General features: G+C 62.5%; 44 protein-coding genes (1 of these 44 running past the window's edge). 29 read left to right on the plus strand and 15 right to left on the minus strand.

Translation table 11 applies throughout. The features are described from left to right. Window positions 1-7272 (plus strand): non-ribosomal peptide synthetase (locus BFP99_RS16330; RefSeq protein ID WP_141690789.1); only part of this gene is annotated, 7272 nt, incomplete at its 5' end. 505 nt (window positions 7273-7777) lie between these two features. On the opposite strand, the gene BFP99_RS16335 is transcribed toward BFP99_RS16330, so the two are convergent. Together BFP99_RS16335 and BFP99_RS16340 are read right to left on the minus strand one after the other, a co-directional pair. After that, window positions 7778-10213 carry a TonB-dependent siderophore receptor gene (locus BFP99_RS16335; RefSeq protein ID WP_065947709.1) on the minus strand — a complete coding sequence of 812 codons (2436 nt, stop codon included), beginning with the start codon at window positions 10211-10213 and terminating at the stop codon, window positions 7778-7780. Between the two features lie 101 nt (window positions 10214-10314). Beyond that, a complete protein-coding gene (locus BFP99_RS16340; protein ID WP_065927970.1) occupies window positions 10315-11967 on the minus strand; it encodes a cyclic peptide export ABC transporter in 1653 nt (550 codons plus the stop codon). A gap of 200 nt (window positions 11968-12167) precedes the next feature. Between BFP99_RS16340 and BFP99_RS16345 the strand changes: the two genes are divergently transcribed. Further along, complete coding sequence (locus BFP99_RS16345) at window positions 12168-12998, plus strand: N(5)-hydroxyornithine transformylase PvdF (RefSeq protein WP_065947710.1); 831 nt, start codon at window positions 12168-12170, stop codon at window positions 12996-12998. 122 nt (window positions 12999-13120) lie between these two features. Here the strand turns inward: BFP99_RS16345 and BFP99_RS16350 are convergent, their stop codons facing one another. From BFP99_RS16350 to pvdM, 3 genes are read right to left on the minus strand one after another with little or no spacing between them, the layout of a single operon-like run. After that, window positions 13121-13993, minus strand: coding sequence for a dihydropyoverdine dehydrogenase (locus BFP99_RS16350; protein WP_065947711.1), 873 nt, complete (start codon window positions 13991-13993; stop codon window positions 13121-13123). Between the two features lie 31 nt (window positions 13994-14024). Further along, window positions 14025-15296, minus strand: a complete 1272-nt coding sequence (locus BFP99_RS16355; protein ID WP_065947712.1) for a pyoverdine-tailoring periplasmic protein PvdN — start codon at window positions 15294-15296, stop codon at window positions 14025-14027. An 18-nt stretch (window positions 15297-15314) separates the two neighbouring features. Beyond that, window positions 15315-16664: a pyoverdine-tailoring dipeptidase-like protein PvdM gene (gene pvdM, locus BFP99_RS16360; RefSeq protein WP_065947713.1), complete on the minus strand. Its 1350-nt coding sequence runs from the start codon at window positions 16662-16664 to the stop codon at window positions 15315-15317. Between the two features lie 142 nt (window positions 16665-16806). Here pvdM and BFP99_RS16365 point away from each other — a divergent pair, with 142 nt between their 5' ends. Next, window positions 16807-18438 carry a pyoverdine maturation tyrosinase PvdP gene (locus tag BFP99_RS16365; RefSeq protein WP_065947714.1) on the plus strand — a complete coding sequence of 544 codons (1632 nt, stop codon included), beginning with the start codon at window positions 16807-16809 and terminating at the stop codon, window positions 18436-18438. On the opposite strand, the gene BFP99_RS16370 is transcribed toward BFP99_RS16365, so the two are convergent. Continuing rightward, complete coding sequence (locus BFP99_RS16370; RefSeq protein ID WP_256098161.1) at window positions 18374-19657, minus strand: methionine gamma-lyase; 1284 nt, start codon at window positions 19655-19657, stop codon at window positions 18374-18376. The genes BFP99_RS16365 and BFP99_RS16370 overlap by 65 nt on opposite strands. Before the next feature lie 123 nt (window positions 19658-19780). On the opposite strand from BFP99_RS16370, the gene BFP99_RS16375 reads away from it, so the two are divergent. Both BFP99_RS16375 and BFP99_RS16380 read left to right on the plus strand, forming a co-directional pair. Then, window positions 19781-20251 (plus strand): Lrp/AsnC family transcriptional regulator, encoded by a 471-nt coding sequence (locus BFP99_RS16375; protein ID WP_065947715.1) that lies wholly within the window; start codon window positions 19781-19783, stop codon window positions 20249-20251. Window positions 20252-20351: 100 nt separating this feature from the next. Continuing rightward, window positions 20352-20789 (plus strand): carboxymuconolactone decarboxylase family protein, encoded by a 438-nt coding sequence (locus BFP99_RS16380; RefSeq protein WP_065947716.1) that lies wholly within the window; start codon window positions 20352-20354, stop codon window positions 20787-20789. A 182-nt stretch (window positions 20790-20971) separates the two neighbouring features. On the opposite strand, the gene BFP99_RS16385 is transcribed toward BFP99_RS16380, so the two are convergent. After that, entirely contained in the window at window positions 20972-23119 is a 2148-nt protein-coding gene (locus BFP99_RS16385) for a TonB-dependent siderophore receptor (RefSeq protein ID WP_065947717.1), read from the minus strand. 192 nt (window positions 23120-23311) lie between these two features. On the opposite strand from BFP99_RS16385, the gene BFP99_RS16390 reads away from it, so the two are divergent. Beyond that, complete coding sequence (locus BFP99_RS16390) at window positions 23312-24091, plus strand: acetoin reductase (protein WP_065927962.1); 780 nt, start codon at window positions 23312-23314, stop codon at window positions 24089-24091. A gap of 69 nt (window positions 24092-24160) precedes the next feature. Here the strand turns inward: BFP99_RS16390 and BFP99_RS16395 are convergent, their stop codons facing one another. Further along, window positions 24161-26020, minus strand: a complete 1860-nt coding sequence (locus BFP99_RS16395; protein WP_065927961.1) for a sigma-54-dependent Fis family transcriptional regulator — start codon at window positions 26018-26020, stop codon at window positions 24161-24163. A 309-nt stretch (window positions 26021-26329) separates the two neighbouring features. Between BFP99_RS16395 and BFP99_RS16400 the strand changes: the two genes are divergently transcribed. The 3 genes from BFP99_RS16400 to BFP99_RS16410 are packed head-to-tail and all read left to right on the plus strand — an operon-like array spanning window position 26330 to window position 29453. After that, complete coding sequence (locus tag BFP99_RS16400; protein WP_065927960.1) at window positions 26330-27307, plus strand: thiamine pyrophosphate-dependent dehydrogenase E1 component subunit alpha; 978 nt, start codon at window positions 26330-26332, stop codon at window positions 27305-27307. Window positions 27308-27333: 26 nt separating this feature from the next. Beyond that, window positions 27334-28353 (plus strand): alpha-ketoacid dehydrogenase subunit beta, encoded by a 1020-nt coding sequence (locus BFP99_RS16405; protein ID WP_027606544.1) that lies wholly within the window; start codon window positions 27334-27336, stop codon window positions 28351-28353. Next, complete coding sequence (locus BFP99_RS16410; RefSeq protein ID WP_065947718.1) at window positions 28350-29453, plus strand: acetoin dehydrogenase dihydrolipoyllysine-residue acetyltransferase subunit; 1104 nt, start codon at window positions 28350-28352, stop codon at window positions 29451-29453. Before BFP99_RS16405 ends, BFP99_RS16410 begins: the two co-directional genes overlap by 4 nt. A gap of 115 nt (window positions 29454-29568) precedes the next feature. Here BFP99_RS16410 and BFP99_RS16415 read toward each other — a convergent pair whose 3' ends face one another. Continuing rightward, the gene (locus tag BFP99_RS16415) at window positions 29569-30456 is read right to left on the minus strand and encodes a helix-turn-helix domain-containing protein (RefSeq protein WP_065947719.1); all 888 of its coding nucleotides are present in this window, start codon (window positions 30454-30456) and stop codon (window positions 29569-29571) included. A 138-nt stretch (window positions 30457-30594) separates the two neighbouring features. On the opposite strand from BFP99_RS16415, the gene BFP99_RS16420 reads away from it, so the two are divergent. The 4 genes from BFP99_RS16420 to BFP99_RS16435 are packed head-to-tail and all read left to right on the plus strand — an operon-like array spanning window position 30595 to window position 34830. Further along, window positions 30595-31953, plus strand: coding sequence for a glutamine synthetase family protein (locus BFP99_RS16420; protein ID WP_065927979.1), 1359 nt, complete (start codon window positions 30595-30597; stop codon window positions 31951-31953). A 22-nt stretch (window positions 31954-31975) separates the two neighbouring features. After that, window positions 31976-33064, plus strand: coding sequence for a polyamine ABC transporter substrate-binding protein (locus BFP99_RS16425; RefSeq protein WP_065927957.1), 1089 nt, complete (start codon window positions 31976-31978; stop codon window positions 33062-33064). Beyond that, the gene (locus BFP99_RS16430; protein WP_065927956.1) at window positions 33061-34356 is read left to right on the plus strand and encodes an NAD(P)/FAD-dependent oxidoreductase; all 1296 of its coding nucleotides are present in this window, start codon (window positions 33061-33063) and stop codon (window positions 34354-34356) included. The genes BFP99_RS16425 and BFP99_RS16430 overlap by 4 nt, the downstream gene beginning before the upstream one ends. A 57-nt stretch (window positions 34357-34413) precedes the next feature. Further along, window positions 34414-34830 (plus strand): SRPBCC family protein, encoded by a 417-nt coding sequence (locus BFP99_RS16435; protein WP_065927955.1) that lies wholly within the window; start codon window positions 34414-34416, stop codon window positions 34828-34830. A 307-nt stretch (window positions 34831-35137) separates the two neighbouring features. On the opposite strand, the gene BFP99_RS16440 is transcribed toward BFP99_RS16435, so the two are convergent. Both BFP99_RS16440 and BFP99_RS16445 read right to left on the minus strand, forming a co-directional pair. Next, window positions 35138-36532 carry a sensor histidine kinase gene (locus BFP99_RS16440; RefSeq protein ID WP_065927954.1) on the minus strand — a complete coding sequence of 465 codons (1395 nt, stop codon included), beginning with the start codon at window positions 36530-36532 and terminating at the stop codon, window positions 35138-35140. Continuing rightward, window positions 36510-37193 carry a response regulator transcription factor gene (locus tag BFP99_RS16445; protein WP_027606536.1) on the minus strand — a complete coding sequence of 228 codons (684 nt, stop codon included), beginning with the start codon at window positions 37191-37193 and terminating at the stop codon, window positions 36510-36512. Before BFP99_RS16445 ends, BFP99_RS16440 begins: the two co-directional genes overlap by 23 nt. A gap of 324 nt (window positions 37194-37517) precedes the next feature. Here BFP99_RS16445 and BFP99_RS16450 point away from each other — a divergent pair, with 324 nt between their 5' ends. Further along, entirely contained in the window at window positions 37518-38423 is a 906-nt protein-coding gene (locus tag BFP99_RS16450) for a hypothetical protein (protein ID WP_065947720.1), read from the plus strand. A gap of 223 nt (window positions 38424-38646) precedes the next feature. On the opposite strand, the gene BFP99_RS16455 is transcribed toward BFP99_RS16450, so the two are convergent. Beyond that, complete coding sequence (locus tag BFP99_RS16455) at window positions 38647-39555, minus strand: MurR/RpiR family transcriptional regulator (RefSeq protein ID WP_010211026.1); 909 nt, start codon at window positions 39553-39555, stop codon at window positions 38647-38649. A 284-nt stretch (window positions 39556-39839) separates the two neighbouring features. Here BFP99_RS16455 and iolC point away from each other — a divergent pair, with 284 nt between their 5' ends. The 13 genes from iolC to BFP99_RS16515 all read left to right on the plus strand — a co-directional run bounded on the left by iolC (window position 39840) and on the right by BFP99_RS16515 (window position 55136). After that, on the plus strand, window positions 39840-41777 hold the full coding sequence (gene iolC, locus BFP99_RS16460) for a bifunctional 5-dehydro-2-deoxygluconokinase/5-dehydro-2-deoxyphosphogluconate aldolase (RefSeq protein ID WP_065947721.1): 1938 nt from the start codon (window positions 39840-39842) through the stop codon (window positions 41775-41777). A gap of 101 nt (window positions 41778-41878) precedes the next feature. Next, complete coding sequence (iolE, locus tag BFP99_RS16465) at window positions 41879-42772, plus strand: myo-inosose-2 dehydratase (RefSeq protein ID WP_065927951.1); 894 nt, start codon at window positions 41879-41881, stop codon at window positions 42770-42772. After that, entirely contained in the window at window positions 42769-43557 is a 789-nt protein-coding gene (iolB, locus tag BFP99_RS16470; protein ID WP_065947722.1) for a 5-deoxy-glucuronate isomerase, read from the plus strand. The genes iolE and iolB overlap by 4 nt, the downstream gene beginning before the upstream one ends. Before the next feature lie 26 nt (window positions 43558-43583). Continuing rightward, window positions 43584-44399 carry a TIM barrel protein gene (locus BFP99_RS16475; protein WP_065927949.1) on the plus strand — a complete coding sequence of 272 codons (816 nt, stop codon included), beginning with the start codon at window positions 43584-43586 and terminating at the stop codon, window positions 44397-44399. Between the two features lie 10 nt (window positions 44400-44409). Continuing rightward, complete coding sequence (gene iolD, locus BFP99_RS16480; RefSeq protein ID WP_065927948.1) at window positions 44410-46341, plus strand: 3D-(3,5/4)-trihydroxycyclohexane-1,2-dione acylhydrolase (decyclizing); 1932 nt, start codon at window positions 44410-44412, stop codon at window positions 46339-46341. 19 nt (window positions 46342-46360) lie between these two features. Beyond that, window positions 46361-47371 carry a Gfo/Idh/MocA family protein gene (locus BFP99_RS16485; RefSeq protein WP_065947723.1) on the plus strand — a complete coding sequence of 337 codons (1011 nt, stop codon included), beginning with the start codon at window positions 46361-46363 and terminating at the stop codon, window positions 47369-47371. Window positions 47372-47610: 239 nt separating this feature from the next. Next, entirely contained in the window at window positions 47611-48639 is a 1029-nt protein-coding gene (locus BFP99_RS16490; RefSeq protein WP_065947724.1) for a Gfo/Idh/MocA family protein, read from the plus strand. A 127-nt stretch (window positions 48640-48766) separates the two neighbouring features. Next, the gene (locus BFP99_RS33300; RefSeq protein WP_162844258.1) at window positions 48767-48943 is read left to right on the plus strand and encodes a hypothetical protein; all 177 of its coding nucleotides are present in this window, start codon (window positions 48767-48769) and stop codon (window positions 48941-48943) included. 48 nt (window positions 48944-48991) lie between these two features. Then, a complete protein-coding gene (locus BFP99_RS16495; protein ID WP_065947725.1) occupies window positions 48992-49927 on the plus strand; it encodes a sugar ABC transporter substrate-binding protein in 936 nt (311 codons plus the stop codon). A gap of 65 nt (window positions 49928-49992) precedes the next feature. Then, window positions 49993-51546, plus strand: coding sequence for a sugar ABC transporter ATP-binding protein (locus BFP99_RS16500; protein ID WP_065927944.1), 1554 nt, complete (start codon window positions 49993-49995; stop codon window positions 51544-51546). A gap of 58 nt (window positions 51547-51604) precedes the next feature. Continuing rightward, window positions 51605-52627 carry an ABC transporter permease gene (locus BFP99_RS16505; protein WP_024076018.1) on the plus strand — a complete coding sequence of 341 codons (1023 nt, stop codon included), beginning with the start codon at window positions 51605-51607 and terminating at the stop codon, window positions 52625-52627. Between the two features lie 325 nt (window positions 52628-52952). Next, window positions 52953-53357 carry a TraR/DksA family transcriptional regulator gene (locus BFP99_RS16510; protein WP_003191666.1) on the plus strand — a complete coding sequence of 135 codons (405 nt, stop codon included), beginning with the start codon at window positions 52953-52955 and terminating at the stop codon, window positions 53355-53357. Window positions 53358-53903: 546 nt separating this feature from the next. Then, window positions 53904-55136, plus strand: a complete 1233-nt coding sequence (locus tag BFP99_RS16515) for a methyl-accepting chemotaxis protein (RefSeq protein WP_370737668.1) — start codon at window positions 53904-53906, stop codon at window positions 55134-55136. Between the two features lie 81 nt (window positions 55137-55217). Here BFP99_RS16515 and BFP99_RS16520 read toward each other — a convergent pair whose 3' ends face one another. From BFP99_RS16520 to BFP99_RS32195, 3 genes are all read right to left on the minus strand, one after another. After that, window positions 55218-55454, minus strand: a complete 237-nt coding sequence (locus tag BFP99_RS16520) for a DUF2789 domain-containing protein (RefSeq protein ID WP_065927942.1) — start codon at window positions 55452-55454, stop codon at window positions 55218-55220. Between the two features lie 72 nt (window positions 55455-55526). Further along, entirely contained in the window at window positions 55527-55757 is a 231-nt protein-coding gene (locus BFP99_RS16525; RefSeq protein ID WP_065927941.1) for a hypothetical protein, read from the minus strand. Window positions 55758-55872: 115 nt separating this feature from the next. Then, window positions 55873-56139 (minus strand): hypothetical protein, encoded by a 267-nt coding sequence (locus BFP99_RS32195; protein WP_074846368.1) that lies wholly within the window; start codon window positions 56137-56139, stop codon window positions 55873-55875. Window positions 56140-56553: 414 nt separating this feature from the next. On the opposite strand from BFP99_RS32195, the gene BFP99_RS16530 reads away from it, so the two are divergent. Together BFP99_RS16530 and BFP99_RS16535 are read left to right on the plus strand one after the other, a co-directional pair. Next, entirely contained in the window at window positions 56554-57003 is a 450-nt protein-coding gene (locus tag BFP99_RS16530) for a hypothetical protein (protein WP_051429370.1), read from the plus strand. A gap of 133 nt (window positions 57004-57136) precedes the next feature. Further along, a protein-coding gene (locus BFP99_RS16535; protein WP_065927978.1) for an ABC transporter substrate-binding protein crosses the window boundary here: on the plus strand, window positions 57137-57671 show its 5' portion. It continues 482 nt past the right edge of the window; the window shows 535 of its 1017 coding nt (coding positions 1-535); it begins with the start codon at window positions 57137-57139; its stop codon lies off the right edge, out of view.

Genomic DNA, 57671 nt, shown 5'->3' on the forward strand with positions numbered 1-57671 from the left:
TGGCAAAACCTGTTGCAGGCGATGGTTGCCGACCAACAGCAATCCATCAGCCAACTCAACCTGCTGGGCCAGGATGAGCAACGACACATCCTGCAGCTGTGGAACCAGACTGACGCCGGCTTCTCGGCCGAGCGTCTGGTACACGAAATGGTTGCCGACCGCGCCGCCGAAAACCACGCTGCGGTGGCGGTCAAGTTCGATGCGCAAACCCTGAGTTATGGCGAGCTGGACCGCCAGGCCAACCGCCTGGCCCATGCCCTGATCGCCCGTGGCATCGGCCCCGAAGTGCGCGTGGCAATTGCCATGCCGCGCAGTGCCGAGAGCCTGGTGGCGTTCCTCGCGGTGATGAAAGCCGGCGGTGTGTATGTGCCGCTGGATATCGAGTACCCGCGTGATCGCCTGCTGTACATGATGCAGGACAGCCGTGCGAAGTTGCTGCTGACCCACACCAGTGCGTTGCCGCAACTGCCGATTCCCGAGGGCCTGGACAGCCTGGCCATCGATCGCACCGAGGCGTGGGCCGACTACAGCGACACCGCGCCGGAGGTAAAACTGCACGGCGACAACCTTGCCTACGTGATCTACACCTCCGGCTCCACCGGCCTGCCCAAGGGCGTGGCGGTGTCCCATGGGCCGTTGGTGGCGCACATCATCGCCACCGGCGAGCGTTATGAAACATCGCCGGCCGATTGCGAACTGCACTTCATGTCGTTCGCCTTCGACGGCTCCCACGAAGGCTGGATGCACCCGCTGATCAACGGCGCCAGCGTGCTGGTCCGTGACGACAGCCTGTGGTTGCCCGAGTACACCTACGCGCAGATGCACCGTCACAACGTGACCATGGCGGTGTTCCCGCCGGTGTACCTGCAACAACTGGCCGAGCATGCCGAGCGCGACGGTAATCCACCGAAAGTGCGTGTGTACTGCTTTGGCGGCGATGCGGTGGCGCAAGCCAGCTACGACCTGGCCTGGCGCGCGCTCAAGCCGACCTACCTGTTCAACGGCTACGGCCCGACCGAAACCGTGGTCACGCCGTTGCTGTGGAAAGCGCGCAAGGGCGACCCCTGCGGCGCCGTGTATGCACCGATTGGTACGCTATTGGGCAACCGCAGCGGCTACGTGCTGGACGCGCAACTCAACCTGCAACCCATCGGCGTCGCCGGTGAGCTGTACCTGGGCGGCGAGGGCGTGGCCCGTGGATACCTGGAACGTCCGGCGCTGACCGCCGAACGCTTCGTGCCGGACCCGTTCGGCAAGCCGGGCAGTCGCGTGTATCGCAGCGGCGACCTGACCCGTGGCCGCCCGGATGGCGTGGTGGATTACCTCGGGCGTGTCGACCACCAGGTGAAGATCCGTGGTTTCCGCATCGAACTGGGGGAAATCGAAGCGCGCTTGCGTGAGCAGGACGGTGTCGGTGAAACCGTGGTGGTGGCCCAGGACGGCCCGACCGGCAAACGGCTGGTAGCCTACGTGGTGCCGGCCGACGCCAGCCTGGTCAACGAAGCCGAATTCCGCGACCACCTGCGCCGTGCCCTGAAAACCCGCCTGCCGGATTACATGGTACCAACGTACTTCATGTTCCTGGCGCAAATGCCGCTGACCCCCAACGGCAAGCTCGACCGCAAGGGCCTGCCGCAACCGGATGCGAGCCTGTTGCAACAGGCTTACGTGGCCCCGCAGAGCGAGCTGGAACAACAGCTCGCGACGATCTGGGCCGAGGTGCTGCGCCTGCCGCAAGTGGGCCTGAACGACAACTTCTTTGAGCTGGGTGGTGATTCGATCATCTCGATCCAGGTGGTCAGCCGTGCTCGCCAGGCGGGTATTCGGTTCACGCCCAAGGACCTGTTCCAGCACCAGACCGTACAAAGCCTGGCCGGTGTCGCGCGCCAAGGCGTCGAAGGCGTGACGATCAGCCAGGCCGCGCTCAGTGGCGAAACCTTGCTGCTGCCTATCCAGCAAGCGTTCTTCGCCGATGAGATCGCCGAGCGTCATCACTGGAACCAATCGGTGGTATTGCAACCCCATGAACACCTCGACGCCACGACGCTGACCCAGGCCTTGCAGGCGTTGATCGTGCATCACGATGCGTTGCGTTCGCAGTTCGTTGACGGTGCGGGTGGCTGGCAGGGCGTCTATCGCGGTGCCGAACAGCACCAGGCCGACGCCGTGCTGTGGCACCGCACGCTGCAGGACATCGACGAACTCGCGGCCTTGGGTGAAGAGGCACAACGCAGCCTGGACCTGGGCCACGGCCCGCTGATACGGGCGGTACTGGTCGAGTTGGACGGTGGAGCACAGCGCTTGCTGTTGGTGATCCACCACCTGGTGGTGGATGGTGTGTCGTGGCGGATCCTGCTGGAGGACCTGCAAACGGCTTACCGTCAGCTCGCCCGTGGCGTTGCCGTGGTATTGCCGGTCAAGACCAGTTCCACCCGCGACTGGGCACACCGACTGCAGCAGTACGCCCAGGGCGATGCGCTGACCGGCGAACTGGCATGGTGGCAAGCGCAGTTGCACGACGCCGAGATCGACCTGCCAGCTGCCAGACCGGGTGCCAGCTTGAGCAACCGGCATGCCGGCAGTGCGACCACGCACCTGGACAGCACTCACACCCGGCGTCTGTTGCAGGATGCACCGGCGGCCTATCGCACCCAGATCAACGATGTGTTGCTGACCGCCCTGGCCCGGGTGATCGGGCGCTGGACCGGCCATGCGTCGACCCTGATCCGTTTGGAAGGCCATGGCCGCGAAGACCTGTTCGACGATATCGACCTGACCCGTACCGTCGGCTGGTTCACCAGTCTCTACCCGGTCAAACTGACGCCGGCCCTGACCCTGACGGACTCGTTGAAGGGGATCAAGGAGCAACTGCGCGCCATTCCCGACAAAGGCATCGGCTTTGGTGCCTTGCGTTACCTGGGACAACCGCAGGTTCGCGAAGCCCTGGCGCGCTTGCCGCAGCCACGCATTACCTTCAACTACCTGGGCCAGTTCGATGCCAGTTTTGATGACAGCGAGGAGCCGGGCCTGTTTGCGCCTTCCGGTGACGCTGCAGGGGCCGATCAAAGCCCTGAGGCATCCTTGGGCAATTGGTTGGAAATCAACGGCCAGGTGTATGGCGGCGAATTGAACCTGACCTGGAGCTTCAGCCAGCAGATGTTCGACCCGGCCAGCATCCAACAATTGGCCGATGACTATGCCCAGGAACTCAAGGCACTGATCGCGCATTGCTGCCAGCCTGAAAACACCGGTGCCACGCCGTCGGACTTCCCATTGGCGCGCTTGAGCCAGGCACAGTTGGATGGCCTGTCGTTGCCGTTGAGCCGGGTCGAGGACATTTACCCGTTGTCACCGATGCAACAGGGCATGCTGTTCCAATCCTTGTATGGGCAGGGTTCCGGCGACTACATCAACCAGATGCGCGTCGATGTGCAAGGGCTGGATGTAAGCAGGTTCCAGGCGGCCTGGCAGGTTGCCGTGGAACATCACGATATCCTGCGCACGGCGTTTCTCTGGCAGACCGAGCTGGAGCAGCCGTTGCAAGTGGTCTACAAGACGGTGCGGGTGCCTTTGCTCGAACACGACTGGCAGCACCGCGCGGACCGCGCGGAAGCACTCGACGCACTGGCCGAAGCCGCCCGGGCCGAAGGCTTTGTGCTTGAGCAGGCCCCATTGTTGAGCCTGGTGGTGGTGCGTACCGGTGCCGACAGCCATCATCTGATTTACACCAACCACCACATCCTGATGGATGGCTGGAGTTCATCGCAGTTGTTCGGCGAGGTGCTGCAGCAGTACGCCGGTGAGGTGTTGCGCGCGCCGAACGGGCGTTACCGTGACTACATCGCCTGGCTGCAGGCACAGGACCCGGTCACCAGCGAAACCTTCTGGAAGGCGCAGCTGGCGGGGCTGCAGGAACCTACCCGGCTGTCGCGCGGTGCCAGGCGCGAGCAGGGTGTGTCCCAGGTCAACGGCATTCACCGGCTGGTACTGGAGCAGTCGGCCACCGAGCAGCTCAAGGCCTTTGCCCAGCGGCACAAGGTCACCTTCAATACCCTGGTGCAAAGTGCCTGGCTCCTGCTGTTGCAACGGCATACCGGCCTGGACACCGTAGCGTTCGGTGCGACGGTGGCGGGACGTCCGGCCGAGTTGCCGGGCATCGAGCAGCAGGTCGGTTTGTTTATCAACACCTTGCCAGTGGTGGCGACGCCGAGCCCGCAGCTGAGCGTGGACGCCTGGCTGCAGCAGGTGCAGGGGCAAAACCTGCGTCTGCGCGAGCAAGAGCACACGCCGTTGTTCGACATCCAGCGATGGGCCGGGCTCGGTGGCGAAGCGCTGTTCGACAGCATCCTGGTGTTCGAGAACTACCCGGTGTCGGCGGCGTTGGAGCAGGGCGCCCCGGCGGGCCTGCGTTTCGGCGCGATGGACAGCCTGGAGCAGACGCACTATCCCTTGACCGTATTGCTGGCCATGGGTGAACGCCTGGCCGTGGAGTTCAACTACGACCCGGCTGCGTTCGGCGAGCAGGACATCGTCCATCTGGCCGAGCACTTCGAGCAGGTGTTGCAGGCACTCACTCTTGCGCAGGTGGAGCGCCTGGCGGACCTGCCATCCCTGCCGCAGACACAGCGCAAGGTGATCGTCGAGGACTGGAATGCGACGGCGCGCGAGTACCCGCTGCCGCGCGGTGTGCACCAATTGATCGAAGATCAGGTCGCCCTGACGCCGCAGGCTCCCGCCCTGGCATTTGGCACGCAGCGGCTGAGCTACGCCGAGTTGAACCGCCGCGCCAACCGCCTGGCCCATCGTTTGCTCGAAGCCGGCGTAGGCCCGGACGTGCTGGTCGGCCTGGCGGTGGAGCGTTCCATCGAAATGGTCGTCGGCCTGCTCGCGGTGCTCAAGGCCGGTGGCGCCTATGTGCCGCTGGACCCGGAATACCCGCGTGAGCGCCTGGCCTACATGCTGGACGACAGCGGCGTGAAACTGCTGCTGACCCAAGCCCATTTGCTTGAGCAATTGCCGATTACCCAAGGCCTGGAAACCCTGGTGCTGGGCGACGCCGGGTGCGAAGGCTACAGCGACGCGAACCCGGGCGTCGCCCTGGACGGCGAAAACCTCGCCTACGTGATCTACACCTCGGGTTCCACCGGGCAACCCAAAGGCGCGGGCAACCGCCATTGCGCACTGACCAACCGCCTGTGCTGGATGCAGGAGGCCTACGCGCTGGATGCCCGCGATACCGTGTTGCAGAAAACCCCGTTCAGTTTCGACGTCTCGGTGTGGGAGTTCTTCTGGCCGCTGATGACCGGCGCACGCCTGGTGGTCGCCGCACCGGGGGACCATCGCGACCCTGACAAACTGGTCGGCCTGATCACGCGTGAACAGGTCACCACACTGCATTTTGTGCCGTCGATGCTGCAAGCGTTCCTGCAGGATTCGAACGTGTCTTCCTGCGTCAGCCTGCAGCGCATTGTGTGCAGTGGCGAGGCGTTGCCGGTGGATGCGCAACAGCAAGTGTTCGCCAAACTGCCGCACACCGCGCTTTACAACCTGTACGGCCCGACCGAAGCGGCCATCGACGTGACCCACTGGACGTGCGTGGATGAAGGCCGCGACGCAGTGCCGATCGGCAAGCCGATTGCCAACCTGGGCTGCTATGTCCTGGACAGCCATTTCGAGCCGGTACCGGCCGGCGTGCTGGGTGAGCTGTTCCTGGGCGGCGTGGGCCTGGCGCGCGGTTATCACCGGCGCCCGGGCTTGACCGCCGAGCGCTTTATCGCGCATCCGTTCATCAAGGGTGAGCGCCTCTACCGTACTGGAGACCTGGCGCGCTACCGCCCTGACGGTGTGATCGAATACGCCGGGCGTATCGACCATCAGGTCAAACTGCGCGGCTTGCGTATCGAGCTGGGTGAAATCGAAGCACGCCTGCTGGAGCACGAATCGGTGCGCGAGGCGGCGGTGCTGGCGGTGGACGGCAAGCACCTGGTGGGTTACCTGGTCTTGCAGGCGCAGGGCGAGGGCTGGCGTGAAACCCTCAGTGCACACTTGGCTGTGCAGTTGCCGGATTACATGGTGCCGACGCAATGGTTGCTGCTGGAACAGATGCCCCTGAGCCCCAACGGCAAGCTGGACCGCAAGGCATTGCCGAAACCGGACACGCAGTCGACCCAGCGGTTTGAAGCACCACGGACCGAGCTTGAACAGAAAGTCGCCGCGATCTGGGCCGATGTGCTCGGTGTGGAACACGTCGGGTTGAATGACAACTTCTTTGAATTGGGCGGCCATTCGCTGTTGGTGCTGATGCTCAAGGAGCGGATTCGCAAGGCCAGCGGCATCGGCCTTTCGGTCAGCCAGTTGATGCTCAACCCGACCGTACGCGCGCAGGTCGGCTGTCTCGCAGGCATCACTCGCCGCTCGCTGCTGGTGCCGCTTAACAGCCGCACCGAAGGCACGCCGCTCTATCTGTTCCACCCCAGCTACGGTTCGGTGCATTGCTACAAGGCCATCGCCCTGGCGTTGCGTGAGCAGCGGCCGGTGGTCGGGGTGATCTGCCGTGCGTTGGCCGAGGAGGGCGCCGAAGTGCCGGCCTGGTCCAGCATGGTCGAGGATTACTCCGCGCAATTGCTGGAAGCCCAGCCCGAAGGGGCCTTCCGCCTGGCGGGCTGGTCGTTGGGCGGCAACCTGGCGGTAGAGGTTGCCTATCACCTGGAACAGGCGGGCCGACAGGTGGAGTTTGTCGGTTGGATCGATTCGTCGCCGCCGCGCTGGCTCACCCCGTACTGGGAAGCGGCAATCGTGACCGACGACAGCGAGATATCCGACAACGAACGGCGCGTGGACTTGCTCGGGGTGATGTTCCCGGCGTTTGCAGAGGCTGTCCATGCCACCTGGCAGGACGTGCAGGCCACCCACGCCGATGCAGGCACGCAATGGGCACGCTTCGTCGAATGGGCCGAGGCCACCCTGGGTGACGCCTTCCTCGACATCAGGCAAGCGCTGTTGGAGGGCAACGAAGCGCAGGTGTCCTGGGACGTCGACCGTACGTTGGTCAAGCGCATGGAGCAGGCTGACTTCAAGCCACTCAAGGCGCCTGTCAGTTGCTGGTGGGCCGCCATGAGCCGGGCCGGTCAGCACCGGGCGTTGATCGAAGCCAGCATGCAGCGGGTGATTGGCGAGGGCTGTGTGGTGCGGTCGGTGGTGATTGAGGTGGACCATGAGCGCATCATCGACAACGCTGAATTTGTACGCAGCCTGGTGACGGCCATGGCGTAACCGTCACTTGGGCAGAAAGCCCCGGCTCACGTGGTGTGAACCGGGGCTTTTTTGTGGTGCGCCAGGCATGGCGCGTAGCGCCGTGACTGGCGCTGTTTAGCTCACTGTGGTGGTGAGCCAAACGACTTGGAGGTGCAAGTCCTCTACACACCCGGCAAGGGGAAGTGCTAGCCAGAGGCAAGGGTGTTGCGGGTGACTGCGAATCTGAAGGAAGCCCGAGGCAAAATGCTGGCCTGACGAACAGGAAGCGGATGAGGCGGCGCAGCGGGGTAAGACGGCCACAATCGTCAAAGCCCAATACTTGCACGGATCGCTGTGACGTATATCCGCATAACCTGAACCGCCGTATACGGAACCGTACGTACGGTGGTGTGAGAGGACGGCGGCTGTGAGGCCGCCTCCTACTCGATGGTGGGTTATGGGGGGAGGGCGGTGAAGCATCGCCCATAAAAAACACCCTGGGCAGGCGGGCTGCGCAGGGTGTCTGGAGGTTGCCGGGGTTAGATCAGAAGTCCCAGCGGGTCGACAGCATCACGTTGCGCGGGTCGCCCGAGTAGGACGACGTGTAGAAGCCGATGTTGGTGTAGTAGCGCTTGTCGAACACGTTGTTGACGTTGATCGAGGCGGAGAGGTTCTTGCTGATCTGGTAGCGCGCCATGGCGTCGACCAGCCAGTACGGGTCTTGAGAGAACCGCTGGGTGACACTCTTGCCGCGGTTGTAGACATCCTGCCACGCCTCACCTTGCCAGCGCGCGCCGCCGCCGAGGGTGAGCTTGTCGAGGGCGCCGGTCAGCTTGTAGCTGGTGTAGAAATTGAGCTGGTCCTGAGGTTCCCAGGTGGAGAACTTCTTGCCATCGTCATCGCGGATCACCTTGTGGGTGTAGCCCGCCTGCACCTGCCAGCCTGGCAGCAGCTCACCGGAAATCTCGGCTTCATAGCCCTTGGTCTTGGCCTGGACGCCCATGTAGGCCCACTCGACAGGCGAGTTGGCCGGCATATTGTTGTTGTACTCGGTGTCTTCCTCGGCGCGATTGGACTCATGAATCTCGAAGTAGGCAAGGCTGGCATTCAGGCGGCCGTCATAGAACTCACCCTTCACACCCAGTTCATAGTTTTCGCCTTCGTCAGGCTCGACCATCTTGTTGTTGCGGTCGGGTCGCAGCTGCTGCGGCATGAAGATCGAGGTATAGCTGCCGTACACCGAGAAGTTTTTATTAAGGTCGTACACCACGCCCGCATACGGGATGAGTTTGCCGGTCTCGCGCGAGTCGTTGGTGCCGGTCAGCCGATAGTCGGTCAGGCGCGAACCAAGCAACAGGGACAGGTCGTCAGTGAGGCTCAGGCGTGTCGAGAAGTAGACCGCTGCCTGGCGGGTGATGTCGTCTTTCTCGGTAGCGCGGCCCCAATCCGGCTCCAGGCTGTCGCCGTCCCATGAATAAAGAGGGAAGTCATTACTGTCCTTATAGGTCGCACTGTAATAGTCGTTGCCTTCCCAGTGCGAACGCGAAACCGATGCCCCCACCACCAACTGGTGCTCGCGACCGCCCAGGCTGAACGGCCCGGAGAGATAGAAGTCGCCGTTATTACTGATGGTCTTGCCAGTGTACTTGGCGGCATACACCGAGGCTCTGTCGGTGGAATTTTGCTTTGGAGAAGCGTAACCCAGCGGTGCGTTATAGCCATTGAGCTGGTTGCTGTAGTTGGCCTTGGCGATCCAGCCGTTATCCAGGGCGTGTTCCAGGGTGGCGAAAACGCTGCGGCTGTATTGCCCCCAGCTGCTCCACTTCGGGCCATTGTTGTAGCCACGGTCAAAGCTGATCTCGTTACCCACGCCATCAAACAACGAGCGGCTGCCGGACCAACTCGAACCCTTGGGGTCGCTATCCTGATAGTCGGCGCCGATGGTCAGCAGGGTGTCCGGCGACAGGTCGAATTCGAGGATGCCGTAGTAGACATTGGTCTTGCGTTCATAGTGGTCGATGAATGAATGCTTGTCCTGGTATACCGCCACGGCACGCCCGCGCACGTTGCCGCTTTCGGTCAGCGGGCCGCTCACGTCCAGCTCCGAGCGGTAGTTGTCCCACGAGCCGGCGCCCAGGCCCACATGCCCCTGGAACTCGGCAGTGGGCTTCTTGCGCACCAGGTTGATGGTGCCGCCCGGGCCGCCGGCGCCGGTCATCAGGCCGGTGGTGCCCTTGAGGATTTCGACACGGTCGTAGATCGCCATGTCGCTCAGGGTCTGGCCGGCCGAGTAACCTTCGTTGCGGGTGGTCGGCACGCCGTCGTACTGGAAGTTCTGGATCGGGAAACCCCGGGAATAATAGTTGGTGCGCTCGCTGTCGAAGGTCGAGACGGTGATGCCCGGTGTGTGGCGCATCACGTCGTCGATGCCGTTCAAGCCGAAGTCATCCATGGTCTGGCGGGTGACCACGGAAATCGACTGGGGCGTCTCGCGCGGTGTCAGCACCATCTTGGTGGCGGTGGCGATGGTGCCTGGTGTGTAGGAGCCGGAACCTTCGGTGATGGTGCCCAGTTGGTTGGCGTTGATCTGGGTGGCGCCAAGCTCGAGGGCGTCGCTACCGGAGCCGGGCGCGTTGATGATCATCGAGCTGCCTTGCAGGCTGTAGCTGACGCCGGTCCCTCCCAGCATTTGCTCGATAGCCCGTACCGGGTCCATCTTGCCGCTGACCGCCACGCTGTGCTTGTTTTGCACGGTTTCCGGGCTGTACAGGATTTGCAGGTTGGTCTGTTGGCCAAATACCTGCAGTGCAGTACTCAACGGCTGCGCGGGGATGTTCAATTCGAACTCTTGCGCCTGCACATAACTCGCCATCGACAGGCTGGCCGCCAGGGCCAGGCTATTGGGCAGAGCGTTGAATTTCAGGGCCCGCCGCATGGAAAGTGCGGTGCTCAATGGGCTGAGGGCAAGCCGTACTGGCATGGTGTTGTTTCTCTTTTTTAAGTGTTGGCAGATGGGTACTTAATGCGGTTAATTCTCATTGCTGCATATGAGACGTTCGCACTCGCATAAACCGGAAAAAATTATGCGGGCTCCAACTCCGCAACGACTTTCCCTGCACTCAAGCGCACCAACTGGTCGGCGATATCGAAGTAGCGGTCGTCGTGACTGATCACGATGATGGTCTTGCCCAGGCGCTTGAGGTCCGGCAGCAGCTCGGTATAGAACACGCGGCGGAAGGCCGGGTCCTGGTCGGCGGCCCATTCGTCGAACACCAGCACCGGGCGCTCTTCCAGCCAGGCATTGACCAGTGCCAGGCGCTTGCGCTGGCCGGTGGAGAGGTCGGTGGTGCTGAATACGCCGTCCTTGACGCTGACCTTGTGCGCGATTTCCAGGCGCTCCAGGTACTTGGCGGCGCTGTCCAGCGACTGGGTGGCGCTGCCCTGGACCAGGTCGTCGAACAGGTAGTAGTCGGCGAACACCGTGGTGAACAGCTGGCGATAGTCATCGCGCGCCGGGTCGGTCACCGTTTCGCCATTGAGGCGGATTTCCCCGGCCTCGGGTTGATACAGGCCCAGCAGCAGCTTGATCAGGGTGGTCTTGCCGCAGCCGTTCTCGCCAACGATAAACACGATATCACCCTGCTTGATGCTCAGGTTGATCGGCCCCAGGTGGAACGGCTGGCTGCCTTCCACCGGCGGCGGGCTGTAGCTCACGCCGCGCAACTCCAGGCTGTGCACCACCGGTGTCGGCGCTTCGCTGCCGTCCATCAGCAGGTGTGGTTCGGGGGAAGAGAAGCGTTCGGACAGTTCGGTGATGCGCGCAAACGCAATGCGCGCCTTGCCGATGATCGGCAGGTAACCCACCACGTGTTCCAGCGGGCCCTTCATGTACAGCAACACCAGCACAAAACCGGTGATCACCGCCGGGTCCGGGTTCGGGTTGTAGGCCTGCATCGCCAGCGCCAGGCCGATGACCACAAAGAACAGCATCGAGCCGAAGGTCTTGGCGACGATATAGATGTTCACCGAACGCACCTGGATATCGCTGATACGGTCGGCGGTTTCCTGGATGCGGTGGGTGTTCATGCGGTAGCGGCGGGGCCGGTGGATGCGCAACTCCTTGGCGCCGGAAGCGATTGCCGAGTAGTAGCGTTGCAACTCGTCTTCCTGGTCGCGGGCCTCGTCGAAGCCGCGAATGCCCTTGGCGCCGGCGATGAACTGCACGCTGCTGCCGATGATGATCGCCACCACCATCATCAGGAACATCGGCACCGACAGGTACGCCAGGTACCCCAGGCAGCCCAGGGTCACGGTGGTGGCGATGGCCAGCGGGGTGAAGGCAAAGGAGAAGTCGCTGATGGTGTCGACGTCGTGGGTCAGCACCGGGATCAGGCGGTGGGAGCGATACTGCTCGATCTGCTCGATGGGCGCCGACAGCACCTTTTCGCCGAGATCCTTGCGCAGGGCGGCGATGATCCGCTGGCCCACGTAGTTGGTGCCGATATCGGAGACGATCGAACTGGTCAGCGCCAGCACGCACAGCGCAGCAAAGCTCAGGATCACGCCCTGGGTCATACCCGTGGAAGAGTGCAGCGCGTTGTTGATGGTCGCCAGCAACAGCGTGATGGCCAGGCCGCCGGCCATGCCCAGGGCGATGGAGACCGTCACGATGGTGCGAAACGGCCTGAGCAATGCAAGCAAACCTTTGAAGGCGCCGCGCTTGGGGTCGGTCATAAGTACTTCCCGGAAAGTGAAAAAGAGGGGGCTGGGCACACAGACCCTTACCCATGACAAACGAAGTGTTGGCGCGACGATTTAGCTCGGTGTGCCCGGCGGTGCGGTTGGTGGATAAATTGACCGGCATCTGGTTCGTTCTTGTGGTGTAGGCGCACGCGTATTGGCGCGTGCCTGATCTATCCAGCGAGAGCGAAACAATGACGAAAAAGAATCTGGTGTACGTGTGGTCCCTGCGCAATGCCGCTGCCGACAAGGCCGGCCAGCCGGTGGCCTACAAGGACCACGAGCGCTACATGAAGTCGGTGCTGGAGTTTCTGGTGGGGTCGCTCAACGACACGTCACTGGGCGAGGCCTATAACCTGGTGGGCGTGGTGTATGACGACGATGAGCAGAACCCGCGGGACCAGCAGTTGGTGGCCGACTACGGCTTTGCCTATAAGCCCGGTCGCCAGTGGCTGTACCCGGCCGACCTGCGGGTGCAGGGGCGCCTGGTCAACGATCTGCTGCTGAGCGTGCCGTCCACCTATCGGCGCCTGCCTCGGGGCAGCGCGGAACACGTCGCTGGCAAGCAGGATTTCGAACGGCGCCTGCACGACACCCTGGTGGAGTTGAAGGCCGATATCGTGGTGCTGGACGGCCTGCTGGTGATCCTCGATGAACTGGTGCGTCCGGGCGCACCGTTTGCGCGTCGGATCATGAACATTCACCCCGGTATTACCCGTATCGAATCGCCCTATGAGCGCCGTGGGGCCTACGCCACCTGGAATGCCTTGTACGGTGCCCGCGGACAAGCCGTGGTGGATTGGGCGACCAAGCAGACGCAGCCGTGTGAACCGCTGTACCTCACCGGCGCCTCGTTCCACTACGTGGACAACGGCATCGACTCCGGCGAGGTGTTCCACGACGTACTCAAGACCGAGATCTCGCCGGACGACACCATCCTCGAACTGCGCTGGAACAACTTCAACAACAGCCTGTTCCCGGCGCTGCATGAAGGTTTGGAGTTGTTGGCGCAGAAGGGGGTCTAAGCCGCGCACGATTTGACTGTGGGAGGGGGCTTGCTCCCGATGACGGAGTATCAGTCAATGGCGATGTCGACTGCCGCACCCCATCGGGAGCAAGCCCCCTCCCACATTAAATCCCGTCAGCTTTAGAGATCGCGCACTACCCTGAAGCCAATCCAATCCCCCCGCGTTTGCGGGTAGATGTTGTTGCGGTTGCCCGAGCGTGAAAACACCGGCGCTTCGCCCCAGTCATTGCCACGAATCTGGTAGCCCTCGCAGTTCGGCTCCATCCACGCGCTGCCATCCGTCGGTGCGCCGACATAGTTGGGGTGCTCGCAGTCGGCCACCCGCTCATAGACATTGCCATGCATGTCGTACATGCCAAACGCATTCGGCGGGTAGCTGCCTACCGGCGAAGAATAGCTGTACCCGTCCGCCGGCCCGTAGGTGTTGGCATGCTTGGCGATGCTGTAGCCCTTGCCCTCGTCGAACGGGAATGGGAATGGTCCGGCGGAGCCGGCGCGCGCGGCGTATTCGCGCTGGGCCTCGCTGACCATGTGGTACTGCTGGCCGGTTTTTTTCGACAGCCAGGCCACATAGTGCTTGATGTCGTCCATGTCCATGCACACCGCCGGCTGGCGCGGGCCCTGGGGATAGCGTGGCTTGCTGGCGATGCATTCGCGGCCGGGGCGGGTGTCGCCGTCGGCGATCTTCACTCCGGTCTGGCGGATATAGCTGTCCCATTCGCCGGCGGTGATGTGGAAGCGGCTCATGGCGAACGGCTTGGCGAAGGTCACGTCATGCATCGGGCCTTCGTCCGGCTCACGGCCGACTTCGTCTTCCGGCGTCCCCATGGTGAAGGTGCCGGCGGGCAGTACCACCATTTCCGGACAGTCCTTGCAGTCCTTGAACACTTTGCCCGGTTGCGGCGTGGCGGCCTGGGCCAGGCCCGGCAGCAGCGCGCCGCACAGGGCGGTCAGTGCCAGGGTCTTCAGGGGGTTGAGTCGCAGTGGCGTCATAGGGGCCTCTCGTGCAAAGGGAAAAGGCGCGTCACAACCGCTGGCTGAGCAGGGTCATGAAACGCTGGATTTCGTCGGAGTTGTTGAGCAGGCCGGGCGCCGTGCGGATCACCGGGCCGACGTCGCGGTCCACCGCGTCGATCACCACGCGGTTCTTCTGCATGTAGGCTGCCACCCGATCACTGTCCTGGCCCTTGACCCGGAAGAAGGTAAAGCCGGCAGACAGTTCTGGGCTGCGCGGCGTGACCAGTTCGATCTGCGGGTGCGCCAGCAATTGCTCCTTGAGTTCGGCGTTCAGTCCATGGATGCGCGCCTGGACCGGCGCCTTGCCCAGTTGCAGGTGCAGCTTGAAGGCCTCATCCGCCGCCCAGCGATGCTCGAAAGCGTGATAGCCGCCGGGGGTCATGATGGTGGCGAAGTCCTTGTCTTCGGAGAAGGTCGGCACCATGGGCGTGACGTAGGTGTTTTCAGGGTTGCGCGCACACACCAGCCCGGTACCGCGCGGACCGAACATCCATTTATGGGTGCCGGCGATAAAGAAGTCGCAATGCATGTCTGGGAAGTCGAGGTTTTCCACGCCGAAACCATGCACGCCATCCACCACATAGAGGAGGCGGTCCTTGTCATCGCGGTTGCGGTTGTGCGCCGCCACCAGCTTGCCGATCTCGCCGATGGGCAGTTTTACGCCGCTGCCGGACTGTACCCAGGTCATGCCCAGCACGCGGGTGTTGGGGCGGATATTACGCTGGATATTGGCCAGCACCTCGTCGGCAGAAACCTGGCTGGCCCGCTCGAACAGCTTGATCCGGCGAACCTGGGTGCCTTCCTTGAGCACGCGAAAATCCAGCACGTTCTGGGTCGCGTAATGCTCATGCACGGTGGTGAGGATTTCCTGGTCCGGGCGCACCTTGATGCCGCCATAGATCATCGCCAGGCCTTCGGAGGTGCTGCCGGTCAGGGCGATCTGCGCCGGGGTGGCCTTGAGGTAGCGGCCGGCCCATTCGCGTACCTGGCCTTCGCGCTTCCAGGTTTCCTCCAGGTCCCAGTCCATGGCAAGCCCTGGGTTGCGGTCGATCTGGGCGCGGTAACGCTCGATGGCCTCGCGTACCGGCCTGGGGTGCGAGGCCACCAGGAAGTTGGAGAAGTGCAGGTAATCCGGGTCCTGGTTGAACAGCTGCTTGAACACCGTCCATGGGGCATCCGTGGTGGTGGCAGCCAGTGCCTGCGGGATGAGTGCAGCGCCCAATGGCAGGCTGGCGGCGAATATCCCGGCCTGCTTGAGAAACGTACGGCGGTCAGTCATGGACTTGCTTCTAGGTGATTAGCGGTTGGCCAAGGGTTTGGCGGCTTTTTGTACCTGGTCCCAGACCCGCAGGAAGTTACCTCCCCACAGCTTGGCCATGTCGGCTTCGGAGTAGCCGCGCTGGATCAGTTCGGCGGTGACGTTGCGGATTTCGCCGACGTTGTTCCAGCCGTCGATGCCGCCGCCGTCGTTGAAGTCCGAAGCGATGCCGACGTGATCGATCCCGATCTTGCGCACGGTGTAGTCGACGGCGTCGCCCCAGTCCTTGAGCGTGGCCTTGGGTTCCTCCTCAAGAATCCCGTACAGCCCTTGGGCGTACTGGCCGAACTTCTGCTCCGGCCATGCCGCGATGATCGCGTCCCCCGGCATCAGGGCCATGGCCAGGTTGGGCAGCGGCGGCAGGTCGAAACGCGCGCGCAGGGTGTTGAGTTTGTCCTGGGTCGGCTGGCTCAGGGGGCGTATGTAGGCCGGGAAGCCCACCACCTGCACCACGCCGCCACTGTTCTTGATCAGTTGCAGTTCCTTGTCGCTGAGGTTGCGCGGGATGTCCACCGACGCGCGCGGTGCCGAGTGGGACGCCACCATCGGCGTGCGACTCAGCTGCGCGACTTGCTCCAGGGCCTTGGTCGACATCTGCGACACGTCAATGATCACCCCCAGGTCATTGAGGCGCTGCACCGCTTGCTTGCCGATGTCCGACAGGCCTTCGAGCGCATCGACGGAATCATTGAAAAACGGCAGTGGGCGCGATGAGTCGGACCAGGCGTTATTGCCGATATAACTGAAACCGAACATGCGCATGCCCCGGGCGGCCCACAGGTCCAGCTGATTCAGGTCATTGCCCAGCGGGTAGGCGTTGAGCATGCTGATAAAGATCGCGAACTTGCCTTCGCCATGCAGGCGTCGAAAGTCATCCGGGGTATAGGCGATGCCGACTTGATTGGGAAAGTCACGCACCATGCCGGAGATGATCTTGTAGCGCACCTCCTGCTCGTGGCGGGCTTCCTCGACAAAGCCGTCAGTAGGCTTGTGCGGGGCGTTGGGGCCATTCCAGATTTCCGGCCAGCCGAAGATCGTCAGGGCTGCGCCGGACAAGCGACCGCGTGCCGCCTTGGCCAGGTCGAACTGGCCGCTGCCGTCCTTGTCCGCCTCGTTGCCGGCGGTGCCAAAATCCATGGGAACGGTGATATGGCTGTCGAACGACAGCAAGCGGTCCTGCAGTTCATTGGCCTGCTTGATCACGGCCAATGGGTAGCCGGCATTGCCCTTGAACCAATGATCCCAGGCCAGGAAGCCTGCGCCGGCACCGATGGCCAGTGCCAGCGGCAAGCCGATGTACAGCGCCTTTTTCGAACGTGGTTTTGTCATTGCCATCTCAGTCAGTTGAGGCCTTCGCTATCAGGGAAGAACGAGTGGTGCGCGGGGAAATTTAGGCGGCACGGGCAGGGCGGTAAATTTCCCCGGCCTGCAAACGTTCTAGCTCTGATAAAGCCGTTTCCTAAGGTAGACAATGACCATCTCTCGACGTGGGTTCATCGCAGGCCTGGCGCTGACCGGCGCGGCTGTGCCTGCCGCCTTCTATGCCCATCGCGAGTTGACGCGCGAAGAAGAATTGCCCATCACTCCCGGCGAAGCCACCGTGGACCTGGCCGACACCGCCGGGCAGCACCTGGCCAACACCTTGCGCGGGGTGTGGAGCCTGCGCCTGGAAGGCCGCGACGCCGGCCTCAAGGGCCTGCCGCTGCAAGGCCTGGAACTGCTGCTCGACATCGCCCCCCGTGGCCGTGGCCTGCGCGGCTACCTGGACACCGCTGCCAACCTGCGCGGCGAAGGCGAACCGCGCTACCGCGTGCTCGGTGACCTGCTGACGGGCGAGGGCGCCTTGCTCTACTGGCGCCTGATCGACCGCGATGCCCTCGACGGCAGGCCCGCCTATGAGTTCAAGATGACCCTCGATGAAGTCTGGGCCGACTTCGCCAACGCCGGCAGCGGCACCCTCAGCGGGCACATCCTCGACCTGGATCGGCCCCTGGCCTTGACCGAACGTGACAACCGCTTTATCGCCCACAAACAGCTGTTTCCCGAAGCCCGCCAACGCATCGGCCTTAACCCGACCCTGCTGGCCTGGCTGATTGCTCCGGAGCACCGCCTGTTTCACCAGCTGTGGCACGCCACCCGTGACCAATGGCACAAACTCTCCGAAGAAAAACGCGACGCCCTGCGCGGCATCGGCTGGCAACCCGGCCCGCGCGGCAAGGAGCGTGACGCCCGTGGCAAACACAAAGACCGCAACGGCTCGGGCATCGATTTCTTCTTCATGCACCGGCATATGCTCGGCACCGCGCGTTCCATGCAGGATCTGCCCTCGTGGCCTGTATTCCCCGAACCGCAACCGGCGCTGGAGCGCGACCGCTTGGGTTTCCTGCGTTACTTCGACAACCACGACGGCTTCGCGCTGCCGCCCACCTGGTCGGAGCCGGATGACAGCGAATACACCCAGTGGGTCAGCGACATCAAGGCCGCCGAGACCTACCACAGCAACTTCCAGGTCTGGGAATCGCAGTACCGCGACCCGCGCTACCTGGCCAAACTGACCTTGGGCCAACTCGGCTCCGAAATGGAACTGGGCCTGCACGACTGGCTGCACATGCGCTGGGCCTCGGTGCCCCGCGACCCGTCCAACGGCGCGCCGGTACCCCTGGCCCGCGACCCGGCAGACTTTGCCCCTCGCTGGTACGCGGCAGAAAACGACTTCCTCGGCGACCCGTTTTCATCCCATGTAAACCCGGTGTTCTGGCACTTCCACGGCTGGATCGACGACCGTATCGAAGACTGGTACCGCGCCCACGAACGCTTCAACCCCGGCGAAGTCAGACGCCTGGACGTCAACGGCGTGGCCTGGTTCGCAGCGGGACGCTGGGTCGAAGTCGGCGACCCGTGGCTGGGCCCGGACACCCATGGCTGCAGCACCACCCCGGGGTTGCAGATGGGCAAGTCGATGGAGATGGACCCGGAGACCATGAAGCTCGCCTTGCGCATTACCTTTGGCGAGGACGAGCACCTGTTGCAGGGCCTGTTCAAGCGCGTGCCGAAGCGGCCTTGGTATGCGCGGCATTTGAAGGTGAAGGCGCGAGAGGCTTGAGCGTTTGGCGTGGCACGGTGCGGGTGCACTTGGCCAGCGCCTGCTGCACGTCCGCCAACAGGTCGGCGACGTCCTCAAGCCCCACCGATAAACGCACCAGGCCTTCGCTGATACCGTGATGCGCGCGTTCTTCAGGGGTGTAGGTGCTATGGGTCATGCTCGCCGGGTGCTGGGCCAGTGACTCGGCGTCGCCCAGGCTGACCGCGCGGGTGAACAGCTTGAGGGCATTCATGAAGCGTCGTCCGCTGTCGATCCCGCCCTTGAGTTCGAAGGCGATCATGCCGCCGGCCTGGCTCATCTGCCGCGCCGCCAATGCGTATTGCGCGAAGCTGCGCAGCCCCGGATACGTCACCCACTCCACGGCGGGATGCGCCTGCAAGGCTTCGGCCACGGCCTGGGCGTTGCTGCAATGGCGGTCCATGCGCAGGGCCAGGGTCTTGAGGCCGCGCATCAACAGGGACGCGTCTTGGGGCGACATCACCGCACCGGTCAAGTCCTTGAGGCCTTGCAGGCGAATGCGCTGGGCCAGGGCCTGGTTGCTCACGGCAATGCCGGCGGTGATGTCGCCATGGCCGCTGAGGTACTTGGTGGCCGAGTGCACCACCACATCGGCGCCCAGTTCCAGGGGCCGTTGCAGGTACGGCGTGCAGTAGGTGTTATCCACCACCACGGTCACGTTCGGCTGTTGATGGGCGAGGGCGGCCACGGCGGCGATGTCCACCAGTTGCAGGGTGGGGTTGGCCGGGGTTTCGCAGTAGACCATGCGGGTGGCGGGGCTGAGTGCCGCTTGCAGGGCCGCCAGGTCGGTGAGGTCCACGTGACGCACCTTGATGCCGAATTCGCCGATACCGTGATGCAGCAGGGCGAAGGTGCAGCCGTAGAGCGTCTGGCTGACGATCACCTCATCGCCTGGGCGCAGCAGGGTCCAGAACGTCGCGGCAATCGCGCCCATGCCCGAACTGAACGCCACCGCCGCTTCGCCGTTTTCCAGGCTGGCCATGCGGGACTCCAGCAGCGCCAGGGTCGGGTTGGAAATGCGCGTATAGAAATGGCCGCCGGCCTCACCGGCAAAACAGGCGGCGCCGTATTCGGCAGTGGGAAAGGCAAACGTGGCCGACAGGTAGATCGGCGGCACGAGTGCGCCGTGGTGGTCCTTGGGGTCGTAGCCGTGGTGGATGGCACGGGTGGAAAAGCCGAATGCATTGTGTTTAGTGTTCATGTCGGGCGCTCCTTATTTCCTACAATGCTATGCTTATAACTACGGCTGGATTTTCCAAACTTTGCCGAGAAATCCCTTGTCCTGGGATGAAAACTCGCTAAAAACAATAAACAGAGGCACGTCATGCCCATCACGCTGGATCGCACCGACAAAGCGTTATTAAACGCCCTGCAAGGCAATGCCCGTTTAACCGTGGCCGAGCTGGCCGAGCGCGTGTCCCTGACCACTTCACCGTGCTGGCGACGGGTCAGGAACCTGGAGGAAAGCGGGGTGATCAGCGGCTACCAGGCGATCCTCTCGCCCAAGGCGCTGGGGTACGGGGTGACGGCGTTTGTCAGCATCATGATGGAGAGCCACACCCAGGAAATCGCCCGGGCGTTCGAGCAACGCCTGTTGGATATTCCGGAAATCGTGGCCTGTCATAACGTGTCGGGACGCTATGACTTTTTGCTGGAAGTGGTGGCCAGGGATCTGGAGTCGTTCGGCGAGTTTGCGCGGGAGGTGTTGCAGACGCTGCCGTGCGTCAAGGAGATTTATTCGAGTTTTTCCTATAAGTCGGTGCGACCGTTGCGGGTGATTCCATTACCAGGTTGATCGCACCATTGGTCACCTGTTCTTCCCCGTAATTGGCTATTTCTCCCGTATGGCCCGGTGGCTAACCTAGCCACCACTTCCCACCGTTCCGGAGTTCCGCATGCAAGCCCGTACCGATTTCTACACCGCTTCCCCAGACGCCATGAAAGCCATGCTCGCCCTGGAAGCCGCCGTCGGCAAACTCTCCATCGAGCTGCCATTGCTGGAACTGATACGCCTGCGTGTGTCGCAGATCAACGGCTGTGCGTTCTGCCTGGACATGCATACCGCCGATGCCCGCAAGGGCGGCGAGACCGAGCGTCGCCTGTACACCCTGTCGGCCTGGCGCGAAACGCCGTTCTTCACCCCGCGTGAACGCGCGGCATTGGCCTGGACCGAGAGCCTGACGCTGCTGAGCCAGACCCACGCGCCGGACGCAGACTTCACGGCGCTCGCCGCCGAGTTCAGCCCCCAGGAGCAAGTCGACCTGAGCGTGGCCATCGCCACCATCAACAGCTGGAATCGCCTCGCGGTAGGGTTTCGCAAGATGCCTAAATAAGAAAGGTTGAAGACGGCTCTTTTGTGGTGAGCGGGCTTGTCCCGCGCTGGGCTGCGCAGCAGCCCCAAAACCAGGCGCAGAGGAGTGCCTGATATACCCCATTCGTCTTCATCAGGGGCGCTTCGCACCCCAACGCGGGCGGTGCGACGATTCGCCAAGCCCGCTCGCCACAGCAGTAAGTGTCAGAAGTTCACCGAAGCACTCAGGCGCGCCGTCAGCGGCGCGCCCTGGAACAGATAGTCATCGCCCATGTACTCGCCCGCGTCGCGCCAGTAGCGCTTGTCGAACAGGTTGTCGACGCTCAGGCGCAGCACCGTCTCGTAGCCGTCGACCTTGGTGGTGTAGCGGCTGCCGACGTTGACCACCGCATAATCCCCCACCTCCACATTGCCGCTGCGGTTGGCGTACTTCTTGGCGCTGTATTGCACGCCGCCGAGCACCGCCAGGCCATTGACCCACGGCAACGCATAATCGGCGTACACACTGGCGCGCAGCTTCGGCACGTTGATCGCCTGGTGGTCTTCGTATTCCGGTGTGCCGCTGCCGCTTACCCGTGCACGAATCGCCGCCACGCTGGTGGAAATCTGCAGGCGGTCGGTGGCCCAGCCGTTGGCCGACAACTCCACGCCGGTGTTCTTCTGCTCGCCCTGTTGCACATAGGTAAAGGTAGCGGCGCCATCCGGCCTGGCGTACTGGTAGGCCTGGCGTGTCTGGAACACAGCGGCGGCGAAGCTGATGCGGCGCCAGTCGTATTTCACCCCGGCCTCGATTTGCCGCGAGGTGGTAGGGGCCAGGGTTTCATCGGCGTTGCTGGCAAACCACGGCGCAGTGCCGCCCAGGGACAGGCCTTTGCTGTAACTGGTGTACAGCGAGATATTTTCTACGGGTTTGTAGATCAATGCCGCCTGGGGCAGAAACACGTATTGCTGGGTATGGCGGGCCTGGTTGCCAGTGACACCGTCGAAGGCTTTTTCATCCAGGCGCACTTCGCGGCCTCCGAGGATGGTTTGCCATTGCTCGTTGAAGCGGATGCGGTCGGTGACGAACAGGCCGTACTGGCGGCTGTCGAGGGTGCGATGGCTGTCGTTCAACGGCTTGTCGGTGGGCGTGAACGTCGGCGCGTCAGCGTCGATATTGGCCGTGCCGATGTACTCGTTGACGGACTTGCGCTTGTCGATCACCCGGCGAAACGCGCTGGTGCCGAAGGTCAGTTCATGGCCGATGCCGGCGGTGTCGAACAGGCCGGTCATCGCCGCCTGGACTTCATCGTCACGGCGGGTGTCGTCGGGGCTGCGGTAGTCGTAGACGTCGTAGTTGCCTGCGGGCGTAAAGTGGTTGCCGACACCGTTGGTGTCGCCGCCCCAGGCAAACGAACTGTAGTCATCGATCACCACCTTGCTGCGCGCGGCGCTGACGCTGCCTTTCCACTGGTCGCTGAAGCGGTATTCGAAGGTGCCGTTGAGGTTCAGCGAATCGATGCCGACCTGCCTGGAGCCGCTCTGGTGGCCCAGCAGTTTTTTCGGCGAGGCGTCGTGGGGCACCTCGGTGCCGCCCAGCAACTGGTAGCCCGGTACCGAGCGCTGTTGCTTGTTCTGGTATTCCGCGTCCAGTTGCAGCACCGCGTCGGGGCTGATGTTCCAGTCGAAGGCCAGGGACACGAAGTCGCGCTGGCCGTTGGCGTGCTCCACATAGGAATTAAGGTCTTCATGGGCGACGTTGGCGCGCAGGCCGAATTGCTGCTCGCTGCCAAACCAGCCACCCACATCGGTGGCGATATAGCCACTGCCGCGGTCATCGGTGGACACCGTCACCGAGCGCACATCTTCCGGGCGCTTGGTCACGTAGTTGATCACGCCGCTGGGTTCGGAAATCCCGCTCTGCAAACCGGCCAGGCCCTTGAGCACTTCCACCTGCTGCTTGTTTTCCAGGGCGACGTTCTGCTCGCCGGTGATGGTGCGCCCGTTGATCTTGTAGCTGCTCGCCGCATTCAGCGAGAAACCGCGCACCACGAAATTCTCGTAGTAGCCGATGGGGGCGTAGCTGTCGCCCACCGAGGCGTCGTTGCGCAGCACCTCACTGAGCAGGCGCGCTTGCTGGTCCTTGATCAACGCGGCATTGATCACTGTGATCGAGGCCGGGGTGTCCAGCAGCGGCGCCTCGTTGAAGCCGCCGACCGAGGCGGTGTCTGCGCGATAGCCTGACGCGTCCTCGCCCTGGACCTGCACCGCCGGCAGCTCGAGTTGTGCCGCCCAACTGTTGCCGATCCCGCCGCTGAGCAGCAGGCCGAGGGCGAAACGTGTACTGACGACAGGACGAAAACGCAAAACCATGGGGGAGGGCCTTAAAGCGCAGGGCGGGGGGGCGCATAAGCTAGGCATAACGGCCAGGTTTTACAAGCGTTCGGTACACGGGCGTGCGCTGAGACAGGGCGTCTCAACGCCTATGCCAAACCCGTTGCGCCTCGACAGCCCGTGCGCGTACCTGCGATAGACAACGTTCTCTCATCGTTGCAGGAGATTGTCATGAGTATCGCTGGAAAAGTTGCGCTGGTGACTGGCGCCGGGCAGGGCATTGGTCGGGCCATCGCCCTGCGCCTGGCACAGGACGGTGCCGACATCGCCCTGGTCGACATCAATGGCGCCAAGCTCGAAGCCGTGGCCGCCGAAGTCGTGGCCCTGGGGCGCAAGGCCTCGGTGTTTATCGCCGACGTGTCCAAGCGCGACCAGGTGGTGGCGGCGGTCGAACACGCACACCAGACCCTCGGCGGCTTCGACATTATCGTCAACAACGCCGGGGTCGCGCAGATCGACGCGCTGCTGGACGTCAGCCCGGAACAGGTCGAGCGCACCCTGGGCATCAATGTGCAGGGCGTGTTGTGGGGTATCCAGGCTGCCGGCAGGAAATTCAAGGCGCTCAAACAGAAGGGCAAGATCATCAATGCCTGCTCCATCGCCGGCCACGAAGGCTTCGCGCTGCTGGGCGTGTACTCGGCCACCAAGTTCGCCGTGCGCGCCTTGACCCAGGCGGCGGCCAAGGAACTGGCGAGCGCCGGGATCACGGTCAACGCCTACTGCCCGGGCGTAGTGGGCACCGATATGTGGGTGGAGATCGACAAGCGCATGGCCGAGATTACCGGGGCTGAAGTGGGTGCGACGTATAAGAAGTACGTGGATGGGATTGCCTTGGGCCGTGCGCAAACGCCGGAGGATGTGGCGGGGTTGGTGGCCTACCTGGCGGGACCGGACGCGGATTACATGACCGGGCAGGCGCCGTTGATCGATGGCGGGCTGGTTTACCGCTGATCTCCCAAGGCCTACGGTGTTAAATGTGTGAGGGGGCAAGCCCCTCCCACATTGTTGACCCCCGTTGTGTCAGTGCTTGCCGGGCATGTCGATGCCCAGTTGGTTGACTCGGCGGTAGAGGGTGGCTCGGGAAATGCCCAACGCCTGCGCCGTCGGCAACGGCTTCCAGCGATGCCGGATCAACGCGTCCAGTACCACCTGGCGTTCCGGGCTCACGCTAGGTTCCGCGGCTGGCGAAACCTGCTCCCCACGCACTTCAACCGGCAAGTCCGCCAGTTGAATCGTGCCGCCTTCACATACCGCACAGGCATACGCCAGCGCGTGGTGCAGCTGGCGCACATTGCCCGGCCAGGCATAGCCCAGCAGGCGTTCCAGCGCGGCTTGGCCGATGCCGACCGAGACGCCGCTGCCGCGTGCTTGCTGCTCCACCAGCCGGTTGATCAATGCCAGCTTGTCGCTACGCTCGCGCAGCGGCGGCAGGTAGAAGCGTGCGCAGCCGAGGCGGAAGTACAGGTCTTCGCGAAAGCGCCCGTCGCCGACCAGCACGGCCAGGTCGCGGTGGCTGGCGCAGATCACCTGAATGTCTACCGTGCGGGTCTTGGCCCCGCCCAGGGGCGCGACTTCACCCTCGGCCATCACCCGCAGCAGGCGCGTCTGCAACGCCAGCGGCATATCGCCGATTTCATCGAGGAACAGGGTGCCGCCATCGGCCTGCACCAACAGCCCCGGCATGCCTTTGCTGGACGCACCGGTAAAGGCCCCGGCCACGTAGCCGAACAGCTCGCTTTCAATCAGGTTCTCGGGGATCGCCGCGCAGTTCACCGCCACAAAGGGCCCTGTTCGCCGGGCGCTGCGTTCGTGCAGCTGGCGGGCGAACACTTCCTTGCCGGCGCCGGTTTCCCCCTGCACCAGCACCGGCAGGTTGCGGTCCTTGACGCGTACGGCCAGGCGCAGGTGTTCTTCCACCCGTGGGTCGACCTGTGTGTGCGCAACGGGCCGTGACGGTTTGCGGCGCGGCGCGTTGACCCGCACGTGCAGCACGCCAGGCTCGCCCAGCCATTGCAGGTGTTGGGTTGATTGATCGGTGGCCGAGCGCAACGCATCCAGGTCGAACACTTCGCCGATATGCTCCGGCACCTGGCCGAAACGCCGGCGCAGTGCCTGGCGCGCCTTGCTATTCAGCGCGTGCAGGCGCCCGTCCTGGTCCCAGGCCAGCAGCAGGTCGGGCTGGCTGTCCACGTAGCCCGGTGTGCTGTGGGCCTGGAGCACCCAGTGCTCGCGGGCGCTGTGCATAAAGAAGGCGTTTTCGATGGCCAGGGCACTCTGGGCCACCATCTGCCGCACCAGGTGCTGGCTGCGCCGGTCATCCGGGGATTTGAGCGCCGAGGCATCCATCACCCCCAGCAGGTTGCCCTGGGAGTCGAAGATCGGCGCGGCGGAGCAGGTCAAACTGATGAAGGCGGCGCGGAAGTGGTCGCGCTTGTGCACGGTCACTGCGGCCTTGCTGGTCAGCACCGTGGCCACGCCGCAGGTGCCTTCCTCGGCTTCCGACCAGCAGGTGCCGAGGTACAGGCCGGCTTTGCGGCAGTCGCTGCGAATGGTGGTGTCGACGCGGTGGTCGATGGTCTGGCCCTGGGCGTCGGTGAGCATCACGCAGTAGTCGGCGTGGCGCACCCGGTGGTGCAGTTGCCCGACTTCCTCGCCGGCGATGCGCATGAACAGCTCGGCGCGTTCGCGGCATTCCTTGAGCAAGGGTTCGGTAAGGATGCGTGGCCCCTGCAGCGAGCCGGGGTCGAGGTGGTGTTGTTCAATGGAACGCCGCCATGAATCGAAAATCAGCGACGGCACCGGCGCCTGGGGCAGGCGATCGGCATTGCGGACCACGCGACTGACGCAGTCGACGTGCTCCCTGGAGTTCGCGGCGAGCATAAGGCCTCCGGTTCTCGATCTTTGTTGTTATGCCCGCCATTAAGCGCCCGTGGGCGCGAGGGGACAAGGGCGACCTGACCAACAGCCCCGCGTGAGACGCGGCGTCTCATTCCGGCCGAGACGCCGCCTGCACAGTGCAATGCACCGTCTCATTCTGCACAGGCATACCGTCCCGGCACAACCGCACGGCACTGCTCTGGATCAAGGCTTTGCCAGGTTTCATCGCACCTTGGCACAGGCTGTGCTGAACCGCTTGCAGCTGGCCGCAGCCAGCCTTTTGTGTGTCGAGACAACCTGGAGAACAACAAGATGTCCACCCACCTGTCCACCGATCAATTGCTGCATGCCTACACCGTGATGCGCACCATCCGTGATTTCGAAGAACGCCTGCATGTGGAATTCGCCACCGGCGAGATCCCCGGTTTCGTGCACCTGTATGCCGGCCAGGAAGCCAGCGCAGCGGGGGTCATGGCCCACCTCAACGATGAAGATTGCATCGCCTCAAACCACCGTGGCCATGGCCATTGCATCGCCAAGGGCGTGGATGTGTTCGGCATGATGGCCGAGATCTACGGCAAGAAAACCGGCGTGTGCGGAGGCAAGGGCGGCTCCATGCACATCGCCGACCAGGAGAAGGGCATGCTCGGCGCCAACGGCATTGTCGGGGCGGGTGCGCCGTTGGCGGCGGGCGCCGCGCTGGCCTCCAAGCTCAAGGGCAGCCAGGGCGTGGCGGTCGCATTTTTCGGCGACGGCGGCTCCAACGAGGGCGCGGTGTTCGAGGCGATGAACCTGGCGTCGATCATGAAACTGCCGTGCCTGTTCGTTGCCGAGAACAACGGCTATGCCGAGGCCACCGGTTCCGGCTGGTCGGTGGCGTGCAAGGACATTGCCGAGCGGGCGGTGGGCTTCGGCATGCCGGGGGTGATTGTCGATGGCAATGACTTCTTTGCCGTACACGCGGCGTTGGGCGTGGCCGTGGAGCGTGCACGCAAAGGCGACGGGCCGACCTTGGTGGAAGTCAAGCTGAGTCGCTTCTACGGCCACTTCGAAGGCGATGCACAAACCTATCGTGGCCCGGACGAGGTGAAGAACCTGCGCGAATCCCACGACTGCCTCGCACTGTTCCGCCAGCGCTGCAATGCCGAAGGCTGGCTTGACGCGGCCCAATTCGAACGTATCGACGGCGAGGTCGCGCAGTTGATCGACGACGCCGTGCGCCTGGCCAAGTCCGATCCCAAGCCCCAGGCCGCCGACCTGCTCAGTGATGTCTACGTCGCCTACCGCTAATAACTACAAGACTCGGAGAGAATTTCATGGCTCGCAAAATCAGCTATCAGCAGGCAATCAACGAAGCCCTGGCCCAGGAAATGCGCCGCGACCAGAGCGTGTTCATTATCGGCCAGGACGTCTCCGGCGGCACCGGTTCCCCCGGCGAGCAGGACGCCTGGGGCGGTGTGCTCGGCGTGACCAAGGGCCTGTACCCGGAGTTTCCGGACCGCGTACTCGATGCGCCGTTGTCCGAAGTCGGCTACGTCGGCATGGCCGTCGGCGCCGCCACCCGTGGCATGCGCCCGGTGTGCGAATTGATGTTCGTCGACTTTATCGGCTGCTGCCTCGACCAGTTGCTCAACCAGGCCGCCAAGTTTCGCTACATGTTCGGCGGCAAGACCACCACGCCGCTGGTGGTGCGCGCCATGTACGGTGCCGGCCTGCGCGCCGCCGCCCAGCATTCGCAGATGCTCACCTCGATGTGGACGCACATTCCCGGCCTCAAGGTGGTGTGCCCGGCCACGCCGTATGACGCCAAGGGCATGCTGATCCAGGCGATCCGCGACAACGACCCGGTGATCTTCCTCGAACACAAGATGCTCTACAGCCTCCAAGGTGAGGTGCCGGAAGAGCTTTACACCGTGCCGTTCGGCGAAGCCAACTTTGTGCGCGAAGGCCGCGACGTGACCCTGGTGACCTACGGCCGCATGGTGCATATCGCCCTGGAAGCCGCCGCCAACCTGGCACGCCAGGGCATCGACTGCGAAGTGCTGGACCTGCGCACCACCAGCCCGCTGGACGAAGACAGCATCCTCGAGAGCGTGGAGAAAACCGGGCGCCTGGTGGTGATCGACGAGTCCAACCCGCGCTGTTCCATCGCCACCGACATCAGTGCGTTGGTGGCCCAGCAGGGCTTCTCGTTCCTGCGTGCGCCGATCGAGATGGTCACCGCGCCGCACACGCCGGTGCCGTTTTCCGATGCGCTGGAAGACCTGTACATCCCCAACGCCGCGAAGATCGAGGCCGCGGTGCTGAAGATCGCCGACAAGAGGAACGCCGCATGATCCATACCTTGACCATGCCCAAGTGGGGGCTGTCGATGACCGAAGGCCGCATCGACGTCTGGCTCAAGCAGCCCGGCGACCGGGTGGAGAAGGGCGAGGAAGTGCTGGACGTCGAGACCGACAAGATCTCCAGCAGTGTCGAGGCGCCGTTCAGTGGTGTGCTGCGCCGCGTGCTGGCGCTGAGCGACGAGACCTTGCCGGTGGGCGCGCTGCTGGGGATCGTGGTGGAAGGTGAGGCCAGCGAGGCGGAGATCGATGCGGTGATCGAAAGCTTCAACGCCGGGTTCGTCTCAAGCAGCGCCGAAGCCGAAGCCACCGGGCCGAGTGCGCAGAAGGTCGAGGTGGGCGGGCGCTTGCTGCGCTATCTCGACCTGGGCGACGGCGGTACGCCGCTGGTGCTGGTGCATGGCTTTGGCGGCGACTTGAACAACTGGCTGTTCAACCAACCGGCCCTGGCCGCCGAGCGCCGGGTGATCGCCGTGGATTTGCCGGGGCATGGCGAGTCTGGCAAGCATCTGCAAACCGGTGACGCCGAGGAGCTGAGCCAGGCCGTGCTGGCCTTGCTCGATCACCTCAAGCTCGAGCGCGTGCACCTGGCCGGGCACTCCATGGGCGGCTTGGTCAGCCTGACGCTTGCCGGCCATGCGCCGGCGCGCGTTGCCTCGCTGACCCTGATCGCCAGCGCCGGGCTGGGTGCGGACATCAATGGCGATTACTTGCAAAGTTTCACCGAAGCCAATAACCGTAACGCGCTCAAGCCGCAACTGATGCAACTGTTCAGCGACCCGGCGCTGGTGACGCGGCAGATGCTGGAGGACATGCTCAAGTTCAAGCGGTTGGAAGGGGTGGACCAGGCGCTTCGTCAGCTCAATGCCCAGTTGTTTGAGGATGGGCGCCAGCGCCTGGATTTGCGCAACGTAGTGGGGGAGCAACCGAGCCTGGTGATCTGGGGCAGTGACGATGCAATCATCCCGGCCGGCCATGCCCAGGGGCTGGAGGCCCAGGTGGAGATTCTGCCGGGGCAGGGGCATATGGTGCAGTTGGAGGCGGCGGAGCGGGTTAACCAACTAATCTCAACCTTCCTAAAATCCCAACCTTGAAATGCAATTCAATGTGGGAGGGGGCTACACCCCGATTGCGGTAGTTCAGATACAGAGATGTTGACTGACCCATCGCCATCGGGGGCAAGCCCCCTCCCACATTTTCAGATGCATTTCAAAGTGAGTGCTTGAGGGTTTCGCTCGGCAGCTCTTTGAACAACGCTCGATAGCTGTTAGAGAACCGCCCCAAATGCCAGAACGACCAATTCATCGCCACCTCGGCCACGGTCGTTCCGGCACCGCTCAACAATTCCCGCCGTGCCCCGTTCAACCGGCGCAGGCGCAACCACTGCGCCGGGCTCATCCCGGTGTAGGTCTTGAACCCTTGTTGCAACTGGCGCAGCGGTACGCCGGCAATCCGCGCCAGTTCCAACAGGTTGACGGTTTCGTCCGGCGCATCCGCCGCCCACTCGCCTATGCGCGCCATCAACCGGCGTTCTTCACTGCGCTTTTGCAATGAGCTGCGATCCAGGCACACGCAGGCGTTGTCGAGGATGAACAGGCAGTCGTCGAGCAGTTGCTGAGTGAGGGAAACGGGGTCGATGACCGTGGACAAGCGCGTCAGGGTGCCACTCAGCCAGCGGCTGAACAGCGCGTTCTGCTGGCAGGTCAGCGGCGCCATGAACAGGCCTTCCAGCGTCTCCACATCCAGGCCGTGGCGCTGCACGAATTGCGGCCCGAACACCACCGCCACTTCGCGGTAGTTTTCCGGGGTGATCCAGGTGTTGCGGCTTTCGCCATTGAGCAGATACAGCGCGTTGTCGCTGCCATCGAAACAGAACGCCAGCGCGCCCGGCGGTGCGTTGAAGTGCTGCTCCACACGGGTGTTCATGCTCTCTTCGTACACCTGCACACCGTGCAGGTCGAGGTAGCGGACGCGCCCGGCAAAATGCCCCGGGGACATCTGCTGGTACTGCTGCACCCAACCGGGTGTCGCACTGCATTGGGCGGCCACATCAGCGGTGGTGAAGGCCTGTACGCGCAAAGCGGTTGCCTGGGTCATGGGTGATCCGTGCGCACTCTATTGGTGCGTTGTGCTGCGTGCAAAGTGGATAGATGGCCTGTGAAGGCTGGCCCAAGATAGACCTCAATGCGCCGCGAGTACAAGCCGGCGCGGCACCCACCCCATGATGAGGTCCTTATGAACGCCCCCTTCGATCAGCTGTCCGCCTGGCTGAAAGAACACAAGATTACCGAAGTCGAATGCGTGATCAGTGACTTGACTGGCATCGCACGCGGCAAGATTGCGCCCACCAACAAGTTCCTGCATGAGCGAGGCATGCGCCTGCCGGAGAGTGTGTTGCTGCAAACGGTAACCGGGGACTTTGTCGACGACGAGATCTACTACGACCTGCTGGACCCGGCCGACATCGATATGGTCTGCCGCCCGGTGGCCAACGCGACCTACGTGGTGCCGTGGGCCATCGAGCCCACCGCGATTGTGATCCACGACACCTTCGACAAGCATGGCAACCCCATCGAACTGTCGCCGCGCAACGTGCTGAAGAAAGTCCTGCAGCTTTACACCGACCGGGGCTGGCAGCCGATTGTCGCGCCGGAAATGGAGTTTTACCTGACCCAGCGCTGCGAGGACCCGGACCTGCCGCTGAAAACCCCGATTGGCCGTTCCGGCCGTGCCGAAACCGGGCGCCAGTCGTTCTCCATCGATGCGGCCAACGAGTTCGACCCGCTGTTCGAAGACGTCTACGACTGGTGCGAAGCCCAGGGCCTGGACCTCGATACGCTGATCCATGAAGACGGCCCGGCGCAGATGGAAATCAACTTCCGCCACGGCGATGCCCTCGACCTGGCCGACCAGATCACCGTGTTCAAACGCACCCTGCGCGAAGCCGCGCTCAAGCACAATGTGGCCGCCACCTTCATGGCCAAGCCGGTGGCCGACGAGCCCGGCAGCGCCATGCACCTGCACCAGAGCGTGGTGGAGATCGCCACAGGCAAGCCGGTGTTTGTCGACGCCGACGGCAACATGAGCCCGCTGTTCCTGCACCATATCGGCGGCCTGCAGAAGTACATCCCCAAGCTGTTGCCGATGTTCGCGCCCAACGTGAATTCGTTCCGCCGCTTCCTGCCGGACACCTCGGCGCCGGTCAATGTGGAGTGGGGCGAAGAAAACCGTACTGTCGGCCTGCGCGTGCCCACCTCGAGCCCGGATGCGATGCGCGTGGAAAACCGCCTGCCGGGCGCCGATGCCAATCCCTACCTGGCCATTGCCGCCAGCCTGCTGTGTGGCTACCTGGGGATGATCGAACAGATCGAACCCAGCGCCCCGGTAGAAGGCCGCGCCTATGAGCGCCGCAACCTGCGCCTGCCGTTCACCCTCGAAGACGCCCTGGCGCGGATGGAGGACTGCGACACGGTCAAGCAGTACCTGGGCGACAAGTTCGTGCGCGGCTACGTCGCGGTCAAGCGCGCCGAGCACGAGAATTTCAAGCGGGTGATCAGTTCCTGGGAGCGTGAGTTCCTGCTGTTGAGCGTCTAAAAAACACAAAAGGGGTGTCGATATGCGTCTTGTGAACAAGCTTCTTCCGCTGGCCCTGGTGGCCGCGTTCAGCGGTGCCGGCCAAGCCGCGCCGACGGTGAGCGTCTACAACTGGACCGACTATATCGGCGAGACCACCCTGGCGGATTTCCAGGCCAAGACCGGGATCAAGGTGATCTACGACGTGTTCGATTCCAACGAAACCCTGGAGGGCAAGTTGCTCGCCGGTCGCACCGGCTATGACGTGGTGGTGCCTTCCAACCACTTCCTGGCGCGCCAGGTAAAGGCCGGCGCGTTCCTCAAGCTCGACCGTTCGCAGTTGCCCAACTTCAAGAACCTCGACCCCAAGCTGCTCAAGCTGCTGGAGAAAAACGACCCGGGCAATGCGCACTCGGTGCCGTACCTGTGGGGTACCAACGGCATCGGCTACAACGTCGACAAGGTCAAGCAGGTGTTGGGTATCGATCATATCGATTCCTGGGCGGTGCTGTTCGAACCGGAGAATCTCAAGAAGCTCAACCAGTGCGGCGTGGCCTTCCTCGACTCGGCGGATGAGCTGTTCCCGGCGATCCTCAACTACATGGGCAAGGACCCGCGCAGTGAGAACCCCGAGGACTACCAGCAGGCCGAGGCCAAGCTGTTGACGCTGCGGCCGTACATCACCTACTTCCATTCCTCCAAGTACATTTCGGACCTGGCCAACGGCGATATCTGCGTGGCGTTCGGTTATTCCGGTGATGTATTCCAGGCCGCCAACCGCGCCAAGGAAGCCAGGAACGGCGTGAATATCGCCTACTCGATTCCCAAGGAAGGCTCCAACCTGTGGTTCGACCTGCTGGCGATCCCGGCCGATGCGAGTCACCCGAAAGAGGCCCATGCCTTCATCAACTACCTGCTCGACCCTGAAGTGATCGCCAAGGTCAGCGCCTCGGTCGGTTACGCCAATGCCAACCCGGCCGCCAAGGCCTTTATGGACCCTGAACTGGTGAATAACCCCGAGGTGTACCCGCCGCAGGAAGTGCTCGATAAACTCTATATTTCCACCACGCCGACTCCGGCGACCATGCGCCTGATGACCCGCGCCTGGAGCAAAGTGAAGACCAACAAATGATCCCATCCAGCGACCACGCCCGTTCCTACTACCTTGCGTCGGCGAATGCCATGCCGGAGCGCCCGGCACTGGGCGCCGACCTGAGCGCCGATGTCTGTGTGATCGGCGCTGGTTTTACCGGGGTCAACACCGCTATCGAACTGGCCCAGCGCGGGCTCTCGGTGATCCTGCTGGAGGCCCGGCGTATCGGCTGGGGCGCCAGCGGGCGCAATGGCGGGCAGTTGATTCGCGGGATCGGCCACGATGTGTCGGGGTTCGCCAAGTACGTGGGCGAGGAGGGCGTGCGTTACCTGGAACGGGCCGGGATCGAGTCGGTGGCCCTGGTGGGCGAGCGCATTCGCGAGCACGGGATCGACTGCGACTTGCGCTGGGGATTTGCCGAGCTGGCCAACACCCCGGCGCAGTTCGCTGCGTTCAAGGGCGAGCAGGACAGCCTGGCGCGCCTGGGTTATGTGCATGAAACCCGCCTGGTGGGCCCGCAGGACATCCGCGACGTGGTGGATTCGACGCAGTATGCCGGCGCCTTGGTGGACATGGGCTCCGGGCACCTGCACCCGCTGAACCTGGTGCTCGGCGAGGCGCAGGTGGCCGAGTCCCTTGGGGTGCGGATCTTTGAGCACACCGAAGTGCTGGAACTGATCCACGGCGACACGGTGCAGGTGCGTTGCGCTGGCGGCACGGTACGCGCGGCCAGCCTGGTATTGGCCTGCAATGCGCACCTGGAGGAACTGGAACCGCGCCTGAGCGGCAAGGTGCTGCCGGCGGGCAGCTACATCATCGCCACCGAACCGCTGTCGGTTGCACAGGCCAATCAGTTGATCCCGCAGAACCTGGCGCTGTGCGACCAGAAAGTCGGCCTGGATTACTACCGGTTGTCCGCCGACCGTCGCCTGTTGTTCGGCGGCGCCTGCCATTACTCGGGGCGCGATCCCAAAGACATCGCGGCCTATATGCAGCCCAAGATGCTCAAGGTGTTCCCGCAATTGGCCGACACCGCCATCGCGTTCCAGTGGGGCGGCAGGATCGGCATCACCGCCAATCGATTCCCCCAGGTCGGGCGGCTCAAGCAATACCCGAACGTGTTCTACGCCCAGGGCTATTCCGGGCATGGGCTCAACGTGACCCACTGGTGCGCGCGGCTGCTGGCCGAAGGCATACACGCGGGCCACAGCCAGGGCCTGGATATTTTCAGCCAGGTGCCGCACATGACCTTTCCCGGCGGCAAGGCGTTGCGCTCGCCGCTGCTGGCGTTGGGAATGGCGTGGCATCGCTTGCGGGAATTGATGCATTGAAGTCCGGGGCGTGGCAGGCTGTGCACGACGTTTTCCTACGACTTTTGGAGATTTAGCGTGCCAACAGCATCTGCAGTGATTGAAATCCCGGTATCGGCCGAGACGGTCTGGCACTTGGTGGGTGGCTTCAACAGCCTGCCGGACTGGCTTCCGTTTATCGCCAAGAGCGAGCCCGGTGAAGGTGGCCGCGTGCGCCATCTGACGACCGCCGACGGGGGTGTGATCGTCGAGCGTTTGCAGACCTTCGATAACGTCGGGCGTACTTACAGCTACACCATTGAAGAGTCGCCGTTTCCGGTGAGTGCCTATCTTGCGACCGTGCAGGTTGAGGCGTTGAGTGATTCGTCGGCGAAAGTGACCTGGTCCGGTGTGTTTACCCCGGCGGCGGGTACTACGGAGGCGGCGGTGGAAGAGCTGTTTGCCGGGATGTACAAAGGCGGGGTCGAGGCGTTGCGCGCCAACTTCCCGGCCTGATTCGTTCTACCAGGCAATGCAAGACTACTGTGGGAGGGGCGATAGCTATCTTCACAACTTTCAGAGACTGGCGAGTTCCCCTGTGGTGAGCGGGCTTGTCGAATCGTCGCACCGCCCGCGTTGGGCTGCGCAGCAGACCCAAAACCAGGCGCTGCGGTTTACCTGACAGAACACAGGGAGCCTGATTGGGGCTGCTTCGCAGCCCAGCGCGGGGCAAGCCCGCTCACCACAGTTACAGTGTTCCTCCTTAACTGACTGGCATTGGGGCAAGCCCCCCTCCCACAGTTTGACCTCACTGGCTTATGGATCAGGCTTCGGGCATCAGCTGCTGGCGACACTCCAGCACCAGGCGCGCGCCGCCTTGCTCGCTGGTGCCGACTTCCAGCTTGAACCCATGCAGGTTGATGATCGCCGCCACGATCGACAAACCCAACCCAAACCCGCCTTGCTGGTCGCCTTCATCCACCCGATAAAAGCGCTGGAACACCGCATCGCGTTCCGCCGCCGGTATGCCGGGCCCAGAGTCGTGCACTTCGATGCGCGTGCTGCCGGCATCGTTGAGTCCCCGCAGGATCACTGCGCCGCCCGCTGGAGAGAACTTGATGGAGTTGCTCAGCAGGTTGGCCAGGGCTTCGAACAACAGGGCGCGGTCGCCGGTGATCCATGGCAGGGACTCGGGGACTTCGAGTCGCAACTGCAATTCGCCTTCCTCGGCCAGGGGCAGGTAGAAGTCATGCAACTCGCGCAGCAGCGGCAGCGGGTCCATGACCAGGAAACCGGAACGGCGCTGGTGGTCTTCCAGCTCGGAGATACGCAGCAGCCCGCGAAAGCGCGCCATCAGGGTGTCGGTCTCGGCGATGGCGTCGTCCAGTTTCACCGCGTAGCCGGAGTCCTGCTCGGCCTCCTGGCGGATGCGATAGAGCTGCGCGCGCAGGCGGGTCAATGGGGTGCGCAGGTCGTGGGCGATGTTGTCGCACACGCCCTTGACCTCGTTCATCAGCTTCTCGATGCGATCGAGCATGGCGTTGACGATGGCCGCGAGCATGTCCAGTTCGTCACGCCGGTTGGACAGCGGCAAGCGGTGGGTGAGGTCGCCGGCGACGATGGCTTCGGCGCTGGCCTGGATCCCGCGGATCCGGCGCAGCGGGCGGCGACGCAACAGATGCCAGCCGGCGGCGCCGGGGATAATGGTCAGGGACAGCGCCCATAGCAGGGCATGCCAGATGATCCGCGTCACCCCGAACAGCGAGCCATTGGCGCGCACCAGTACCAGCCAGCGGCCGTCGTCGGTATGGCTGGCGACGGCGTCGCAGCTGTCCTTGGGCAGTTTGGGGTCGTCGGAGTCGACGCAATTGGCCAGGGCGTGGATCTTGCCGTCCAGCGGCAGGTCGGGGGGAATCGCGCGGATCGGCCCACTCAAGGGGCGGAACTGCTCATCGAACAGGCCGTAGGCGTCCACGCCCTTCATGTCGAAGGTCATGCTGGTGGTCAACGCTTCCACCAGTTCTTCGCCGTCGAAGCGCTGGAACAGGTGCTGGCGTTGCATCAGCGAATGGCGCGACAGGTCACTCAGGTAACCCGAGACCTCGTAATACAGCACCCCCATGAGGATGCAGCTCCAGGCCACGAACAACGAACTGTACAGCGCCAGCAAGCGGCTGCTGGATGAGCGCCAGCCCTTAGAGGGGTTCAGCAATGACATAACCGGAACCTCGTACCGTGCGGATCAGCGGCGGGAGGCCCGGTGGATCGATTTTCTTGCGCAGGCGGCCGATGTGCACGTCGATCAGGTTGGTGCCCGGGTCGAAGTGATAGCCCCAGACTTCCTCGAAGATCATCATCCGCGACAGGATCTGCCCGGTGTTGCGCATCAGGAATTCCAGCAGTTTGTATTCGGTGGGCAGCAGGCTCAGGGGCTGGTCGGCACGGCTGGCTTCGCGGCTGATCAGGTTCAGTTCCAGGTCGGCCACGCGCAGGGCGGTTTCGAATTCCTTGACCGTGCTTTTGCGGCGCAGCAGCACTTCGACGCGGGCGGCCATTTCGTCGGAGGCGAAAGGCTTGGTCAGGTAGTCATCACCGCCGGCGCGTAGGCCACGCACGCGCTCGTCGACGTCGGAGAGGGCGCTGATCATCAGGATCGGCGTCGATACGCCGATGGTGCGCAGGGTGGTGACGATGGCCAGGCCGTCGAGTTCCGGCAGCATGCGGTCGAGGGTGATCAGATCGTAATCACCACTCACGGCGCGGACCAGGCCTTCGCGGCCGTTGTCCACCCAATCTACGTCCAGTCCATGGCTACTCAGCTCGGCGACGATCTCGCGGGCCGTTACGGCGTCATCCTCGATGGTCAAAATGCGGGTCATAGGATTACCTGGTGAGCGATTCACACTAGAAGTGGGGGCATTTTGCCAAGAAACGGCTGAACGCTTCCTAAATAAAACTTCATGTTGGCAAAACTGACACAACTTTCATGACGGGTACCGGCCGGGGAGCAATCTCCTCCCACAGGGAATGCATTACGCCCGCCTGCAACAATCATTTCTTGCAAGTTGCATGGTTCAGGCAAGTTCAATTTACTTAACCTGTTGAAATACAACGGATTTAATTTTAAGCGCGACTGGCATGCTGCCTGCACTGTCCCTTTTGAGACTTGTAACACTATTTTTCCTGCCGGGAGCACCATAACAATGATCACATCGTCATCCACGCTGCAAGAGTCGAGCGCGCGCTCCGGGGTTTCCTGGGGGGCTATCTTTGCCGGGGCCGCTGCGGCGGCTGCGTTATCCCTGATTCTGGTATTGCTGGGCTTCGGCCTGGGTTTCTCGGCGGCGTCGCCGTGGGCCGACAGCGGCATCAGCGCCAAGGGGCTTGGCATTTCCACGATTGTCTGGCTGGCCTTTACCCAGATCGTCGCCTCGGGCCTGGGGGGTTACATCGCCGGCCGGTTGCGGGTGAAGTGGGCCAATATGCATGGCGATGAAGTGTACTTTCGCGACACCGCCCATGGTTTCCTGGCCTGGGCCGTCGCCACGCTGATCACTGCCGTGCTGGTGGTCGGTTCGGTCAGCAGTGTGCTCACCGGCGGCGTGAAAGCCGGTGCCAGCGTGGCAGCCGGTGCGGCCAGCGGTATCACCCAGGCCGCAGGCAGCGCAGCCAAAGGCGTCAACGGCGGCGATTTTGACTACTACGTCGACAACCTGTTTCGTGACGATCGCCCGGTTGCCGTCAGTGATGACGCTGCCCATGGCGTGGTTGCGCGCATTTTTACCCGCACCCTGAGCAACGACGGCCAACTCGCCGCTGAAGACCGTGCCTACCTGGCCCAGTTGATCAGCCAGCGCACCAACCTCAGCCAGGCCGATGCCGAAGCGCGTATCGACAAAGTCTACGGCGACGCGCGTAAAGCCGTCGAAGACGCCAAGCTCAAGGCCAAGCAAGCCGCTGAAACGGCCGCCAAAGTCGCCGCTTATACCTCGCTGTGGACCTTTGTCGCCCTGTTGATCGGCGCCTTCTTTGCCAGCTTCGCTGCAACCTTTGGTGGCCGTCGCCGCGATGCCGTGGTGTACGTCGAAACCGAAACCTACGTTCGTTAATTCAAGGAGAACACCATGCGCTCATTACTTCTGTGGTTCCTCGGCGTGCCGATCCCGGTGATCATCCTGATCGCAATTTTCATGCACTGATCCCCGGCCTATCTCGGTCCATTGTGGGAGGGGGCTTGCTCCCGATAGCGGTGTATCAGTTGATGTTGCTGTCGACTGACACTCCGCTATCGGGGCAAGCCCCCTCCCACATTTGATTTGCGGTGTTTGATAGTCAGTCATCAAACCCGACCTGCTCGTGAATCTCATCCACCTTCAACTCCAACCGATACGCCACGGCAATAAACAACGCCTGGCACAGGCACAAGGTGGCGCTCAATGAGCGGAAGGCAAACGACGAGCCTTCATTCACCAGCAGCACCGCGTTGGCCCGCTTGGCCAGGGGCGACAGGTTGCTGTCGGTGATGATCAGGGTCTTGGCCTGATGGTGCTGGGCGATCCGCAGGCAGTGCTGGGTCTCTTTGCCGTAGGGCGTGAAGCTGATGGCGATCACCAGGTCATTGGCGCGCACGCTGCGCATCTGCTCGCGATAGCTGCCGCCCAAACCGGAAATCAGGTGGATGCGCTTGTTGGTGTGCTGCAGGTTGTAGACCAGATAATCGGCCACCGCGAACGACCGGCGCACCCCAACCACGTAGATATTGTCGGCGTTGACCACCAGGTCGACGGCCTTGTCGAAGGCCACATCATCCAGTTCCAGCCCCAGGCGCTCGATACCCGAGAGGGTCGCGTTGACGCACTCGCGGGCCAGGTCGCCGCCGCTGGCTTTCTGCGACTTGTTGGCGATCATGCTGCGGATGCGCTGCTGGTAGTTCTGCACCGGTGTGGTCTTGTGGGTGTAGGCCTCGCGAAACAGCGCCTGCATCTCACTGAACCCACTGAAGCCGAAACGCTGGGAAAACCGCACGATCGCCGAGGGGTGCACTTCGCATTCGCGGGCGATGTCGCTGATGCGGTCGACCATGATCCGGTCGCTCTGCTGGCTCATGTAGCTGGCGATGCGCTTGAGCTGGCGCGGCAGGCTTTCGTACTCGTCGGTGATCAGCTGCAACAGGCGTTCGGCATTGATCGGAGGGCTGGCGATGGTGTCTTCCAGGGTGGTCTCGGGATCGGTGCGGGACATGGGCAATCCTTCTGGCGTGTTCTTCTGATGCGCTGGTGGGTGGCGCAAGTCTACAGGGTAGGCGTAAAAAAATACCCCGGCATCACGGCCCGCGTGGCCTGCTGAAACGATGCACGGCAGCTGGCATGCCCCTATGCTGACGTATTGGAAAAAATATTCCACTAAAAATAATTCTGGAATAAATATTGATTGCCGCCGCCGGACGTTCTAGTCTGCTCCCACCAAGAGCGTTTGCCGCCGCCACGACGGCACAACGCAGGCTGATAAAAATAACAGGAGCCAGCATGGGCCAGACTCGTTTTGCCAGTGGGCGTCAATTGGATCTGATTTGCCTCGGGCGCCTGGGCGTCGACCTCTACGCACAGCAAGTAGGTGCGCGGCTTGAGGACGTGTCCAGCTTCGCCAAATACCTCGGCGGTTCCTCCGCCAATATCGCGTTCGGCACTGCCAGGCTGGGGCTCAAGTCGGCAATGTTGAGCCGGGTGGGGGACGACCATATGGGCCGTTTCCTGATGGAATCCCTGGCCCGCGAAGGCTGCGATGTCAGCGGCATCAAGGTCGACCCGGAACGCCTCACCGCCATGGTGCTGCTGGGCCTCAAGGACCGCGAAACCTTCCCGCTGGTGTTCTACCGCGAAAACTGCGCCGACATGGCCCTGCGCGCCGAAGACGTCAACGAAGCCTTTATTGCCTCGAGCAAAGCCTTGTTGATCACCGGCACGCATTTCTCCACCGACGGCGTGTACAAGGCCAGCATCCAGGCCCTGGACTATGCGGCCAAGCACAACGTCAAGCGCGTGCTGGATATCGACTACCGCCCCGTGTTGTGGGGCCTGGCGGGCAAGGCCGACGGCGAAACCCGGTTTGTCGCCGACCAGAACGTCAGCCAGCATGTGCAGAAAATCCTGCCGCGTTTCGACCTGATCGTCGGCACCGAAGAAGAGTTTTTGATTGCCGGCGGCAGCGAAGATCTGCTCACCGCCTTGCGCACCGTGCGTGAACTGACCCCGGCGACCCTGGTGGTCAAGCTCGGCCCGCAAGGCTGCACGGTGATCCACGGTGCAATCCCGGCGCGCCTGGAAGAGGGCGCCATCTACCCTGGCGTGCGGGTTGAAGTGCTTAACGTGCTGGGCGCCGGCGATGCCTTTATGTCGGGCTTCCTCAGCGGCTGGATCAATGACGCCAGCGATGAGCGTTGCAGCCAGTTGGCCAATGCCTGCGGTGGTCTCGTGGTCTCGCGCCACGCCTGTGCGCCGGCCATGCCGACCCCGGCCGAACTGGATTACCTGTTCAACAGCCCGGTGCCGATCACCCGGCCTGACCAGGACGCGACCCTGCAACGCCTGCACCGCGTCACCGTGCCGCGCAAGGCCTGGAAGCAGCTGTTCATCTTTGCCTTCGATCACCGCTGGCAACTGGTGGAACTGGCGCAACGCGGCGGCCAGGACCTGACCCGGATCAGCGAGATCAAGCAGCTGTTTATCCAGGCCATCGAACGCGTGGAGAAAAAGCTCGCCGAGCAGGGCGTTGAGGCCGATGTGGGTCTGTTGGCCGACCAGCGCTTCGGCCAGGACGCGCTCAATGCCGCCAGCGGTCGCGGCTGGTGGATCGCGCGTCCGGTGGAGGTGCAGAACTCGCGGCCCCTGGCGTTCGAACATGGCCGCTCGATCGGCAGCAACCTGATTGCCTGGCCTCAGGAACAGATCATCAAGTGCCTGGTGCAATACCACCCCGACGACGAGCCCATGTTGCGCCTGGAACAGGAAGCGCAGCTCAAGGCGGTGTACGAGGCTTCGGTGACCAGCGGCCATGAGCTGCTGCTGGAAGTCATCCCGCCCAAGGATCATCCGTCCACTTACCCGGACGTGCTCTATCGCAGCCTCAAGCGCCTGTACAACCTGGGTATCTACCCGGCGTGGTGGAAGATCGAGGCACAGTCGGCCGAGGACTGGACAAAGCTCGACGAACTGATCCAGGAACGCGACCCGTACTGCCGTGGCGTGGTGTTGCTGGGCCTGAACGCCTCGGCCGAATGCCTGTCCGCCGGCTTCCAGCAAGCCAGCCAGAGCAGCACCTGCCGTGGGTTTGCCGTGGGCCGCACGATTTTCCAGGAGCCGAGCCGTTTGTGGATGGCGGGGGAGATCGATGATGAGACGTTGATCCAGCAGGTCCAGGCGACCTTTGAGCAGTTGATCAACGCCTGGCGCAGTGCCCGAGGCTGAACCAAGTTCTTAATTTGAAATGCAATCCAATGTGGGAGGGGCTTGCCCCCTCCCACAGAAAGCAGATCTCAGTGATACCAGAAAATAATAAAGGTGCAGCCATGCCCGCAATCCGAATTGGCATCAACCCGATCTCCTGGAGCAACGACGACCTTCCGGCCCTCGGCGGTGAAACCCCGCTGAGCACCGCCCTGAGCGAAGGCAAGGAAATCGGCTACGAAGGTTTCGAGCTCAACGGCAAATTCCCCAAGGACGCCAAGGGCGTCGGCGACGTCCTGCGCCCCTATGACCTGGCGCTGGTCTCCGGCTGGTACTCCAGTCGCCTGGCCCGTCGCTCGGTGGCCGAAGAAATCGAAGCCATCGCCGGCCACGTCGAACTGCTGAAACAAAACGGCGCCAAGGTGCTGGTGTACGGCGAGGTGGCCGATTCGATCCAGGGCTCGCGCATTCGCCTGATCGAGCGTCCTCGGTTTCAGAGTGAACAGGCCTGGCAGGACTACGCCGACAAACTCACGGAGCTGGCGCGTTTCACCCTGTCCCAGGGCGTGCGCCTGGCGTACCACCATCATATGGGCGCGTATGTCGAATCGCCTGAAGACATCGATCAGTTGATGGGCCGTACCGGGCCGGAAGTCGGCCTGCTGTTCGATTCGGGCCACTGCTATATGGGCGGCGGCGAACCCATCGAGGTGTTGCGCAAGCATATCGACCGCGTCTGCCACGTGCATTTCAAGGACGTGCGCAAAGCCGTGGTGCAACTGGCGCGCAACCAGATGTGGAGCTTCCCCGATTGCATCGTCAACGGCACCTTCACCGTGCCCGGGGATGGCGATATCGATTTTGCCGAGTTGCTCGATGTGCTGATGGCCGCGAAATACGCGGGCTGGCTGGTGGTAGAAGCCGAGCAGGATCCGGCCGTGGCGCCCAGCTACGTCTATGCGAAAAAGGGCTATGACACATTGCGTGCGCTTCTCGATGAGAGGACCCAACCATGAGCTTGCTGGTAAAGAGCAGTAAACGCGGACAAACCATGGTCGCCCTGGAAGAGGGCCGCCTGGAATACGTAGGCTTTGCCGCCTACCGCCTGAGCCTTGGCGAAACATTGCCGGTGACTGCCGGCGATCAGGAGCTGTGCCTGGTGCTGCTCAGCGGTCGGGTCAATATCGAAGGCGAGGGCTTCAACTGGCAGAACCTCGGTGATCGCCAGTCGGTGTTCGAGGACAAATCGCCGTTCGCCGCCTATCTGCCGCCGGGTACCGATGCCCAGGTCACGGCGTTGAGCGACGTGCAGATTGCCGTGTGCGCCGCACCGGGTGCTCCGGGTTTCGAGCCACGCCTGATCCGTCCTGAACAGTGCAAGCGCAGCGTACGCGGCAAAGGCGCCAATACCCGCTACGTGTGCGACATCCTGCCGGATACCGACCCGGCCCATTCGCTGCTGGTGGTGGAAGTGCGCACGCCGTCCGGGCATTCGTCGAGCTACCCGCCGCACAAGCACGACACCGACGACCTGCCGCACCAGAGCTTTCTTGAAGAGACCTACTACCACCAGATCAACCCGCCCCAGGGCTTCGTGTTCCAACGGGTGTACACCGACGACTGCAGCATCGACCAGGCCATGGCCGTGGAAAACAGTGATCTGGTGGTGGTGCCCAAGGGCTATCACCCGGTCAGCGTGCCGTATGGCTACGAGTCTTACTACCTGAACGTGATGGCGGGCCCCAAGCGCGCCTGGCATTTCCACAACGACCCGCAGCACAGCTGGCTGCTGGACCTCTAAAACGGTTTGGACGGAGAACAATAACAATGAAGTCGCCTCTACGCTTTGCCCTCAACCGTATGGTCGCGCCCAACCTGTCCTTGCCGGATTTCATCCAGCTGGCCGTGGCCTTGAAATGCGATGCCATCGAGATTCGCAACGACCTCAAGGATCGCCAGATCGAATACGGCACCCCGGCCGGCCGCGTGCGCGAATTGTGCGCGGCCCAGGGCATCACGGTGCTGTCGATCAACGCGCTGTACCCCTTTGATGTGTGGAATGACGAGCGCCGCGCCCAGGCGATAGCGCTCGCCACCTATGCCCGCGAATGTGGTGCGCAAGGCTTGGTGATGTGCCCGTTCAATGAACCCGGCGACACCCGCAACGAAGCCCAGCGCGCCGCCGGTTTGCGCACCGCGTTGAGCCAACTGGCGCCGATCCTGCGCGAGTACGGGATTCTCGGGTTTATCGAGCCCCTGGGCTTTGAAGAATGTGCCATGCGCCGCAAGCGCGTGGCGGTGGATGCGATCCAGTCCATCGGCGGCCTGGATGTATTCCGCCTGGTGCACGACACCTTCCACCACCACCTGGCCAGCGAGCATGAGTTCTTCCCGGAACTGACCGGGCTGGTGCATATCTCCGGCGTGGAAGATGCCGAGGCGCCGCTCAATTCGATCCGCGACGGCCACCGCGTGCTGGTGGGCGAGGGCGATATCCTCGGCAATACCGCGCAGATCGACACCTTGCTCAGCAGCGGTTACAGCGGCTACCTGTCGTTCGAACCGTTTGCGACAAGCGTGCACGAGCTGGCGGATATCCAGCAGGCCTTGGGGGCAAGCATCGCCCACCTGCAGAAACGATAAGGGGCGCGACATGACCACCACCCGACTGACCATGGCCCAGGCCCTGGTGAAGTTTTTGGATAACCAGTACATCGAAGTCGATGGCGTGCAGAGCAAGTTCGTCGCCGGCGTGTTCACTATTTTCGGCCACGGCAACGTGCTGGGCCTGGGTCAGGCCCTGGAACAGGACAGCGGCGACCTGGTGGTGCATCAGGGCCGTAACGAGCAGGGCATGGCCCATGCCGCCATCGGTTTTGCCAAGCAGCACTTGCGCCGCAAGATCTACGCCTGCACCGCCTCTGTCGGCCCAGGTGCGGCGAATATGCTCACCGCTGCGGCGACCGCCACTGCCAACCGTATCCCGTTGCTGTTGCTGCCCGGCGATGTCTACGCCAGCCGCCAGCCCGACCCGGTGCTGCAACAGATCGAGCAGTTCCACGACCTCAGCATCAGCACCAACGATGCCTTCCGTTCCGTGAGCAAATACTGGGACCGCATCAACCGCCCCGAGCAACTGATGACGGCGGCGATTCATGCCATGCGCGTGCTCACCGATCCCGCCGAAACCGGCGCGGTGACCCTGGCGCTGCCCCAGGACGTGCAGGCCGAAGCCTGGGACTACCCCGACTACTTCCTGCAAAAACGGGTGCACCGTATCGACCGCCGCCCGGCCACCGCCGCGATGATCGGCGATGGGTTGGCCGCCTTCCGGGGCAAGCGCAAACCGCTGATCATCTGCGGTGGCGGCGTGAAGTACTCCGGAGCGAATGCTGCCTTGCAAGCCTTTGCCGAGCGCTTTGATATTCCTTTCGCCGAAACCCAGGCGGGCAAGAGCGCGGTGGTCTCGAGCCATCCGCTGAATGTGGGCGGTATCGGTGAAACCGGCTGCCTGGCCGCCAACCTGCTGGCGCCCGAGGCCGACCTGATCATCGGCATCGGCACCCGTTACACCGACTTCACCACCTCGTCGAAATCGCTGTTCAAGCATGCCGAGGTGAAGTTTCTCAACCTCAATATCAGCCCCTGCGACGCCTTGAAACTCGACGGCGTGCAGGTGCTGGCCGACGCGAAGGTCGCCCTCGAAGCGCTGGCCGATGCCCTCGGTGATTACCGTTCCGGCTGGGGCGAGCAGATCGCCGACGCCAAGGCGCAACTGGACGCCGAAGTGGACCGTGTGCATCAGGTCGAGTACCACGGCGATGATTTTGTGCCGGAAGTCGACGACCACCTCGACCGCGCCGTGCTGCGTGAATTTATCGAACTGACCGGCTCATGCCTGACCCAGAGCCGGGTGCTCGGCGTCCTCAACCAGACCCTGGCCGACGACGCGATCATCGTCGCCGCGGCCGGCAGCCTGCCCGGCGACCTGCAGCGCGCCTGGCGCAGCAAGGGCGTCAACACCTACCACGTCGAGTACGGTTATTCGTGCATGGGCTATGAGATCAATGCCGCCCTCGGCGTGAAGCTCGCCGAGCCCTCCAAGGAGGTCTATGCGCTGGTCGGCGATGGCTCCTACATGATGCTGCACTCGGAGCTGGCCACCTCGATCCAGGAACGCCGCAAGATCAACGTGGTGCTGCTCGACAACATGGCCTTCGGTTGCATCAACAACCTGCAGATCGGCAACGGCATGGACAGCTTCGGCACCGAGTTCCGCTACCGCAACCCCGAGAGCGGCAAGCTCGACGGCGGCCTGGTGCCGGTGGACTTCGCCATGAGTGCGGCGGCCTATGGCTGCAAGACCTACAAGGTCAGCACGGTGGAGCAGTTGGAGGCTGCCCTGGCCGATGCGCGCACGCAAAGCGTCTCGACCCTGATCGACATTAAGGTCCTGCCCAAGACCATGGTCCACGGCTACCTGTCGTGGTGGCGGGTGGGGGTGGCGCAGGTGTCCACCAGCGAGCGCACCAACGCGGCGGCGAAAAAACTCAATGAACACCTGGCCAAGGCCCGGCAGTACTAATAACTAGAGGAGCGTTTGTATGTCTTTGAAGCTTGGTGTAATCGGTACCGGCGCCATTGGCCGCGATCATATTCGTCGGTGCAGCCAGACCCTGCTCAACAGCCAGGTGGTGGCGGTGACCGACATCAACCTTGAGCAGGCCGCCAAGGTGGTCGCGGAGTTGAAGCTGGACGCCGAGGTGTACGCGGACGGCCATGGGCTGATCAACTCGCCGCAGGTCGAGGCGATCCTGGTCACGTCCTGGGGCCCGAGCCACGAGGAGTTCGTGCTCGCCGCCATCGCCGCCGGCAAACCGGTGTTCTGCGAGAAGCCCCTGGCGGTGACGGCCGAAGGCTGCCGCAAGATCGTCGACGCCGAAGTGGCCTACGGCAAGCGCCTAGTGCAAGTGGGCTTTATGCGCCCCTATGACGAAGGTTATCGCGCCCTCAAGGCGGTGATCGACAGCGGCCAGATCGGCGAGCCGTTGATGCTGCACTGCGCGCACCGTAACCCGACGGTGGGCGAGAACTACAAGACCGACATGGCGATCACCGACACCCTGATCCACGAGCTGGATGTCCTGCGCTGGCTGCTCAACGACGACTACGTGTCGGTGCAGGTGGTGTTCCCGCGCAAGACCAGCAAGGCCCTGGCCCATCTGCGCGACCCGCAGATCGTGCTGCTGGAAACCGCCAAGGGCACTCGTATCGACGTGGAAGTGTTTGTGAACTGCCAGTACGGCTACGACATCCAGTGCGAAGTGGTGGGGGAGACCGGCATCGCCAAATTGCCGGAGCCGTCCCAGGTACAGCTGCGCAGCGATGCCAAGCTGTCGAATGCGATCCTGATGGATTGGAAGGACCGTTTTATCGGGGCCTATGACGTGGAGTTGCAGGCCTTCATCGATAGCGTGCGTGCTGGTCAGGTCGGTGGGCCGTCGGCGTGGGATGGCTTTGCGGCGGCGGTAGCGGCGGATGCGTGTATCGAGGCCCAGGGCAGTGAGCAGATTGTGAAGGTCCGCCTGCCGGATCGCCCACACTTCTACGGCTAACACTCGGTCAATGTGGGAGGGACAAGCCCTAATGCCACTCAGTTAAGGCTTTTTGTAGGAGCGAGCTTGCTCGCGAAAAACTCACAGGCGCCGCGTTCATTCAGGAAGCACTCGTTATCGTTGACGTTTTTCGCGAGCAAGCTCGCTCCTACAGGAGGCGATGTACGCTTAACTGACTGGCATTAGGGCAAACCCCCTCCCACAGTTGATTGGTTTCCAATTCAATTCAGGAGTTGATCATGAGAATCGGACTAGTCGGCTACGGCCACGGAGGGCGCTTTTTTCATGCGCCGCTGATTGCAACTTTGCCGGGGGCGACGTTTGTCGGCGTGGTGACGCGCTCACCCGAGCGCCGCCAGCAATTAAGTACCGATCTTCCAGGTGTGAAGGCCTTTGACAGCATCGGCCAGATCGTCGAAGCCGGCGTCGATGCCCTGGTGATTTCCACCACCCTCAAGGGCCGTCCGGCGCTGGTGCTGGAAGCCATCGAGCACGGCGTGGCGGTGGTCAGCGACAAACCCTTTGCCGCCAACGCTGAACAGGCCCAGGCGCTGATCACGGCCGCCGAGCGCCATGAGGTGTTGCTCAGCGTCTACCAGAACCGGCGCTGGGACTCGGACTACCTGACCCTGCGCAAATTGATCGACGCCGGTGTCCTGGGCGAGATCACCCGCTTTGAATCCCGCGTCGAGCGCTACAGCCCGCAGGCCGTGGGCAATGCCAGCGGCGGCGGCTGGTTGCGCGACCTGGGCAGCCACCTGGTGGACCAGGCGCTGCAACTGTTCGGTCCGGTGGAGCGGGTCTTTGCGCAGTTACAGTTCACCCCTGAATACCCCACTGTCGACCACGGCTTCTTCGTCTCCCTGACCCACGCCAACGGGGTGGTTTCCCATTTGTGGGGCAACGCCCTGCAGAACAGCCAGGCTCCGCGTTTTCGCGTCAGTGGCACCTTGGGTTGCTATACCGTGGACGGACTGGACGGCCAGGAAGAAGCGCTGATGGCCGGCAAGTCACCGAAAACCGAAGGCGAACACTGGGGCGCAGAAGAACATCGCCGCTGGGGCTGGTTCGAACAGGGGCCGGAACGTGAGCGAGTGCCGTCGGAGAAGGGCTGCTGGACCCAGTTCTATCGCCAGTTGCAAGCGGCGGTAAACGGGCAGGGCCCGTTGCCCGTGGACGCTTATGACGCGCTGGAAACCACGCGTATATTGGACGCCGCACGCCTCAGCGCCGAGCGCCAGCAGGTGGTTTCAACAAAAATAGAATAAAATTCTAAAACAGGTTGATATGGAAATTATTTTCCAATAAAGTCTTTTCCAGGTTGCATAAAGTACGTTCGGACTCGATTCGCACGACTCAACAAAAACAAGATCAAAAACAACCAGGTACCGTCAGATGAAAATCTTCAACGCTGTACTGCGAGTTTTACGCCCTGCCCACACGCCCCGCGGCCTGCCCCGCGCCCGGCCGTTCTACTTCTCCTTCCTTAATGTGCTGTGCGTCGAAAACCAGGGCGCGCTGGTCTGCTGCATTCCAGGCGCACCGGTCGTACGCGTGCCTGCCGAGCTCTGATAAACGCAACGTCCAAAAAACCAACAAGAAAGTGGAGACAGACCGTTCATGAAGACCCCGATCCGTTTTACCGCGCTGGCTTTATCCATGCTGCTGGCCAGCGGTGTTGCCAGTGCCGCCGACATCAAGGTCGGCGTGAGCATGTCCGCCTTCGATGACACCTTCCTCACTTACCTGCGCGAAGACATGGACAAGCAGGCCAAGTCCTATCCCAAGGGTGACGGCGTGCAGCTGCAGTTCGAAGATGCCCGCGCCGATGTGGTCAAGCAACTGAGCCAGGTCGAGAACTTTATCAGCCAGAAAGTCGACGCGATTATCGTCAACCCGGTCGACACCGCCTCCACCAAGAACATCATCAATGCCGCGACCAAGGCGGGTATCCCGCTGGTATTCGTCAACCGCCGTCCCGACCAGAAGGACTTGCCCAAGGACGTCGTGGCCGTGACCTCCGATGACGTCGAGGCCGGCAAGCTGCAAATGCAGTACATCGCTGAAAAACTCGGTGGCAAGGGCAAGATCGTAATCCTGCTGGGCGACCTGGCGAACAATTCCACCACCAACCGCACCAAGGGCGTGAAGGAAGTGTTGACCAAGTACCCGGACATCAAGATCGAACAGGAACAGACCGGCATCTGGCTGCGGGACAAGGGCATGACCCTGGTCAACGATTGGCTGACCCAAGGCCGCGAGTTCAATGCGGTGTTGGCCAACAACGATGAGATGGCCATCGGCGCGTCCATGGCGCTGAAATCGGCCGGCAAGGAAAAGGGCAGTGTGCTGATCGCGGGGGTCGACGGTACGCCGGATGGCTTGAATGCGATCACCAAGGGTGACATGGCCGCCTCCGCGTTCCAGGACGCCAAGGGCCAGGCAGTGGGCTCGGTGGAAGCGGCGCGCAAGATGGCCAAGAAGGAACCGGTCGAGCAGAACGTGATCATCCCGTTCCAGCTGATCACCCCGGAAAACGTCGCCACGTTCAAGTAGCCCTGACATAACAACAATGAACCGGCAGGGCGGTCGTGCCCGCCCTGCTGATGGAGTACCGTCTTATGCTCGCTCAAGCCGCTGTCTCGCAGCCTCCCGGTATCCAGCCGTTGCCGCTGGACGAACCCTACCTGTTGGAAATCGTCAACATCAGCAAAGGCTTTCCCGGCGTCGTGGCCCTGGCCGACGTACAACTGCGTGTACGCCCCGGTACGGTGCTGGCGCTGATGGGCGAGAACGGTGCGGGCAAGTCGACCTTGATGAAAATCATCGCCGGCATCTACCAGCCCGACGCCGGTGAAATCCGCCTGCGCGGCAAGCCCATCGTGTTTGACACGCCGCTGGCGGCGCAGAAGGCCGGGATTGCGATGATCCACCAGGAGCTCAACCTGATGCCGCACATGAGCATCGCCGAGAATATCTGGATCGGCCGCGAGCAGCTCAACAGCCTGCACATGGTCAACCACCGCGAAATGCACCGCTGCACCGCCGAGTTGCTGGCGCGCCTGCGCATCAACCTGGACCCCGAGGAACACGTGGGTAACCTGAGCATCGCCGAGCGGCAGATGGTCGAAATTGCCAAGGCTGTGTCCTACGACTCCGACATCCTGATCATGGATGAACCGACATCGGCCATTACCGAGAAGGAAGTGGCCCACCTGTTTTCGATCATTGCCGACCTCAAGGCCCAGGGCAAAGGCATTGTCTACATCACGCACAAAATGAACGAAGTGTTCGCCATTGCCGATGAAGTGGCGGTGTTCCGCGACGGCCAGTACATCGGCCTGCAACGCGCCGACAGCATGAACAGCGACAGCCTGATCTCGATGATGGTGGGTCGCGAGCTGAGCCAGTTGTTCCCGGTGCGCGAGACGCCCATCGGCGAACTGCTGCTGTCGGTGCGCGACCTGCGCCTGGACGGGGTGTTCCAGGGCGTGTCGTTCGACCTGCATGCCGGTGAGATCCTCGGCATCGCCGGGCTGATGGGCTCGGGGCGCACCAATGTGGCGGAAACCATTTTCGGCATCACCCCCAGCAGCGGTGGGCAGATCACCCTGGATGGCGAGGCGGTGCGCATCAGTGACCCGCACATGGCCATCGAAAAAGGCTTTGCGCTGTTGACCGAGGACCGCAAGCTCAGTGGCCTGTTCCCCTGCCTGTCGGTGCTGGAAAACATGGAAATGGCCGTGCTGCCGCACTATTCGGGCAACGGTTTTATCCAGCAGAAAGCCCTGCGCGCCCTGTGCGAGGACATGTGCAAGAAACTGCGGGTGAAGACGCCATCCCTGGAGCAGTGCATCGACACCTTGTCCGGCGGCAACCAGCAGAAAGCCCTGCTGGCGCGCTGGTTGATGACCAACCCACGCTTGCTGATCCTCGATGAACCGACCCGGGGCATCGACGTAGGCGCCAAGGCCGAGATCTATCGCTTGATCTCCTTCCTCGCCAGCGAAGGCATGGCGGTGATCATGATTTCCTCCGAGCTGCCTGAAGTGCTGGGCATGAGCGACCGGGTGATGGTGATGCACGAAGGCGAACTGATGGGCACCCTGGACCGTGCGGATGCGACCCAGGAAAAAGTCATGCAGCTGGCTTCCGGTATGACCGCAGTCCACTGACGAACAGCCGCGCGGGCCTGCGGTTGGCCCGCGCCATAGAATAAGAAGGTGATTGGCTATGAACGCAATAACAGACAACAAGCCTGCCACGGCCCCGGTCAAGCACCGTCGGCGCTTGCCCACCGAGCTGAGCATCTTCCTGGTGCTGATCGGCATCGGCCTGGTGTTTGAGCTGTTTGGCTGGATCGTGCGGGACCAGAGCTTCCTGATGAACTCCCAGCGCCTGGTGCTGATGATCCTGCAAGTGTCCATCATCGGCTTGCTGGCGATCGGGGTGACCCAGGTGATCATCACCACGGGTATCGACCTGTCTTCGGGGTCGGTGCTGGCGCTGTCGGCGATGATTGCCGCCAGTTTGGCGCAAACTTCCGACTTTTCCCGGGCGGTGTTCCCTTCGCTGACGGACTTGCCGGTGTGGATTCCGGTGGCGATGGGGTTGGGTGTGGGGCTGCTGGCGGGGGCGATCAACGGCAGCATCATCGCCGTCACGGGTATTCCGCCGTTTATCGCGACCCTGGGCATGATGGTCTCGGCCCGTGGCCTGGCGCGTTACTACACCGAAGGCCAGCCGGTGAGCATGCTCTCGGACTCCTACACGGCCATCGGTCATGGCGCGATGCCGGTGATCATTTTCCTGGTGGTGGCGGTGATCTTCCATATCGCCCTGCGCTACACCAAGTACGGCAAGTACACCTACGCCATCGGCGGCAATATGCAGGCGGCGCGGACGTCGGGGATCAACGTCAAGCGCCACTTGATCATCGTCTACAGCATTGCCGGGTTGCTCGCCGGTCTGGCCGGCGTGGTGGCTTCGGCACGCGCCGCCACCGGCCAGGCCGGCATGGGCATGTCCTATGAGCTGGATGCGATTGCCGCCGCGGTAATCGGCGGCACCAGCCTGGCTGGCGGGGTAGGGCGTATCACCGGCACCGTGATCGGCGCGCTGATCCTCGGAGTGATGGCCAGCGGGTTTACCTTTGTCGGGGTGGATGCGTATATCCAGGACATCATCAAGGGCCTGATCATCGTGGTGGCGGTGGTGATCGACCAGTACCGCAACAAGCGCAAGCTCAAGCGCTGAGCTTCAAGCTGCAAGCTGCAAGTCCGATGAGCTCTACAGCTTGTCGCTTGCAGCCTGCGGCTTATAGCTGCTCTACGAACTTTCCTGCTATAAACGCACTCCGATGACCATTCGCCAAGCCCGTCCTGGTGCCTTTGGGGGTTATATCGGTAAAAATGCCTGTCATTTCAGTTGCTGTGCCCTCAAGTCGGCCTTAGACTGCCGCCCCTCGTAAATTGAGTGCCGGGTGGCGCTTGGAATGGATGGCGCCTTTCCGAGACCTGCAGAGGTCGACCGGAACGCTCCCTTATTCGCCTTAATGCACGTATTTTTTATAGAGAAATCAATGACAAAGGAAAAGTTGCTGGCCATGCCGGCGGATGACTACATGAATGCCGAACAGCACGCTTTTTTCGAGAAGTTGCTGCAGGACATGAAGGTGGAACACCACGAGCGCATTGAGCAGAACCGCATCGCCATTGAAAGCCTGGACACCCCGGCCGACCCTGCCGACGCCGCTTCCGTTGAAGAAGAGCGCACCTGGCTGGTCAATGCCATCGACCGCGACCAGCGCATGCTGCCGCAGCTTGAGCGTGCACTGGAACGCATCAAGGAAGACTCCTTCGGCTGGTGCGATGACAGCGGCGAGCCTATCGGCCTCAAGCGCCTGCTGATCAGCCCGACCACCAAGTACTGCATCGAAGCGCAAGAGCGCCACGAGCAGATCGACAAGCACCAGCGCCAAGCCTGATGCGCTGAAGCTGGGGAATCGCCTGGGCGGTTCCCCGGAGAAAGACCCGTTACGCCCCGTCTATTGATCTGTTGCAGGCTACCCCACTAAAGGCCCATGGATAATGGCTGGATAGTGGCGTTTAATGCAGGGACAAAAATGACAAACAGTGGGGTAACGACGATGGCTGGAGACGGATCTCTGATGGGCGCAGCAGTGCCACCGCAACCGGTGGTGCGCGGGTTGCCCGGCTGGTTGATGCCGCTCCTGCAGAGCGCCGCCCTGGTGCTGGTACTGCTGGGCCTGGCGTTTGCCAGCCTGCCGATATACCTCTGCCTGCCCATTGCCTTGCTGGTGATCTGGCTGCCAGGCCTTATGAACCGCACCTCCCGCACGGCACCGCCCGTCACTGCCGATGCCATTGGCGAGCTGACCCGCGATCTGTCCTATACCACCAGCCACAACGCACTGTCCGCTGCCGGCGTCGCCTATTCAGTCAAGCAACTGGCGGCTCGAGTGCAATCGCAATTGGGCGCGGCCAAGCAGATCGTCAGCAGTGCCGAAGTGATGATCAGCACTGAAAAGGTCACCTCTCAACTCAGTCGCGAGGCCCTTCAGGCGGCCAGCCAGGCCCATCAGCGCAGCACGGAAGGCCGTGAAGTGCTGGCCCAGTCGATCATTCGTATGCACCAGCTCAGCCAGCGCGCCAATGCCAGTCGGGAGTTGATTGAAGCCCTGAGCCAACGCAGTGAAGAAATCCAGCGGGTGACCCTGGTGATTCAGTCCATCGCCAGCCAGACCAACCTGTTGGCGCTCAACGCCGCGATTGAGGCGGCGCGGGCCGGTGAGCACGGTCGCGGGTTCGCCGTGGTGGCGGATGAAGTGCGTGGGCTGGCGGGCCGCACGGCCACGGCCACCGATGAAGTCGGGGTGATGGTGGCGGATATCCAGCAACGCACTGCCCAGGTGGTTGAGCAGATTCGCCAGCTCTCGGCAGACTTGCACACCGGTGTCGAGCAGGTGGAGCACGCCGGCGAGCACCTGGAGAACATTGCCGGCCTGGCGGCGGGTGTGGAAGGCCAGGTCAATGAAATCGCCCAGGGCACCGACACCAACCGCGCCCAACTCGACAGCCTGTTCCATGCCGTGGAGCAAATGCGCAGCGATCTTATCGTGAGCGACCAGCAGACCCGCCAGTTGGCCGATGCCGCTGTGCAGATGGAAGGGCAGGCCGAAACGATCAGTGAGCGCCTGGCGGAAGTCGGGCTGGATGACTATCACCAACGCATCTACGACCTGGCGCGCGAAGGCGCGAGCCGGATTGCCGCGCAATTCGAAGCCGATGTACAGCAGAACCGCATTAGCCTGGATGACTTGTTCGACCGCAGCTACACCTTGATCCCCAACACCAGCCCGAGCAAGTACCACAGCCGGTTCGATGGCTACACCGACCAGGTGCTGCCGGCCATCCAGGAAGCACTGCTGCCACGCCATGAAGGCTTGGTGTTTGCCATTGCCTGCACGCCCCAGGGCTATGTGCCAACGCACAACAAGGCATTTTCCCAGGCGCTGACCGGCGATGCCCAGGTCGACGCGGTGCAGAACCGCACCAAGCGCAAGTTCGAAGACCGCACCGGCATCCGCTGCGGCAGCCACCAGCAAGCGGTGTTATTGCAGACCTACACCCGCGATACCGGTGAGTTGATGCACGACTTGTCGGTGCCGATCATGGTCCGGGGGCGGCATTGGGGTGGCTTGCGCCTGGGGTATAAGCCGGAGGGGGCGAAGGCTGCGCGCTAGGGATTGTTGTTGTCTGTGAGGCGGGGAAATACCAGCTGCCTGGCAAGCGCTATTGCGCTCAGGCAGCCGGCATTGAGTGGGTTACTGCGATTGATGCAGGCGCTGGTTCAGCTCATCCACCGCCATGGCCCAATCGGCGTCTTCACGCAGTTCTTCCTTGAGGAACTGTGCCTGTTGCGGCGTCCAGAACGGCGCGTCGATCAACTTGACGTCGTCACTCAACGGGTGCGCGACAATAAAGGCGTCGATAGCTTCGGGGGTTGAGTCCAGGCCCAGTTGTTCAAATAAGGTTTCGAGTGTCGGTATTGGCGCGTCCATGTCAGTCTCCGTGCGGGTTTCGGGATCGTTATGCATGGGAGGCTTGTGGCGCGGTAGAGTTCGATCGGATTGTCAGGAGGTCAGTGCCCCTGAATCCACTGCAGCCTTGAGTGCCTGGGCGGATTCTTTTCCGGCGCTGGCGGCAGTGTCGAGGGTCTTGAACCAACGGTCTTTTTCGACCTGGTGCGTGGTGACGGTGGTCAACGGCGGCTTGGCGCGCATCACGATCACTGCTTGAAACTCACCGTCTACTTCCCTTGCGTCGCCATGGATGAAAAATTCGCCAATATCAAATTCCGTCACGTATCGCCTTCCCTTCGAGGTAACCAACAGCACTGATGAAACCTGGCCCGTGAGGGAGCAAATTCCAATGGACAGGCCAGTATGGCAGTTGTTGAAGGGCGGCGGCGCAGTAAAGTCATCCGGGTGACGAAACGATTCCGCCGTGCAGTGAGGCCTCCAGCCGCTTGGCCAGTTCACAGGCCTCGATGTGGTCGCTGCGAAAGCCTTTGATCCTGCCACTGGTGACTTCGCGGATATGGAAGAAGTTTCTTCCGGCGGGTACAACTTGGTAAAGAACGGAATCGGGGTACCCGTTGGGGCTGCGTAAGCAGTAGTATTGCTGTTCGTCCTGACATGATGAACGAGTGCGGGAAGACATAGCGTCGTATTGACGTCGTTGCATGGTCAGCTCCTGTCGATCGATCTTGTTGACCCACCAGCGGCGTTACAGGTGGTTTTGACCCGTGTTGCTGTTTTAGTATTGTCGTCGGCAGTCGGCGTCTGGTTCCACGCCGAGGTGTTTTTGTTTGTATGAGCTGTCGGAAACTGCGTTTTTAATAGTGTTATTCTCTGAAGCGGGTCGACCGGTATTCTCTGGTTATTGAACCTGTGATCTCCTGCGATGCCTGATGTCCCTGCGCAAGGCCCATCGTGCATGCCTGTCCGGGGCTTTGGGCGCAGCAACGGGGTCTTCTTCAGTTTTCCATGAATGTGTTGTGTGATCGTGCCGAGATGGCCGTTTCTTTGTGCTGCCCGCTCCGGCGGACAGTGCTCTTTTCGATGTGGGGGCGTTTCCTTGGCAGTCAGTAATCTGGATATGCACGCGTTGTTCGTGCTGGGCGATTTGCGCGCAAAGTTGGTCAAGCAGTTTCAATCCCGTTTTGTTTACATCACTGAGCAGACGCCGGAAGGCATCTACATCGCCGAAATCGATACCGAAGCGGCAATGGTTGTGGATGACAAACCCCGTCTGGAGCTCAAGGTGGGCGACCATTTCCGTGCTGCGGTATTGCCCAGTCGCGAAGGTGGAAAGTTCGAACTCAAGTTCCGCGACATCAAGTTGACGGTGTATGGCTTGGGCGACTATGCCTTTGTGTCCTCGCCCGAGGGCCAGGGCATCGTCTTCAAGGAAGGCCACAGTGTGATGCTGGTGTTTGCGGCCCATGAACAACTGCAGGAAGGCCTGACCAAGACCCTCAAGGCCGTGACCGGCAAGGCCGCCAAATGGCGCAAGGGTGAGCTGGTGACGTTCAAGGCCAGTGAATAATCGGTAAATACTGCGAACATCTCCTATCTCCCGGAACCTCTACTACAGTTGAGTTGACTTAACTATTCAGAGGCTTCGCGCATAGACAGCAAAGCCGTTCGTTGTTTGCTGCGACATCGCGAGGTGCATGGGCATGAAAGGATTGAGAACGCTGTTGGCTGCATCGCTGACGACCCTGGGTCTATCGGTGGCTTCACTGCCAGTTTCGGCCGCGCCAGCGCCGGTGCACTTTGCCGACCTGAACTGGGAAAGCGGCAGCCTGATCACCGAAATACTGCGGGTCATCGTCGAGAAGGGCTACGACTTGCCCACCGACACCTTGCCCGGTACCACCATCACCCTGGAAACCGCCCTGGCCAAGAACGACATCCAGGTCATCGGTGAAGAGTGGGCCGGCCGCAGCCCGGTGTGGGTCAAGGCCGAGGCCGAAGGCAAGGTGGTGGGCCTGGGCGATACGGTCAAGGGGGCCACCGAGGGGTGGTGGGTGCCGGAGTATGTGGTCAAGGGCGACCCGGCCAAAGGTATCAAGCCCCTGGCGCCGGACCTCAAGAGCGTGAAGGACCTTGCGCGCTACAAGGACGTGTTCAAGGACCCGGAGTCTCCCGGCAAGGGGCGCTTCCTCAACAGCCCCATCGGCTGGACCTCGGAAGTGGTCAATAAACAGAAGC

Origin of the sequence: Pseudomonas sp. 1 R 17, assembly GCF_900067035.1 — a bacterium.
GTDB lineage: Bacteria > Pseudomonadota > Gammaproteobacteria > Pseudomonadales > Pseudomonadaceae > Aquipseudomonas > Aquipseudomonas marginalis.

Coding starts and splice junctions, on each gene's coding strand:
- BFP99_RS16335 (WP_065947709.1), bottom strand. CDS start 10,213: ATGCCAGTACGGCTTGCCCTCAGCCCATTGAGCACCGCACTTTCCATG.
- BFP99_RS16340 (WP_065927970.1), bottom strand. CDS start 11,967: ATGACCGACCCCAAGCGCGGCGCCTTCAAAGGTTTGCTTGCATTGCTC.
- BFP99_RS16345 (WP_065947710.1), top strand. CDS start 12,168: ATGACGAAAAAGAATCTGGTGTACGTGTGGTCCCTGCGCAATGCCGCT.
- BFP99_RS16350 (WP_065947711.1), bottom strand. CDS start 13,993: ATGACGCCACTGCGACTCAACCCCCTGAAGACCCTGGCACTGACCGCC.
- BFP99_RS16355 (WP_065947712.1), bottom strand. CDS start 15,296: ATGACTGACCGCCGTACGTTTCTCAAGCAGGCCGGGATATTCGCCGCC.
- pvdM (WP_065947713.1), bottom strand. CDS start 16,664: ATGACAAAACCACGTTCGAAAAAGGCGCTGTACATCGGCTTGCCGCTG.
- BFP99_RS16365 (WP_065947714.1), top strand. CDS start 16,807: ATGACCATCTCTCGACGTGGGTTCATCGCAGGCCTGGCGCTGACCGGC.
- BFP99_RS16370 (WP_256098161.1), bottom strand. CDS start 19,657: ATGAACACTAAACACAATGCATTCGGCTTTTCCACCCGTGCCATCCAC.
- BFP99_RS16375 (WP_065947715.1), top strand. CDS start 19,781: ATGCCCATCACGCTGGATCGCACCGACAAAGCGTTATTAAACGCCCTG.
- BFP99_RS16380 (WP_065947716.1), top strand. CDS start 20,352: ATGCAAGCCCGTACCGATTTCTACACCGCTTCCCCAGACGCCATGAAA.
- BFP99_RS16385 (WP_065947717.1), bottom strand. CDS start 23,119: ATGGTTTTGCGTTTTCGTCCTGTCGTCAGTACACGTTTCGCCCTCGGC.
- BFP99_RS16390 (WP_065927962.1), top strand. CDS start 23,312: ATGAGTATCGCTGGAAAAGTTGCGCTGGTGACTGGCGCCGGGCAGGGC.
- BFP99_RS16395 (WP_065927961.1), bottom strand. CDS start 26,020: ATGCTCGCCGCGAACTCCAGGGAGCACGTCGACTGCGTCAGTCGCGTG.
- BFP99_RS16400 (WP_065927960.1), top strand. CDS start 26,330: ATGTCCACCCACCTGTCCACCGATCAATTGCTGCATGCCTACACCGTG.
- BFP99_RS16405 (WP_027606544.1), top strand. CDS start 27,334: ATGGCTCGCAAAATCAGCTATCAGCAGGCAATCAACGAAGCCCTGGCC.
- BFP99_RS16410 (WP_065947718.1), top strand. CDS start 28,350: ATGATCCATACCTTGACCATGCCCAAGTGGGGGCTGTCGATGACCGAA.
- BFP99_RS16415 (WP_065947719.1), bottom strand. CDS start 30,456: ATGACCCAGGCAACCGCTTTGCGCGTACAGGCCTTCACCACCGCTGAT.
- BFP99_RS16420 (WP_065927979.1), top strand. CDS start 30,595: ATGAACGCCCCCTTCGATCAGCTGTCCGCCTGGCTGAAAGAACACAAG.
- BFP99_RS16425 (WP_065927957.1), top strand. CDS start 31,976: ATGCGTCTTGTGAACAAGCTTCTTCCGCTGGCCCTGGTGGCCGCGTTC.
- BFP99_RS16430 (WP_065927956.1), top strand. CDS start 33,061: ATGATCCCATCCAGCGACCACGCCCGTTCCTACTACCTTGCGTCGGCG.
- BFP99_RS16440 (WP_065927954.1), bottom strand. CDS start 36,532: ATGTCATTGCTGAACCCCTCTAAGGGCTGGCGCTCATCCAGCAGCCGC.
- BFP99_RS16445 (WP_027606536.1), bottom strand. CDS start 37,193: ATGACCCGCATTTTGACCATCGAGGATGACGCCGTAACGGCCCGCGAG.
- BFP99_RS16450 (WP_065947720.1), top strand. CDS start 37,518: ATGATCACATCGTCATCCACGCTGCAAGAGTCGAGCGCGCGCTCCGGG.
- BFP99_RS16455 (WP_010211026.1), bottom strand. CDS start 39,555: ATGTCCCGCACCGATCCCGAGACCACCCTGGAAGACACCATCGCCAGC.
- iolC (WP_065947721.1), top strand. CDS start 39,840: ATGGGCCAGACTCGTTTTGCCAGTGGGCGTCAATTGGATCTGATTTGC.
- iolE (WP_065927951.1), top strand. CDS start 41,879: ATGCCCGCAATCCGAATTGGCATCAACCCGATCTCCTGGAGCAACGAC.
- iolB (WP_065947722.1), top strand. CDS start 42,769: ATGAGCTTGCTGGTAAAGAGCAGTAAACGCGGACAAACCATGGTCGCC.
- BFP99_RS16475 (WP_065927949.1), top strand. CDS start 43,584: ATGAAGTCGCCTCTACGCTTTGCCCTCAACCGTATGGTCGCGCCCAAC.
- iolD (WP_065927948.1), top strand. CDS start 44,410: ATGACCACCACCCGACTGACCATGGCCCAGGCCCTGGTGAAGTTTTTG.
- BFP99_RS16485 (WP_065947723.1), top strand. CDS start 46,361: ATGTCTTTGAAGCTTGGTGTAATCGGTACCGGCGCCATTGGCCGCGAT.
- BFP99_RS16490 (WP_065947724.1), top strand. CDS start 47,611: ATGAGAATCGGACTAGTCGGCTACGGCCACGGAGGGCGCTTTTTTCAT.
- BFP99_RS33300 (WP_162844258.1), top strand. CDS start 48,767: ATGAAAATCTTCAACGCTGTACTGCGAGTTTTACGCCCTGCCCACACG.
- BFP99_RS16495 (WP_065947725.1), top strand. CDS start 48,992: ATGAAGACCCCGATCCGTTTTACCGCGCTGGCTTTATCCATGCTGCTG.
- BFP99_RS16500 (WP_065927944.1), top strand. CDS start 49,993: ATGCTCGCTCAAGCCGCTGTCTCGCAGCCTCCCGGTATCCAGCCGTTG.
- BFP99_RS16505 (WP_024076018.1), top strand. CDS start 51,605: ATGAACGCAATAACAGACAACAAGCCTGCCACGGCCCCGGTCAAGCAC.
- BFP99_RS16510 (WP_003191666.1), top strand. CDS start 52,953: ATGACAAAGGAAAAGTTGCTGGCCATGCCGGCGGATGACTACATGAAT.
- BFP99_RS16515 (WP_370737668.1), top strand. CDS start 53,904: ATGATCAGCACTGAAAAGGTCACCTCTCAACTCAGTCGCGAGGCCCTT.
- BFP99_RS16520 (WP_065927942.1), bottom strand. CDS start 55,454: ATGGACGCGCCAATACCGACACTCGAAACCTTATTTGAACAACTGGGC.
- BFP99_RS32195 (WP_074846368.1), bottom strand. CDS start 56,139: ATGCAACGACGTCAATACGACGCTATGTCTTCCCGCACTCGTTCATCA.
- BFP99_RS16530 (WP_051429370.1), top strand. CDS start 56,554: ATGCACGCGTTGTTCGTGCTGGGCGATTTGCGCGCAAAGTTGGTCAAG.